Annotated in this window: 49 protein-coding genes and 1 pseudogene (1 of these 50 only partly in view); 32 read left to right on the top strand and 18 right to left on the bottom strand. The window is 43.0% G+C overall.

All coding sequences use genetic code 11. The annotated features are described in order from the left end of the window. On the bottom strand, positions 1–764 hold the beginning of the coding sequence (gene dinG, locus ACRN9H_RS10795; protein WP_432313653.1) for an ATP-dependent DNA helicase DinG. The gene continues 1,309 nt to the left of window position 1, outside the view; the window shows 764 of its 2,073 coding nt (coding positions 1–764); its start codon is at positions 762–764; its stop codon lies beyond the left edge, outside the window. Between the two features lie 120 nt (positions 765–884). Here dinG and ACRN9H_RS10800 point away from each other — a divergent pair, with 120 nt between their 5' ends. The 15 genes from ACRN9H_RS10800 (at position 885) to ACRN9H_RS10870 (ending at position 17,854) form a co-directional block, all read left to right on the top strand. Then, positions 885–3,314, top strand: coding sequence for a DNA polymerase II (locus ACRN9H_RS10800; protein WP_432313654.1), 2,430 nt, complete (start codon positions 885–887; stop codon positions 3,312–3,314). A gap of 221 nt (positions 3,315–3,535) precedes the next feature. Further along, a complete protein-coding gene (locus ACRN9H_RS10805; protein WP_432313655.1) occupies positions 3,536–4,747 on the top strand; it encodes a porin in 1,212 nt (403 codons plus the stop codon). A gap of 294 nt (positions 4,748–5,041) precedes the next feature. Next, positions 5,042–7,648, top strand: coding sequence for a TonB-dependent receptor (locus tag ACRN9H_RS10810; protein WP_432313656.1), 2,607 nt, complete (start codon positions 5,042–5,044; stop codon positions 7,646–7,648). 93 nt (positions 7,649–7,741) lie between these two features. Further along, positions 7,742–8,689, top strand: a complete 948-nt coding sequence (locus ACRN9H_RS10815) for a class I SAM-dependent methyltransferase (RefSeq protein WP_432313657.1) — start codon at positions 7,742–7,744, stop codon at positions 8,687–8,689. Positions 8,690–9,003: 314 nt separating this feature from the next. Next, positions 9,004–9,786, top strand: a complete 783-nt coding sequence (locus ACRN9H_RS10820; protein ID WP_432313658.1) for a DUF3450 domain-containing protein — start codon at positions 9,004–9,006, stop codon at positions 9,784–9,786. Continuing rightward, positions 9,786–11,138, top strand: coding sequence for a MotA/TolQ/ExbB proton channel family protein (locus ACRN9H_RS10825; RefSeq protein ID WP_432313659.1), 1,353 nt, complete (start codon positions 9,786–9,788; stop codon positions 11,136–11,138). The genes ACRN9H_RS10820 and ACRN9H_RS10825 overlap by 1 nt, the downstream gene beginning before the upstream one ends. Then, positions 11,138–11,665 (top strand): MotA/TolQ/ExbB proton channel family protein, encoded by a 528-nt coding sequence (locus ACRN9H_RS10830; RefSeq protein ID WP_432313660.1) that lies wholly within the window; start codon positions 11,138–11,140, stop codon positions 11,663–11,665. The genes ACRN9H_RS10825 and ACRN9H_RS10830 overlap by 1 nt, the downstream gene beginning before the upstream one ends. Before the next feature lie 13 nt (positions 11,666–11,678). Next, the gene (locus ACRN9H_RS10835) at positions 11,679–12,083 is read left to right on the top strand and encodes an ExbD/TolR family protein (protein ID WP_006081158.1); all 405 of its coding nucleotides are present in this window, start codon (positions 11,679–11,681) and stop codon (positions 12,081–12,083) included. A 1-nt stretch (position 12,084) separates the two neighbouring features. Next, positions 12,085–12,708 carry an energy transducer TonB gene (locus ACRN9H_RS10840; protein ID WP_220772760.1) on the top strand — a complete coding sequence of 208 codons (624 nt, stop codon included), beginning with the start codon at positions 12,085–12,087 and terminating at the stop codon, positions 12,706–12,708. Positions 12,709–12,710: 2 nt separating this feature from the next. Then, entirely contained in the window at positions 12,711–13,958 is a 1,248-nt protein-coding gene (locus ACRN9H_RS10845; RefSeq protein ID WP_432313661.1) for a tetratricopeptide repeat protein, read from the top strand. A 268-nt stretch (positions 13,959–14,226) separates the two neighbouring features. Beyond that, positions 14,227–16,059 (top strand): DUF885 domain-containing protein, encoded by a 1,833-nt coding sequence (locus tag ACRN9H_RS10850; RefSeq protein WP_432313662.1) that lies wholly within the window; start codon positions 14,227–14,229, stop codon positions 16,057–16,059. 167 nt (positions 16,060–16,226) lie between these two features. Next, the gene (locus tag ACRN9H_RS10855; RefSeq protein WP_432313663.1) at positions 16,227–16,505 is read left to right on the top strand and encodes a peptidylprolyl isomerase; all 279 of its coding nucleotides are present in this window, start codon (positions 16,227–16,229) and stop codon (positions 16,503–16,505) included. Between the two features lie 83 nt (positions 16,506–16,588). Continuing rightward, on the top strand, positions 16,589–17,125 hold the full coding sequence (locus ACRN9H_RS10860) for a GNAT family N-acetyltransferase (protein WP_432313664.1): 537 nt from the start codon (positions 16,589–16,591) through the stop codon (positions 17,123–17,125). A gap of 74 nt (positions 17,126–17,199) precedes the next feature. Then, positions 17,200–17,430: an RNA-binding S4 domain-containing protein gene (locus ACRN9H_RS10865; protein WP_076498245.1), complete on the top strand. Its 231-nt coding sequence runs from the start codon at positions 17,200–17,202 to the stop codon at positions 17,428–17,430. Positions 17,431–17,452: 22 nt separating this feature from the next. Beyond that, positions 17,453–17,854, top strand: a complete 402-nt coding sequence (locus tag ACRN9H_RS10870) for a ribonuclease E inhibitor RraB (protein ID WP_432313665.1) — start codon at positions 17,453–17,455, stop codon at positions 17,852–17,854. A 136-nt stretch (positions 17,855–17,990) separates the two neighbouring features. Here the strand turns inward: ACRN9H_RS10870 and ACRN9H_RS10875 are convergent, their stop codons facing one another. Then, on the bottom strand, positions 17,991–18,878 hold the full coding sequence (locus ACRN9H_RS10875) for a LysR family transcriptional regulator (RefSeq protein ID WP_432313666.1): 888 nt from the start codon (positions 18,876–18,878) through the stop codon (positions 17,991–17,993). Between the two features lie 154 nt (positions 18,879–19,032). Between ACRN9H_RS10875 and ACRN9H_RS10880 the strand changes: the two genes are divergently transcribed. From ACRN9H_RS10880 to ACRN9H_RS10895, 4 genes are all read left to right on the top strand, one after another. Continuing rightward, on the top strand, positions 19,033–19,803 hold the full coding sequence (locus ACRN9H_RS10880; protein WP_263190075.1) for a TSUP family transporter: 771 nt from the start codon (positions 19,033–19,035) through the stop codon (positions 19,801–19,803). A gap of 376 nt (positions 19,804–20,179) precedes the next feature. Beyond that, positions 20,180–21,325, top strand: a complete 1,146-nt coding sequence (locus ACRN9H_RS10885; RefSeq protein WP_432313667.1) for an exonuclease SbcCD subunit D — start codon at positions 20,180–20,182, stop codon at positions 21,323–21,325. After that, on the top strand, positions 21,322–24,378 hold the full coding sequence (locus ACRN9H_RS10890) for an SbcC/MukB-like Walker B domain-containing protein (RefSeq protein ID WP_432313668.1): 3,057 nt from the start codon (positions 21,322–21,324) through the stop codon (positions 24,376–24,378). The genes ACRN9H_RS10885 and ACRN9H_RS10890 overlap by 4 nt, the downstream gene beginning before the upstream one ends. A 265-nt stretch (positions 24,379–24,643) precedes the next feature. Next, a complete protein-coding gene (locus ACRN9H_RS10895; RefSeq protein WP_220772750.1) occupies positions 24,644–25,942 on the top strand; it encodes a peptidoglycan DD-metalloendopeptidase family protein in 1,299 nt (432 codons plus the stop codon). A 477-nt stretch (positions 25,943–26,419) separates the two neighbouring features. Here the strand turns inward: ACRN9H_RS10895 and ACRN9H_RS10900 are convergent, their stop codons facing one another. The 3 genes from ACRN9H_RS10900 to ACRN9H_RS10910 all read right to left on the bottom strand — a co-directional run bounded on the left by ACRN9H_RS10900 (position 26,420) and on the right by ACRN9H_RS10910 (position 28,988). Further along, positions 26,420–26,944, bottom strand: coding sequence for a M48 metallopeptidase family protein (locus tag ACRN9H_RS10900; protein ID WP_432313669.1), 525 nt, complete (start codon positions 26,942–26,944; stop codon positions 26,420–26,422). A gap of 47 nt (positions 26,945–26,991) precedes the next feature. Next, positions 26,992–27,429 (bottom strand): DUF3010 family protein, encoded by a 438-nt coding sequence (locus tag ACRN9H_RS10905; RefSeq protein ID WP_220772748.1) that lies wholly within the window; start codon positions 27,427–27,429, stop codon positions 26,992–26,994. 203 nt (positions 27,430–27,632) lie between these two features. After that, positions 27,633–28,988 (bottom strand): DEAD/DEAH box helicase, encoded by a 1,356-nt coding sequence (locus ACRN9H_RS10910; protein WP_432313670.1) that lies wholly within the window; start codon positions 28,986–28,988, stop codon positions 27,633–27,635. Between the two features lie 247 nt (positions 28,989–29,235). Between ACRN9H_RS10910 and rssA the strand changes: the two genes are divergently transcribed. Next, complete coding sequence (gene rssA, locus ACRN9H_RS10915; RefSeq protein WP_432313671.1) at positions 29,236–30,183, top strand: patatin-like phospholipase RssA; 948 nt, start codon at positions 29,236–29,238, stop codon at positions 30,181–30,183. A 148-nt stretch (positions 30,184–30,331) separates the two neighbouring features. Here rssA and ACRN9H_RS10920 read toward each other — a convergent pair whose 3' ends face one another. Then, on the bottom strand, positions 30,332–31,345 hold the full coding sequence (locus ACRN9H_RS10920) for an NADP-dependent oxidoreductase (RefSeq protein WP_432313672.1): 1,014 nt from the start codon (positions 31,343–31,345) through the stop codon (positions 30,332–30,334). A 151-nt stretch (positions 31,346–31,496) separates the two neighbouring features. Here ACRN9H_RS10920 and ACRN9H_RS10925 point away from each other — a divergent pair, with 151 nt between their 5' ends. The 7 genes from ACRN9H_RS10925 (at position 31,497) to ACRN9H_RS10955 (ending at position 38,210) form a co-directional block, all read left to right on the top strand. Beyond that, positions 31,497–31,976: a MarR family winged helix-turn-helix transcriptional regulator gene (locus ACRN9H_RS10925; protein ID WP_432313690.1), complete on the top strand. Its 480-nt coding sequence runs from the start codon at positions 31,497–31,499 to the stop codon at positions 31,974–31,976. Positions 31,977–32,112: 136 nt separating this feature from the next. Continuing rightward, positions 32,113–32,802 carry a hypothetical protein gene (locus ACRN9H_RS10930; protein WP_432313673.1) on the top strand — a complete coding sequence of 230 codons (690 nt, stop codon included), beginning with the start codon at positions 32,113–32,115 and terminating at the stop codon, positions 32,800–32,802. 349 nt (positions 32,803–33,151) lie between these two features. Continuing rightward, on the top strand, positions 33,152–35,269 hold the full coding sequence (gene nrdD / locus ACRN9H_RS10935; protein WP_432313674.1) for an anaerobic ribonucleoside-triphosphate reductase: 2,118 nt from the start codon (positions 33,152–33,154) through the stop codon (positions 35,267–35,269). Between the two features lie 142 nt (positions 35,270–35,411). Next, positions 35,412–35,873 carry an anaerobic ribonucleoside-triphosphate reductase-activating protein gene (nrdG, locus tag ACRN9H_RS10940; protein ID WP_432313675.1) on the top strand — a complete coding sequence of 154 codons (462 nt, stop codon included), beginning with the start codon at positions 35,412–35,414 and terminating at the stop codon, positions 35,871–35,873. A gap of 114 nt (positions 35,874–35,987) precedes the next feature. Next, complete coding sequence (locus ACRN9H_RS10945) at positions 35,988–36,344, top strand: YibL family ribosome-associated protein (RefSeq protein WP_220772741.1); 357 nt, start codon at positions 35,988–35,990, stop codon at positions 36,342–36,344. 273 nt (positions 36,345–36,617) lie between these two features. Continuing rightward, positions 36,618–37,232, top strand: a complete 615-nt coding sequence (ribA, locus tag ACRN9H_RS10950; protein WP_220772740.1) for a GTP cyclohydrolase II — start codon at positions 36,618–36,620, stop codon at positions 37,230–37,232. A gap of 57 nt (positions 37,233–37,289) precedes the next feature. Beyond that, entirely contained in the window at positions 37,290–38,210 is a 921-nt protein-coding gene (locus ACRN9H_RS10955) for a hypothetical protein (protein WP_432313676.1), read from the top strand. A 67-nt stretch (positions 38,211–38,277) separates the two neighbouring features. Here ACRN9H_RS10955 and ACRN9H_RS10960 read toward each other — a convergent pair whose 3' ends face one another. The 5 genes from ACRN9H_RS10960 to ACRN9H_RS10980 all read right to left on the bottom strand — a co-directional run bounded on the left by ACRN9H_RS10960 (position 38,278) and on the right by ACRN9H_RS10980 (position 43,561). Beyond that, on the bottom strand, positions 38,278–38,730 hold the full coding sequence (locus tag ACRN9H_RS10960) for a hypothetical protein (protein WP_432313677.1): 453 nt from the start codon (positions 38,728–38,730) through the stop codon (positions 38,278–38,280). Positions 38,731–38,910: 180 nt separating this feature from the next. Further along, on the bottom strand, positions 38,911–39,303 hold the full coding sequence (locus ACRN9H_RS10965) for a VF530 family DNA-binding protein (RefSeq protein WP_220772737.1): 393 nt from the start codon (positions 39,301–39,303) through the stop codon (positions 38,911–38,913). Positions 39,304–39,487: 184 nt separating this feature from the next. Continuing rightward, positions 39,488–40,948, bottom strand: a complete 1,461-nt coding sequence (locus tag ACRN9H_RS10970) for a carbon starvation CstA family protein (protein WP_432313678.1) — start codon at positions 40,946–40,948, stop codon at positions 39,488–39,490. A gap of 208 nt (positions 40,949–41,156) precedes the next feature. Beyond that, positions 41,157–41,867, bottom strand: a complete 711-nt coding sequence (gene btsR, locus ACRN9H_RS10975; RefSeq protein ID WP_432313679.1) for a two-component system response regulator BtsR — start codon at positions 41,865–41,867, stop codon at positions 41,157–41,159. Beyond that, on the bottom strand, positions 41,864–43,561 hold the full coding sequence (locus tag ACRN9H_RS10980) for a LytS/YhcK type 5TM receptor domain-containing protein (protein ID WP_432313680.1): 1,698 nt from the start codon (positions 43,559–43,561) through the stop codon (positions 41,864–41,866). The genes btsR and ACRN9H_RS10980 overlap by 4 nt, the downstream gene beginning before the upstream one ends. A 128-nt stretch (positions 43,562–43,689) precedes the next feature. Here ACRN9H_RS10980 and ACRN9H_RS10985 point away from each other — a divergent pair, with 128 nt between their 5' ends. After that, positions 43,690–43,932, top strand: coding sequence for a YecH family metal-binding protein (locus ACRN9H_RS10985; RefSeq protein ID WP_432313681.1), 243 nt, complete (start codon positions 43,690–43,692; stop codon positions 43,930–43,932). A gap of 55 nt (positions 43,933–43,987) precedes the next feature. On the opposite strand, the gene ACRN9H_RS10990 is transcribed toward ACRN9H_RS10985, so the two are convergent. The 6 genes from ACRN9H_RS10990 to ACRN9H_RS11015 all read right to left on the bottom strand — a co-directional run bounded on the left by ACRN9H_RS10990 (position 43,988) and on the right by ACRN9H_RS11015 (position 48,129). After that, complete coding sequence (locus tag ACRN9H_RS10990) at positions 43,988–44,332, bottom strand: ribbon-helix-helix domain-containing protein (protein WP_432313682.1); 345 nt, start codon at positions 44,330–44,332, stop codon at positions 43,988–43,990. Continuing rightward, positions 44,319–44,987 (bottom strand): AAA family ATPase, encoded by a 669-nt coding sequence (locus ACRN9H_RS10995; RefSeq protein WP_220772731.1) that lies wholly within the window; start codon positions 44,985–44,987, stop codon positions 44,319–44,321. Before ACRN9H_RS10995 ends, ACRN9H_RS10990 begins: the two co-directional genes overlap by 14 nt. 75 nt (positions 44,988–45,062) lie before the next feature. Then, positions 45,063–45,365 (bottom strand): PilZ domain-containing protein, encoded by a 303-nt coding sequence (locus tag ACRN9H_RS11000; RefSeq protein ID WP_220772765.1) that lies wholly within the window; start codon positions 45,363–45,365, stop codon positions 45,063–45,065. 156 nt (positions 45,366–45,521) lie between these two features. Further along, on the bottom strand, positions 45,522–45,926 hold the full coding sequence (locus ACRN9H_RS11005; protein ID WP_432313683.1) for a phosphate-starvation-inducible protein PsiE: 405 nt from the start codon (positions 45,924–45,926) through the stop codon (positions 45,522–45,524). Positions 45,927–46,065: 139 nt separating this feature from the next. After that, on the bottom strand, positions 46,066–47,238 hold the full coding sequence (locus ACRN9H_RS11010) for an NnrS family protein (RefSeq protein ID WP_432313684.1): 1,173 nt from the start codon (positions 47,236–47,238) through the stop codon (positions 46,066–46,068). 381 nt (positions 47,239–47,619) lie between these two features. Next, a complete protein-coding gene (locus ACRN9H_RS11015) occupies positions 47,620–48,129 on the bottom strand; it encodes a DUF2062 domain-containing protein (RefSeq protein ID WP_432313685.1) in 510 nt (169 codons plus the stop codon). 32 nt (positions 48,130–48,161) lie between these two features. Here ACRN9H_RS11015 and ACRN9H_RS11020 point away from each other — a divergent pair, with 32 nt between their 5' ends. From ACRN9H_RS11020 to ACRN9H_RS11035, 4 genes are read left to right on the top strand one after another with little or no spacing between them, the layout of a single operon-like run. Next, the gene (locus ACRN9H_RS11020) at positions 48,162–50,468 is read left to right on the top strand and encodes a DNA internalization-related competence protein ComEC/Rec2 (RefSeq protein ID WP_432313686.1); all 2,307 of its coding nucleotides are present in this window, start codon (positions 48,162–48,164) and stop codon (positions 50,466–50,468) included. A 32-nt stretch (positions 50,469–50,500) separates the two neighbouring features. Next, positions 50,501–52,309, top strand: coding sequence for a lipid A export permease/ATP-binding protein MsbA (gene msbA, locus ACRN9H_RS11025; protein WP_432313687.1), 1,809 nt, complete (start codon positions 50,501–50,503; stop codon positions 52,307–52,309). After that, on the top strand, positions 52,310–53,329 hold the full coding sequence (gene lpxK / locus ACRN9H_RS11030) for a tetraacyldisaccharide 4'-kinase (RefSeq protein ID WP_432313688.1): 1,020 nt from the start codon (positions 52,310–52,312) through the stop codon (positions 53,327–53,329). Further along, positions 53,316–53,495, top strand: coding sequence for a Trm112 family protein (locus tag ACRN9H_RS11035; protein WP_263190095.1), 180 nt, complete (start codon positions 53,316–53,318; stop codon positions 53,493–53,495). The genes lpxK and ACRN9H_RS11035 overlap by 14 nt, the downstream gene beginning before the upstream one ends. A gap of 163 nt (positions 53,496–53,658) precedes the next feature. Here ACRN9H_RS11035 and ACRN9H_RS11040 read toward each other — a convergent pair. After that, positions 53,659–53,750, bottom strand: a pseudogene (locus ACRN9H_RS11040) (IS5/IS1182 family transposase); the annotation flags it as partial.

Below are 53,750 nucleotides of genomic sequence, written 5' to 3' on the forward strand. Positions count from 1 at the left end.
ACAATCGGCAAATGATGTGCCTCATCGATGACGTAAAACACATCTTCGGGATCGGGTAAAATTACCCCACCCCCTAATTCTAAGTCGGCAAATAATAAGCTGTGGTTGGCAATGAGTACGTCCCATGTGTCGAGATCTTCCCGGGCCTTATGGAACGGACAATTTCTATGGCTGGCAACTTGGCGATGGCAACTGTGTTTGTCACAGGCGATTTGTTGCCATAAATGATCGGGTAGTGGCACATTTAAGGTATCGATTTCACCGTTCCAGCGACCTTCGTTATAGTCTTTTAGCAGGCCGTGCATCATCGCCACTTGGCTATTGTCTGGCTTAGTTTGCCACATCGCCATTTGTGTACTGTCATCGTCACCGATGAGCATCGCCAATTTTGATAAACACACATAACGTTGTCGACCTTTTACAAGGCCAAAACGGAAATTTAAACCAGATTGTTCAAGAAAGAAGGGTAAGTCTTTATGCAGTAGTTGCTCTTGTAATGCCACGGTAGCGGTGGCAATACAAACTTTTTTCTTACTCGATAATGCCAGTGGGATGGTACCGAGAATATAAGACAATGATTTACCGATACCCGTCCCCGCTTCGACCACAATAATGCGTCTATCTTTGTCATAGTCGCCGGCGAGGGTCTTAGAGATTTCCGCTACCATATAGTTTTGTTCGCGGCGCGGCCTAAAATTAGGCAAGGCGGTAGCAATATCTTTATAGATGGCGCGGATCTGGGTTTTTACATTGTCAGGTAACATGCGTCACTACTTTATCGAATTAATGCTGTACATAATAACAGTGATTGCATAGCCTAAGAAACTTTTCTGCCATTTGGTGGCATTTAAATTGAGTAGCTATACGATTTGGGAACCAATGCGATGAAGCCTGAGGCAACAGCGGCCGTTAGTGTACAAGGTCGAGTCTTAACACGCCATGCGATTCATCGTCATGGGAGTTTAGTGTTGCAGTATTATCTGGCGACCGCCCAAGGCCCTGTGCTGGTGGAAGTGCAAGGCACTGAACACATTTGTTTTTGTCATCAAACGGATGTGGCGGCTTTACAGTTACAAACGCCGGGTCAAGCATTACGGTTTGTGCCGTTAGCGCTCAAAAGCTTTAAAGGCGGCGCCGTCAGTGGAGTTTATGCTAAGTCCAGCAGTAGCTTACGTACTTTACAACGCATTGCTAAAGATGCTGATATTCCCCTATTTGAAGCGGATATTCGCCCAGAACAGCGTTACTTATTTGAGCGTTTTGTGGCGCTTGATGTGGCCTTTTTAGGGCATTATCTTGAGCCTAGTATTGATAGCGCTGAGGTTAACTCCTTGCCTGTGTTTATCGGCGAGCGGGCTAAGAGTATTGCCCCTTTAACGGCGGTGAATTTACGCTGTATCTCACTGGATTTTGAATGTAGCTTTGAGGGTTTACTCTATTCGGTCGCGCTATATGGTCAAGACAGTGGCCGAGAGGAGGGGCAAGGCAGCCTCAAGCAGACTTATGAAAAAGTGATTATGGTGGGCGACGCTGAATCAAACTCCCCCGAATATATTGAATGGGTGGCCGATGAATCCGCGCTAATTCATCGATTAATTGCTTGGTTCCATGAGTTTGATCCTGACTTTATTATCGGTTGGTCAGTGGTCAGTTTTGATCTTGCATTGCTATCACGTCGCGCGCTATTACACCGTATTCCGCTAACGATTGGCCGGGGTGGGGCCAAGCTTGATTGGAAGGTCGATAATAAATTTCGCCCCGAAACCTTGAGTTTACCGGGGCGCGTGGTACTCGATGGTATCGATTGGCTTAAAGCTGCTTTTTATCACTTTGAGCGTTTCTCGTTGGAATTTGTGTCGCGGCACCTATTAGGTGAAGGCAAGGCCATTCATAACGTGGATAACCGCGTTGAAGAAATTGACCTGCTGTTTAAGACCGATAAACAAGCCTTAGCACATTACAATCTCACCGATAGCCGCCTAGTGTGGGATATTTTCACTCACACTCAATTGTGGGATTTTGCCCTCGCGCGGGCCGAACTGACGGGTTTAGAACTGGGACGGGTAGGGGCTTCGGTGGCGGCGTTTAATCATTTGTATTTACCACATTTACATCGCGCGGGTTACGTTGCCCCCGATGCCCCTGCAAGTGATGGCATTGAAAGTCCCGGTGGCTATGTGATGGATTCGTTGCCAGGACTGTATAAAAATATCTTAGTATTTGATTTTAAAAGTTTATATCCCTCAATTATTCGTACTTTTTTGATCGATCCTAAAGGCTTGGTTGAAGGTTTACAGTTACCCGAGTCTGAATGTGTTGCAGGGTTTCTAGGTGGCCGATTTAGCCGGCAGCAGCCTATCTTGCCTAAGCTTATCCAAACATTATCCGAGCAGCGCGAAAAGGCTAAACGTGAATATAATGCGCCGTTATCCCAAGCGATAAAAATTATCATGAACTCCCTTTATGGGGTTTTAGGCTCCCAAGGCTGTGTTTTTCATGATGCTAAGTTGGCAAGTTCTATCACCATGCGTGGTCATCAAATAATGAAGCAAACCCGCACCTGGATAGAAGAAATGGGCTATCAAGTGATTTACGGCGATACGGATTCGACCTTTGTCTGGCTTGGCAGCGAGCCTGATCTCACCGATATAAGCGCTTTAGGTCAGACACTTGCCGACGATATCAACGCAAAATGGCACGCTAAGATTACTGAAGAACACCAAGTTGAGAGTTTTCTCGAGTTACAGTTTGAGCGTCATTACGAGCAGTTTTTTATGCCAACGCTAAGGGGGTCATTAGAAGGCAGTAAGAAGCGTTATGTGGGGGCTTGGCGTAATGCGAGTGATGAACTTGAGCTTATTTTTAAAGGCATGGAACAAGTGCGTAGTGATTGGAGCCCTTTAGCACGTAAAGTTCAAGCATCACTCTACGAGCGCATGTTTAACCAAAGGGATATCAGTGTTTATTTAGCTAGCGTGTTTGAACAACTGCTCGATGGCCAGTTAGACGATGACTTAGTATTTCGTAAGCGTATGCGGCGCAATATTGAAGACTATACAGCTAAGTCTTCTCCACATGTCAAAGTTGCCCAGCAATTATGTGACACAACAGGTAATGCTGCTTTTGGCAAGCGGGGAGCACAAATAGATTATCTAATCACTGTAAACGGTCCTGAGTCTGTTGAGTACAGAACCTCTAAAATCGACTATCAATACTACATCGACAAACAAATTGGTCCTATTGCCGAGCCAGTATTTTCAATAATGAAACTAAACTACATGAGCATTACATCAAAACAACTATTGTTAATATAATGTTTTAACTATTTCTGTCGTGTTTATTTTTGTAGTCGATGATTAGGCTTGTTAGGTTTAGTTGATGTTAATCACCTTGTTTTTGTGATGCGAGTCTGCATATTTTTTAGGTTTCGCTTTGAGGAGATATTGAAAGTTTGCTACCCTTTAAGCTGAAATTGTAAGGAAATATAACAACGGAATGACGTTGGTAGAACATAAACAAAAAGGTTAAGCCCCAAATGAACAAGACGTTAGTAGCCACTGCGCTGGCAGCAATATTTCTAGTACCCTCTGTCTCAGCTATCGAGATCTATAAAGATAATAAAAATGCCGTAGAAATCGGTGGTTTTATTGATGCTCGCGTGATCAACACTCAGGACGAAACAGAGGTTGTTAATGGTGCATCACGGATTAATTTCGGTTTTAACCGTGAATTGACCGACGGTTGGAATGCATTTGCAAAACTAGAATGGGGTGTAAACCCAGTGGGTAATAGCGATATTGTTTACAATAATCGCTTCGAATCGGTACAAGAAGAATTTTTTTATAATCGTTTAGGTTATGCCGGCTTATCTCACGATAAATACGGTACCTTAACTATCGGCAAGCAGTGGGGTGCTTGGTACGATGTCGTTTACAATACCAACTACGGCTTTGTATGGGACGGTAACACTGCCGGTGTTTACACGTTTAATAAAGATGATGGTGCGGTAAACGGTGTGGGTCGTGGTGATAAAACGGTTCAGTATCGTAATGCCTTTGGCGATGTTAGCTTCGCAGTTCAAGCACAGTTAAAAAACAGCAGTTTCTATACGTGTGATACGACCGCTGATATTTCTCAAAGTCAGTGCCAAACGAACTGGGAAGGTGGCGATAAAGCGGCGCAACAAGTCGAGTATAATTACACCTATGGTGGCGCGCTGACCTATAAAGCGACTGATATGCTGACATTAACAGCAGGTGTTAACCGTGGTGAGTTTGATGTCAGCTTTGGTAATGGTACGCAATCAACAGCAGTTGATCTTATCTATGGTGCTGGTGTCACTTGGGGTAATTTCGACAATGATGGTTTATACGCTGCAGCAAACATCAATAGACAAGAAAATCATGATACAGATAATATTGGCCGCTTAATTAAAGATGCCTATGGTGTTGAAACACTAGCGTCTTTTAAGTTTGATAACGGATTACGTCCATTTATATCGTACAACATATTAGATGCAGGTGATGACTACGTAATTCAGCCTAACTTTAATGCTGATCCAAAAGACGTGTTTAAACGTCAGTTTGTGGTGGTTGGTTTGCATTTTGTTTGGGATCCTAATACAGTGCTTTACATAGAAGCACGTAAAGATTACAGTGATTTTACTAGCGCCGATAAAGATCAGGAAGCCAAAATGGCGCTTTCTGAAGATGACGGTGTAGCAATTGGTATTCGTTACTCACTCTAAAAATCTTATTTCTCTAAGATATAAATCTGCTAATACTTAACTCTTTTTATACAGAAATGCCAGTCAGAAATGACTGGCATTTTTTTGGCTGTTTTAAAGTCACTCTCCCGATAAATATGTTCATATAATGCGCGTTTTGTCGCGCAATTGTATTGTTTGTATGTTTATTGTTGCTTAAAGGTTTTATATGTGATTTTATTGTTTCCAGCGAGGGGTCCAAGACACCTCAGTTTGAAACCGTTTATTAAATAAGCGGATTATAATAAAGACATAATATTTCCAGGGAGATTGACAATGCTAAAACATAATTTACTCGCTAATTCTGTACGCTTAGCTTTAATTAGCGGCGTAGCGGTTGCTGCATTTACGGCTCCAGTTGCTTTGGCGGCTGAAGATGGGGCGAAAGTTGAGCGTATTGAAGTTACAGGTTCACGAATTAAGCGTACTGACCTAGAAGGTGCATCACCAGTAACGACTATTACGACTGAAGATATGAAAGTCGAAGGTAACTTTACCGTTGCTGATGCTCTACGAAATAGTAACTTAAACTCATTTGGTTCATTCTCTGAACGTTCAGGTAGTTCTGCTCAATCACAAGCGACGATTGATTTACGTGGCGCAGGCTCAAGTCGCACACTTGTGTTAATCGATGGCAAGCGTTTCCCTGGTTCTCCAACATTAGGCGGTTCATCTGCAAACTTAAACGCTATTCCTATGGCGGCAGTAGAGCGAATTGAAATTCTAACTGACGGTGCTTCTTCTACTTATGGTTCAGACGCGATTGCTGGTGTTGTTAACATCATCATGAAGAAGAACTACCAAGGTCTTGAGTTTAACGTTGGCGCGGGTGCTCGCGACCAAGATGAAGGCATGACAAGTAAAGAGTTCTCTGTTGTTGCTGGTTATCAGATGGATAAAGGTAACCTGACCTTTGCATTTGATCATCAGGATCGTGAAGGTATTAGAGACGCGGATCGCTCTTACACCGCTCCTAGTCTGAATGATTTAAACGGTGACGGAGAAATCCAGTTCGAAGAGGCTATCGGTTGGAGCCAATACGGTGCAACGGTTCGTAGCCCTGATAAAACAATGAAGCAAGCTTCACCACTTTGTGATGATTTAGAAGCAAAGTATGGCTCTGATAAATTCCAAACGATTAAAGCTGACAACGTATCAGGCGCAGGTCACACATACTGTGCGTTTGCACCCGCTAACGTTTCGTATAATAAAGCCTCTGTAGATCGTAATACTGTCTATGTTGATTCTAACTATGAAGTTGCTGAAGATGTAGAATGGTTTGGCCGTATCATGTTTACTCAAAACAGCTCTTTCGGTCGCTATGCGCCACCAGCTGCAGCATGGAACAACATGACTGCTGATAACCCACATAACCCTTATGGTGAAGATGGTGCTACAGGATATTTCCGTTGGGTAGATATTGGCAATCGTGACGGTAACGTCAATGATTACAACCAAGATTATTTAACTGGTTTACGCGGTAGCATTAGTGCATGGAATGATGCAACTTGGGAAGTTTATTATCACCATAATATCGCTGATAACAAGTCTATCGGTGAGTATTACCTTAGCTATTCAGGTTTAGCATATAACGAAGCCAATGGTATTGATCTCGGCTCTGAAGCTGGCGTTAATAACATGAAGGCTACAACGTTAACGCAAGACCGTGCAACATTTAAACAATGGAACGCAGGTATCGGTTTTGATGCATTTGATTTACCAGCAGGTGCAATTGCGCATTATTTTGGTATGGAATACTTCGATCAAAACTTTACATCAGTCTATGACGCACAATCTGAAGCGGGTTTAGTCGGTGGTAGCGCGGGTAACTCTGCTGGCGGTGATCGTCAAGTTTGGGCCGCGTTTTATGAAGCAGCCTTACCTATTACAGAAACGATTGAGATAAACCTTGCCGCCCGTTATGACGATTATAGCGATTTTGGTGGTAACGTTGCGCCTAAAGCTTCTGTTCGTTGGCAAGCGCTAGATAACGTTGTTGTTCGTGCATCATACTCAGAAGCGTTCCGAGCTCCAGGCCTAGATCAATTAAATGCTGCTACCACGTTTAGTGCGGAATATGGTACTGACTATGCGTATTGCCGTTCTAATGGCATTAGTGATACTCAGTGTTTAGAAACACAGTACGATACATTTATCTCAGCAAACAGTGAATTAGGTCCTGAAACTTCTGAATATATTAACCTAGGTGTTGCTTGGGATATCGTTGATAACTTCGGCATTAAGGTTGACTATTTCGATTTAAATATTGATAACGTAATCAGTCAACGCAGTATTACTAACGTAATGGAAGGTATCGCCTCTGGCTCGCTAGTGCCTGATGAGACTTTCTATGTTCTACGCGCACCAGGTACTGGAGGCGGTTTAGGTCAAGCCTATGAAGTGGGTACTGGCTATGGCAACGGCGATAAGTTACAAATTGAAGGTATTGACGTTGCACTTAATGGCAACATCGACACTGAGTTTGGTGACTTTTCAGTAAACTGGACTAACAGTTTCATACTTAAATATGATGAAGAGGTTGAAGGTGGTGCAGGCTCCGTTGATACCGCCGGATGGAATGGACAACCAGACTATAGATCTGTATTCACAACAGTATATAAAATTGGTGACAACGCCTTCTCGTGGAACATGAACTACACCAGCTCAACCAATGAAGATAAAGAAGAAGGTAAGTTAGATTCTTGGTTAATCCACAATATCAGCTACAGCTATGATATCGGTAGCTATGGCAAAGTATTGTTGGGTGTTAATAACCTGACTGATGAAGATCCTGTATTAAGTTCTTCTGGTTCGTACGATAACCCAGAGTTGTATAACAACTACGGTCGTGAATATCGTGCAAGCTATACCCTAAAGTTCTAACAAATCGTTAAAATGTATACAAGGCCAGCAAATTGCTGGCCTTTTTGTTATATTTCTAGTAGTTAAAAACGTGAAAGTTTCTCAGGAGGTTATGTGAGTCAACACTGGAGTGAGTATTGGGAACAGGGCAATTTAACTTCGTTTGGAACTGATTTCAGTGGTAATTATGCAGGAATACTAAAAGATATTTGGCTTCCAATATTTAAAGAATTAAGGCCAAATTTTGAAGTGCTAGATATTGCAACGGGTAATGGCGCTTTACCCTTATTACTTAAAAGCTATTTAGATGAATCCAATGTAAACGGTCGTGTTCGTGGTATTGATATTGCAAAAATACAGCTTATAAAACCTGATAATGACAGTTTGATTAAAATAGATCTGATTGGCGAAATAAACTGTGAGTCCTTACCTTTTAGTGATCCCGTCGATTTAGTGACTTCTCAATTTGGTATTGAATATTCCAACTTATCTACCTCATTAGTTGCCGTCGCAAATATTTTGAATGTAGGTGGACGATTATGCCTTGTCTGCCATCATCACAACTCGATGATCATCCATAGAAACAAACAAATTTTATTGCTTATACAGAGTGTTACCACAAAAAAGCTAGTGGATAATTTGTATTCACTTACAGACTCAATGGGTCAAGTCACGACTAAAGTCGATATAAATAGAATAAAAAACGATCAAGCGTGTGAGGCGTTGCGTAACGATATTAATCAATCTATTGGTGAATTACATGCCTCTAATGAAACTGCACTAGTGGATTCAGAAATATTGAATTACGTGACGACTTTTTTCAAACAAGGGCTTTATTGGCCCGTAGACAAGAAAAAAGACTATCTAAAATTTGTTCAAAAACAACTCAGTGATTTAGCGCTTAGACTTGAAGAGTTAGTGCGCGCGGCGATTGATGAAAACAAGTTAACGTCAATGCGGAAAATCCTATTGAATGAGGGTGTTGAGTTAGTGTCTGCTACAACCTTAACGTCAACGGATGCACAATTACTGGCTTGGCATTTTATTTTTCAAAAAACATAAAGCATTCTTTACTTACATCGAATGTAAAGGGTTTCACGTTATAAATGTACACAAACTAGCCATTAGTAGGTTATCTGTTTAAAAGCACCATAATTAGCAACTTTTCAGCAATCTCAAATGTTGACACCGGTCAACATTTTATGGAATGATGCCAGCGGGTCTACGCTTTAATAGTGTAGGAAAGGGAAGAAAAAAATAAACAATCACAAGATAAAGAGAGACTTACATTAACTTGTCTTAATTTATTTGTTAAAAATAAACATTGTTAATCGTAAGTTAAACCTTTTTTATTCACTTCAAATTGGTTGGGAACTATGTCCAAGGTAAGCAATAGAACAAAAATCGCTACTGCACTTGTTGGCGTGCTGGCATTAGCGAGCAGTAACTTCGTGGTTGCAAATCCTCTTACCGACGTACAGAAAGCAGATGGTCAAATCCATGCTGATGCTGCTGCGTCGCAGAAGAACGTTGATAAGTATTTCGATCAAGCACAAGACATGCTCTTTGAGTATGGTTCTGTTGCTGATGAGCGCGAATCACTGAAGTCATATAACGATTATGTCGCAAGCTTAGTCGCTGACCAGCAAAAGACGATGGACTCAGTGCAAGTAGATATTAATGGTGTTGATAAACTTCGCCAAGGCGTGGTGCCATTAATGTTTAAAATGGTGGAATCATTAGAACAGTTTGTTCAATTAGATTTACCTTTTAACTCTGAAGTTCGTGCTAATCGTGTAAAAGAACTAAAGACATTACTTAATACTGCTGAAGTGACATTAGCAGAAAAATACCGCTTAATCCTTGATGCTTATAGCATTGAACGTGAATATGGCAGCGCAGTTGCAGTAAACCAAGGTAAGTTAAACCTAGATGGGAAAGAAGTGTTAGTCGACTTCTTCAACCTAGGTCGTGTGGCTCTTTATGCACAGAGTTTAGATCAAAAGACTGGCTGGATGTATAACTCCGAATCTAAAGGTTGGGATAAGTTGGATGACAGCTATTTGCGTGAACTGACTAAAGGTATCCGCATTGCCCGTAAACAAGGCGCTCTAGATCTATTCGCGTTACCACTTCCTGCTGCGGAGACTGCACAATAATGAAGAAGTTAATTACTACAGCGTTGGCTGCAAGTTTCTCTTTAACTGTTGGTATGGTAAGCGCTGCAGATGCGCCTAAATCCATTGACCAATTATTGCAACAAGTTAAAGTTGAACGCGCTGCAGAAGGTAAGGTCAACAGCAAACGCGAACAAGAATTTCAAGCTGAACGTGGCGATAAGGCTGCACTATTAAAGCGTGAAAAAGATGCTTTAGCGGCTGAGAAACAACGCGGTAAAGATTTAAACCAAGCGTTTTTAGATAACGAGCGTAAAATAGCTCAGTTAGAAGAAGATCTGAAAACTGCTCAAGGTGACTTGGGTGAGATGTTTGGTGTGGTTAAAGGTGAAGCTGGTGATTTTGCTGGTAAATTGGCAAGTTCAAATACCAGCGCACAATACCCAAATCGTGACAAGTTTATCGCTGATTTAGGTTCACGCAAACAACTACCAAAAATTGAAGAACTAGAACAATTCTGGCAAGAGCAGCTGTTTGAAATGGCACAATCTGGCAAAGTTGTTAAGTTCGAAGGCTCAGTTACTGGTATCGACGGTAGTGTTAACACAACCACTATCCACCGTATTGGTGCATACAACCTAACAGCTGATGGCAAATATGTTGTTTATAACCCTGAGTTAGGATTAATTCAGCAGTTATCTCAACAACCAGAAGGCTACCAAGTTCGCGCGGTTGCTAAATGGGAAGAAATCACTTCAGGTACTGCGCCTTTCTATGTTGACCCTGCACGTGGTGTACTGTTAAGTATCTTTACTAACAAAGCGAGTATGGAAGATCGTATCGAATCTGGCGGTGTCATCGGTTATATCATCATGATATTACTTGCGCTAGGTATGCTGATTTCTATCGAACGTTTAGTGACAATGTCGATTATCGGCGCACGTGTTAATAGCCAACGTAAAAATGTAGATAAGCCTGGTAATAATGCCTTGGGTCGTATCTTAAAAGTTTATCAAGAAAACAAAGATGTTGATGTTGAAACATTAGAGTTGAAACTTGACGAAGCTATTTTGAAAGAAACGCCAGCACTGGAAGCGCGTATTTCAATCATTAAAGTACTGGCTGCTATCGCACCTATGATGGGTCTGCTAGGTACAGTAACGGGTATGATTGCAACTTTCCAAAGTATTCAATTATTCGGTACTGGCGATCCAAAACTGATGGCTGGCGGTATTTCGATGGCGTTGGTAACAACGGTACAAGGCCTGGTTGCTGCTCTGCCATTAATGTTGATGCATGCAATTGTTGTTGCGCGTAGCAAATCAATTGTACAGATCCTTGAAGAGCAAAGCGCTGGCATCATCGCAGCACATGCTGAGAAGAGGGCTGACTAATGATGATATACCTGATGGATATTTGGGATTCCGTCAGGGGCTTCATGGCCTCCGGGGGCAACGTCCTCTGGCTTGTAGCGGCTGTACTGTTCTTAATGTGGGTATTGATGCTGGAGCGTTATTGGTATCTTAATTGGATATCACCAAAGCACCATAAAGCAATCACAACTGCATGGGACGCCAGAGAGGAAACAACCTCTTGGTATGCGCACCGTATCCGTGAAGCTTGGATGTCCCAAGCGAAACAAGATTTGAATGCACGTATGCTGATTATTAAAACCTTAGTGGCAATTTGTCCAATGATAGGTTTATTAGGTACCGTAACCGGTATGATTTCAGTGTTCGATGTGATGGCAGTTCAGGGGACGAGTAATGCTCGTTTGATGGCGGCTGGTATTTCAATGGCAACCATGCCGACGATGGCTGGTATGGTTGCAGCATTATCAGGAGTATTTTTTAGTACTCGTCTCGATGCCAAAATGAAAATCAGTTTAGAAAAGCTAAAAGACAGCATGCCGCACCACTAGAGAGAGATTGAACATGGCACGTAAAAAGCATTCCAGTATAGATGAGGAAGCGCAAATTGATATGACACCGATGCTCGACATCGTGTTCATTATGCTAATTTTCTTCATTGTAACAACGTCATTCGTGAAACCATCGGGTTTGGATTATAACAAACCAAAAGCTTCACAAGCGACTTCAAAGCCTTCGGCTAACATCTTTATCGGCGTCAGTAAAACCGGCGTGATTATGATGGAAAACCGTCAGGTTGATATCGAACGTGTAACAGCAAACGTTGAACGTATGCTGGCTGAAGCTCCTGAAGCCGCTGTATTAATTCAGGCAGATAAAGATGCAATGCACGGCTTAGTTGTTAAAGTTCTAGACCAAGTGAAAGCTGCTGGTATAGATAAAATTTCGGTATCTGCGGGGAACGATTAATATGCTAAGAGCACTAGTATCGATCATTATTGGTGCTGCTGTGACTTTTGGTCTGTTCGCTTTTATGGCGTTCTTGGTCGGTGGCGGCGCACAGCGCGGTGATACATCGGCCGAGACCCCTGTAATTGAAATCACTATGGATAGACAGGATTCAAAAGCACAGAATAAGCCAAGGGTAGTGCCTAAGCCACCACCACCACCAGAGCAACCACAAAAGCCTGATGTCACACCTCCAGACTCATCGAGCAATATTGATACGTCAATGTCGTTCAATATGGGTGGTGTTGAAACTGGCGGTCACTCAGCAGGTGGTTTTAAATTAGGTAATATGATGACTCGTGACGGCGATGCTACGCCTATCGTTCGTATCGAACCTCAGTATCCAATTGCTGCGGCTCGTGATGGTAAAGAAGGTTGGGTACAACTTCGCTTTACGATCAACGAACTCGGTGGTATCGATGACGTTGAAGTTATTCAAGCAGAGCCAAAGCGTCTATTTGATAAAGAAGCCATCAGGGCCTTGAAAAAGTGGAAATACAAGCCAAAGATAGTAGATGGCAAGCCACTGAAACAACCTGGTATGACAGTGCAATTAGACTTCACCTTAGATAAAGGAGGCAACTAATTATGCGTAATGTTAATAAAATCGCAGTACTATTATTGCTTTCTATTTGTGGTGGCACGTTAACAGTGTCTTCAGCAATGGCTGAAGAAAAGTGTCCCATCGATAAACGTCAATCTAAAGCGGTAGGCGAAGGCGCTGCTAAGAAAGTTCAAAAATCATTTGAAGCCTATACCAATGGTCAGATAGACCAAGCTATTGCGATTTTGCTTGAAGCGAATGCGAAGAACGATTTCGATAAAGCTTATGTTGCGCGTATGCTTGGTAACTTTTATGCCGAAAAAGGCAAAATGGATACCGCGATCAAGTACCTAAAACAAGCTGTAGAGGCTGATATTTTAGGTGGAACAGATCATGCTGCGACAATGCGTCTCTATGCTGATTTGCTGTTACAAGAGAAGAAGTTTAAGGAAGCGATTCCTTATTATTACAAGTGGATGGATTTTACTTGTAAAGCTGATTCTCAAATGTATCGCCGCATTGGTATTGCACATTCAGAGCTTAAACAGTGGGATAAAGTGATTGAAGTGGCCGATAAAGGTCTTTCATTAGCTGAAGCTCCTGACAAAGGTCTGTATCAAATGAAGCTGACAGCTTACTTCAATCAAAAGAAGTATAAGAATGCCGTTGGTGTGTTAGAAGTCATGGTGCCTTTATTTCCATCGGATGGCAGACTATGGGTTCAATTAGCACAGTTTTATTTGATGATTGAGGACTACGACAAATCTTTGGCAACTTATGATTTAGCCTATAGAAATGGTTTCTTAGATAGTGCGGGTAATATTACGCGTTTAGCACAATTGATGGCACAAAAAGGTGCACCATATCAAGCGGCTAAAATCTACCAGAAGCATATGAAGTCAGGCATGATCGCTGAAGATGCTAAGTCATTCGATATTTTGGCGGGATTTTTCCAAAATGCGAAGGAGTTTAAACAAGCCGCTGAGTATTATGGTAAAGCTGCTGCAATTAACAATGATGGCAAGACTTATCTAAAACAAGGTCGTTTGTTGAGCTTAGATGAACAATACTCTGCAGCTATTCCTGTGCTTGAAAAAGCCATTGCTGTGGGCATTGATAATCCTGGAGAAGCAAACTTTGAATTAGCTTTGGCTCATTTAAGTTTGAAACAGTACAAGTCTGCTTATAACCGTGCAGTATTAGCTGCTAATGATAAGAAGACAGAGAAGAGTGCAAAAAGCTATATCTCTTATATTAAAGAGAAAGCACGTATGCACGACATCGCGCTGTAATCACTTAGCAGTTTGTTAATGTTTTAGTTTGAAAGCCCCGTAAGGGGCTTTTTCTTTGGACTAGGATGGCGCTAAGCTACTGTTATTGTTTTTTTGGGGCAAACAAATATCAATAGTCAGTTGCTTCTTGATTGCCAGTGGGTGTGTTCTATCTTATTCTTTATTAAAATCAGGCTTTTGTCGCCACAAAAAATAACGCAATAGTGGGTTTTGAGCTAAGTATTAAACACGATTCTGTAATAACGGACTAAATAGGAAAAATATTAAAATGAAATTGGGTTTATTGGCCGGTTCAATAGCATTAATCTTAACTCTTCAAGGTTGTTCTAAGCCTGAAGTTACCCTAGCTCAAGAAAATAGCCCCGCTAATGCCGCGGCCGCAGAGCAGGACGAAACGCAAACGGCAGAACAACGCTATTTAGCGCTTGTGGATGCTTACTTTAAAGATTATCTAAAACTTGAGCCTATTTACGCCACTTTTGTTGGCGTTAATGATTACAATGCTGATTTTGGTGGTGATTTAACCGAAGCTTACCTTAAAGCTCGTCATGAGCTAAACACTCGTTATTTAGCTCAGGTGCGAGCGATTGACCCTAAGCAGTTGCCAGCAGATCTGCAGTTAAGCTATGACTTGTTTATTTATGACCGTGATATGGCCTTAGTCGATGAAACGTTCCCATCACGCTTTATGCCGATAAGCCAGTTCTACAGTACAGTGATTACTATGGTGCAGTTAGGCAGTGGTGAAAGTGCACAGCCTTTTAATAGCGTGCAAGACTATCGTAATTGGGAGCGCAGAGTTGATGGTTTTATCAAGTGGATATCACTTGCTGAAAATCGCATGAATGAAGGTATTGAAAGCAAAGTCGTGCTACCAAGAGTATTGGTGGAGCGCATTATTCCTCAGTTAGACGCTATGTTAACCACGGATGCTACCCAGAGTATTTTTTACTCACCTATCCAGCATTTTCCAGAGAGTTTTTCTGAGCAGGATAAAGCGGAGTTAACTACGCGTTATCAAGCCATGATTACTGAGCGCATTTTACCCGCTTTAACGAATTTGCGAGATTACTTTAAGCAGACTTATTTACCCCAGTCGCGTGCAACTGATGGCTGGTCAGGCTTGCCTAATGGTAAAGCTTGGTATCAGCATTTAGCTAACTCTCACACTACAACCACTATGTCAGTCGATGAGATCCACCAAATAGGGCTCACAGAAGTCGCAAGGATTTTATCTGAGATGGATAAAGTGCGCGCGCAAGTTGGTTTTAAAGGGGATTTAAAGGCGTTTTTTGCGGCGTTATCTTCTGAAACCCAGTATTTTTATGATGATCGCCAAGGCTTAATTGATGGCTATATGGTACTAAAAGATAACATCAATAAAGTTTTACCTAATTACTTTAATGTGATGCCAAAAGCTGATTATGTCGTGAAACCAGTTGAAAGCTTCAGAGAGCAATCGGCTGCAGGAGCTTCTTATGAATCGCCAGCCGTTGATGGTAGCCGCCCAGGCGTATTCTATATCAATACTTATAACCTAAAAGCGCAGCCAAAGTGGGGTATGACGACGCTGTCTTTACATGAAGCAGCACCTGGACACCATTTCCAAATAGCGATTAAACAAGAATTGACCGGCGTGCCTGAGTTCCAACGCTTTAGTGGTTATACCGCTTTTGAAGAAGGTTGGGCACTTTATGCTGAATATTTGGGTGTTGAGATGGGTTTATTTACCGATCCCTATCAATATTTTGGCAAGCTTTCGGATGAAATGTTACGCGCAATGCGCTTAGTCGTTGATACCGGCCTTCACACTAAAGGTTGGAGCCGTGAGCAAGCAATTCAGTATATGAAAGATAACTCGCCTATGGCTGAAAGCGATATCGTCGCAGAAGTTGAGCGTTATATGGCGATCCCAGGCCAAGCGTTATCCTACAAAGTGGGTCAGCTAAAAATTCTCGCCTTACGCGCTCGCGCTGAAAAAGCCTTAGGTGATAAGTTTGATTTGAAAGCATTCCATGATCAAATACTTACCTCAGGTTCACTACCTATGGCGGTCATGGAGCAAAAAGTCGATCGTTGGATAGCGGTTAAACAAGTTTAGTACTCAATATGCCGTTACTAGATGTTGATAGGAGTAACGGTATTTTAAAACTTTTTTATTCAACAGAAAGTTTTTATACTGTTTAACCCAACCCATTAGATCGAATGATAATGGGAAGTTGATGATATTTTAGGCAAATGTCTCATGATCTAAATAGGAGTTTTACTATGGTCCAAGCAACAGCAAGACATTTGTTAGTGAGCAGTGAAGAGCAATGCCAAACGCTCAAGCAACAAATAGTAGACGGTGCAGATTTCGCCGAAATTGCTCGTGCGCACTCATCTTGTCCATCAGGTGCACAAGGTGGTGAATTGGGTTCATTCGGCCCAGGTATGATGGTTAAAGAGTTTGATGAAGTGGTATTCAGCGCACCATTAAATGAAGTACAAGGCCCTGTTAAAACTCAATTTGGCTTTCATTTACTTGAAGTGACCAGCCGCGCATAAGTTTTACGGTTTGTTTGATACAAGGTGTTTGAAACGGCAGCTTTTGCTGCCGTTTTGTTTTATATAATCATCGCGGGGTCACTATGTTGGAACTCTATACTGATAGATTGAAACTCAGGAGCCTACACGCGAGCGACTGGGAACATTTTTATGCGTTAAATAGTGATCCTAAGATTAATCGTTTTGTGCGGGTTCCAGAATCACAAGACGCTCTGCGTTGTAAGTTTGAGCAACGTGCGAATACATGGTCTTATGATTCGGGTGATTGGCTGACCTTAGTGATTGAAACCGTAGATACAGGGCAATTTGTTGGTTTAACGGGCCTCTATTGTCAACATCTTGAAGAACAACGAGCAGAAGTTGGTTATTTGTTAGCGGCTGACTGCCATGGCAAAGGTTATGCCACCGAAGGTTTAACAGCCGTTATTGACTGGGCTTGTTTAAGTTTTAATGTACATAAGTTTGTTGGTCATTGCGCTAAAGATAATCATGCATCCGCACGAGTCCTTGAAAAGTGTGGTTTTCGGCTTGAAGGTTTGCTCAGACAACAACTCAAGATAGGTGAAAACTGGCTTGATGAATGTGCCTATGGTTTACTCGCCGATGAAAGGCGTCTCTAGCCTAATTATCTTCAGCGTATTTGGCGCGGTGCTGGTATAATACCGCAGGTTTATTTTTATAAGGCGTGTATCAAGTGACGCAAATTAATCAATTAGCTTTGCATTCTGGCGAAGATTTCATTGAATTGTACAAGGTATTAAAAGTCCAAGGCATGAGCAGTGCTGGCGGTGAAGCCAAGCATTTTATTGACGAAGGTCAAGTCACTGTTAACGGTGAAGTTGAAACTCGTAAACGTAAAAAGATCGTGGCGGGCGATATTGTCAGCTTTAACGGTGAATCAGTTCAAATCATTGCGGCAGAATAAGCCTGCAACAGTGGAGCAATATATGCAATTTCCAGATGATGACAATGGTAAAATGCTGGCTGCAATGGCTGAATCGGGGATCGATTTAACTAAAGCACTAGATGTTGATTTCTTTTTAGTATTTGATGATCAACGCGATGCTGAGACAGCGTTAGAAGAATTAACTAATTCTGACTTGCAAGGCGAGATTGAGCTTAATCTGAATGATGAGCTCGGCAAGTGGGAAATAATTGTTTGCCTAAATATGGTACCTGAGTACGATACTTTGGTTGAGCAAGAAGTCATGCTACATGATTTTGCTGCCGAGTTTGGTGGCATGAGCGATGGTTGGGGCGTGATGCAACATCAAGATGGTGATGATGAATTTACGGACGAGGACGATGATGACCACGGGCATGTTCACGGTCCAAACTGTAATCATTAATCTTGTTTAGTTAGTGCGGTAATTCAAATTAAAACCACCTAAGGGTGGTTTTTTATTACTCATTCTCTGCTATTTGATGCGTTAGTTCTAACGTTCTATCTGAGTTCTGCCTAAGTGGAATCCCTTGCCAAAATGCTTAATGCCGATAGGGGGCAAAAATTTCGAGTAACCAATCGATAAAAGCTTGGGCTTTTAACGGTAGGCTAGGAGATTTTGGCGTGAGTAAATAATAACTATAGGGACTGGTAAAAGGGGCGTTGAAGGGGATAACTAGGCTACCATGCGCTAGTTGTTCTTCGATAAAAAAGCGGGGTATTAGCGCAGCACCCATGCCACTTACGGCCGCTTGACTCAACATGTAAAAATGTTCCACACCAAAGGTTTGTTCTTGAGTGAGTTCTAGGCCTACTTTTTCAGCCCAATATCCCCAGAGTTCTGGCCTTGTTGTGTGTTTTAGCAAAGTGACGCGATTAATATCTTCAATGCTCTGCAGTTTAGATGCTAACGAAGGCGCACAAACCAGACATAAATCCTCATCCATCAATTTAATATAATTCGCTCCCTTTGGGGCCACAGTACTGCTGCGAATAGCGATATCATAACGACCTTGGCTAAAATCGACGGCAAAATCGCCAATAGAGAGATCCACATAAAGATGCGGGTGACGGGATTTAAATTGCTCCATTCGTGGAATAAGCCAATTGATCGTCAAACTTGGAAGTACATTAATGGCTAAGCTTTGTGGCTGCGTAGGTTGACGACGTATGTCGCTGGTCGCACTCGAAAGTGTCTGTAGTGCGGCTTGCACATGGGGTAAATAACGTTTGGCTTCATCGGTTAAAAGCACTTTTTTGTGTAAGCGTACAAACAATGCAAAAGCTAAATAATCCTCCAACACCCTAATTTGTTTACTAATTGCACCATGGGTAACATGCAGCTCTTTACTGGCGAGCGTCATGCTTTGTAAGCGCGCCGCAGCTTCAAAGGCGCGTAGGGCATTAAGTGGTGGCAAATCGGTGAACATATTGTTTCCTGTGGCAGGTATTGGAACCGGAATATCTCATTCTTGCGTGAAAATATCTCACGCAGTGGCGACAATAACTCCTTTGCGTTTATTTGGCAAACGCAGTCTAATGCTCGGTAATGACTCCCTTTTTATCCAAAGAATAATAAAAATTATGGAATTTGAATTAACTCTACAAATTGCAGCGGTACTTTTTGCCGTGGCACTGGTGGCAGGTTTTATTGACTCAATTGCCGGTGGCGGTGGTTTATTAACGATTCCGGCACTCATGTGGGCTGGATTACCACCTACGGTTGCCTTGGGGACTAATAAGTTACAGGCCTGTGGTGGTAGTTTTTTTGCAAGCTTGTACTTTGTGCGTAAGGGTCTGGTTGACCTTAAGTCCGTTAAATTAGCTTTAATTTGTGCGTTTATTGGCGCGGCATTAGGGACTGTTTTAGTTCAATTAGTCGATACTAAAGTGCTCGAATTAATGTTGCCATTTTTGATTTTGGCTATTGGTTGTTACTTTTTATTCTCGAAAAAGATATCTGAAGATGATAGACATCAAGTGCTCACACCGACCGCGTTTGCATTCACCGCCGCGTTAGGTGTGGGCTTGTACGATGGCTTTTTTGGTCCAGGTACAGGCAGTTTTTTTGCGTTAGCGTTTGTATCGTTAGCTGGTTTTGGTTTAGCTAAGGCTACGGCTCACGCAAAGCTGCTTAATTTTTCGACTAATATCGCATCGTTAATCTTTTTTGCCTTAGGCGGGAAAGTGATTTGGTTATTAGGATTAGTCATGCTAGCAGGGCAAGCCATTGGTGCGACTTTAGGTTCTCGTTTAGTGGTGACTAAAGGCACTAAGATCATTAAGCCACTCGTTGTGACTATGTCCCTTGCCATGAGCTTTAAACTGCTGGCAACGCAATACCAACTATTCTAATAGACGGTTTTGTATCGATAAGCGCAGGTTTAAACTGTATGTTAGCTTATCTTAGCGCGTTATTTTATCTGAGTTACGCCCACCTTGGCGCAAAAGTTAAGTTAAGGTGGATATCACAGTAGTGAACCTCCAAAGATTGCCGAAAATACCTCATCTTACTTTGCAATAGGTGTACTCTTTCAAGGTTTTTTAATAGTATAACCTGTCATTTTTGATGCACTTTTTGGCTTCTCATTTTTCTATGTGCATTTTAACGCTACGTCTTATGTAATAAGATTTAATCCGATTTGAATACGCACCTTGTCTTCCTTATTTTGCGTAAACGAGCGACATGTTCGCTTGGATTTAGCGCCACCACTTTGTTAAAAGAGCGATTATGAAATTTATCCATACCTCAGACTGGCATATTGGTCGCCAGTTACACAATCAGTCATTACTGGATGATCAAGCCTTTGTACTCGAACAAATTATTGCTTTGGCGAGTGAGCATAAGGTTGATGCCGTGATTGTGGCTGGGGATATTTATGACCGCTCGATTCCGCCAGCCAATGCGGTTGCCTTGTTAGATGATGTGCTGAACCGTTTGGTACATGGTTTAGGCTTGCAAGTGATTATGATTGCTGGAAACCATGACGGCCACGAGCGTTTGGGTTTTGCAGCAAAACAAATGGCGGCAAGTGGGTTACATATCATTGGGCCTTTAAGTGCTGAAGTTCATCCTATTAGGTTGTCGAGTTTAAGCGGTGATTTGGTTTTTTATCCCCTGCCTTACGCTGATCCTGCCACCGTGCGTCACGTATTTGAATGCGAGGCCTCGAGCCACGAAATGGCTATGGATATTTTGCTTGAGCAAGTGCGTAAGCACGATAGCCAAGGCTTACCCAAAGTGGTGATCAGCCACTGCTTTTTGGATGGTGGCAGTGAGTCTGAATCTGAGCGGCCATTAAGTATTGGCGGCGCAGACAAAATATCGCCAACGTTATTTACTGAATTTGATTATGTTGCATTAGGCCATTTGCACGGGCCGCAATACAAAGGCGCCGAACATGTGCGCTATTCAGGTTCGATTTTGAAATATTCCTTTAGCGAACAGCATCAACACAAGTCGGTGACGTTAGTTGAACTTAGCGCGCAAACGCCGCTAAATATCTGTTTATTGCCATTAACGTCGATGCGTGATGTGCGCATCTTAGAGGGAGAATTAGAAATATTACTCGCCCAAGGTAAAATGGATATAAAACGTGAAGATTACCTGATGGTGAGACTACTGGATAAACATGCCATTTTAGATGCTATGGGCAAACTCAGAGCCGTTTACCCCAATGTACTGCATTTAGAGCGCACAGGCTTGATGGCGGGGCAGCAGCAAGTCGCTTTAAGCCGCGATCATATCAAAAAAGGCGAAATGGATATGTTCTGCGACTTTTTCTCGCAGGTCTCTGGCGAATCATTAACGCAGGCACAGCAAACCGTGATGGACGATCTCTTGACTAAGTTACACCATGAGGAGCGTCAAGCATGAGACCCCTTAGCCTTTCAATGTCGGCCTTTGGCCCCTTTGCATCGACTCAATCACTTGATTTTACTGCTCTTGGCACTAATCCGTTATTTTTAATTAATGGGCCAACGGGCGCGGGTAAGACGACCTTGCTTGACGGTATTTGTTTTGCCCTCTACGGCAAAACCACGGGCAATGAGCGTGAAGGTAGCCAGATGCGCTGCGATATGGCAGACGACAATCTGCTCACAGAGGTCACGTTTAGCTTTCAGCTTGGTAGTAATAGCTATCGTATTCGACGCGTGCCAGAGCAAGACAGAGTTAAAAAAAGTGGCGATGGCTCAACGGTGCAAAAGCCCGAAGCCCAGCTCTATAAAATTGACGCCGATGGCAATGAAAGCTTGCTTGTGGCCAGTAAAGTCTCTGAGGCGACTGCTGAGATTGAAGCCTTAACAGGGCTTGATGTGGAGCAATTTCGTCAAGTGATGGTATTGCCGCAGGGCAAGTTCCGCGAATTATTAATGGCGGATTCTAAGGCGCGTGAACAGATATTTAGTCAATTATTTCAAACTCATATTTATCGGCGGATTGAAGATTCCTTAAAAAGTAAGGCGGCAGATATTCGCGCCTTAGTGAAAGACCAGCGTAGTCGTCGCGATGGCATCTTACAAAGTGCCGATATTTCATCCGATGATGAGCTGACGAATGAATTAGCGAAGCTCACGCCAGAACTTGAAGTGGCCCAAAGCGCGAAAGAGCAGGCATTACAACAACAGCAACTTATCATCAAGCAGGGCGACGCCGCGCAGCATTTACAGGCCGATTTTACTCAGCTTGATGTGTTAACTCGAACTGCCGCAGAGCTTAGTGCGCAGCAAGACAGTATTAAGGCTAAAAGTCACGCAATGGATCTTGCTAAGCAAGCGCAGCGCTTAGAACCCATAGTAGAAGTGTTTTTGGCTCGTGAGCAGGAATCTAAATCAGCAAACCTTAACCTTAATCACACAAAAACAGTCTTGTTAAATGCTAAGCAAGCTTTTGAAAAATCTGAACTAGAAGCAACAGATTTACCTGTTTTGGAAGCGCAGTTACTCGAGAAAGAACAAGCTAAACAGCAACTGAATACATTAGGGCCGCAGCTTAGGGAGCTCGATAGACTCACTAAGACAGTCGAGCAAGAGCAACTGCTGTTAACTAAGGCTAAGGCGAAGTTTCTGGCGAGCAAAAATGAATTAACCGCCGTTAGCCAAAAACGCTATGAGCTGGAATCAACTCTGCCACAATTACAAGCTAGCAGTGAAACCCGTCTCTCATTACAGCAATCGCACCTGCAGCAACAGCAGTTATTATCTGCTTATCAGCAATGGCAAAACGTTACGGCAAGGGTCGCTTTAACACAGGAAAAACTTGCCAAGGCTAAGGCGCAAGGCCAACAGCTTAATACACAACATCAGCAAGCACAGATTGCGTATAAGAGCTTACTATTGACTTGGCATCAAGGGCAGGCGGCTATTTTAGCTCAGCAATTACAATCAGATGAGCCTTGCCCTGTGTGTGGTAGTAAAATCCACCCTCAGCCAGCGCAGAGCCAACAGGCGCTCCCCAGTGATGAAGCGCTGCAATTAGCCCAAGAGGCTGAAACTCATGCCCAAGACGTGCTGAGCAAAGCAAGAGCTGAATATCGGGGCTTCCAAACGCAGTTAGAAACCTTGCAACAACAAGCACAGGATCTCGCTACCCAATTAGGTGCTGCTGTTGATATTTCTTTAGATGAACATACGCATACTTTGTCGCAATTGGCTTTCTCGCTGACAACAGCCGAACAAGCCCACTTAAATTTGCAGCAGCTGCAGCAAGATATCGTGCTGTTACAGATGCAAGAAACTCAATTACAGCAAGAGCTGGAGCAAGGACAAGCGCAAGAAAGTGCCTCGCAATCAAAGGTTGATGTATTGCAAGGGCAGTTAGCGCAAATGCAGCAAAATGTACCGAAGAAGCTGGCTACGCTCGAGGCATTAAACGCTGCAACAGCGCAAAATCAACAAGATATTAGTCAAATTAAACAACAGATTGCCAGCATTCGCGAGCTTCAACTACAAACTGGGCAGGCTTTTGTTGCCGCTAAAGCTGCGTTAAATGGAGCAGAAAATACCGCCGAGGCCGCATTAGCGCAGTTAACTCGAGCACAACAGCAACTTGACAAACAGTTAATTGCCGCGGGCTTCACCGATCAGCACGCTTTGCTTGAGGCCATGTTAGATGAACACCAACTACATCTATTGGTAAGTGAGATTGAAGCATATCAACAGCAATGTGCGTTAATCCAAGCCCAATGTGAGCTGCTGACACTTAAGCTTAAGGATAAAGTGCCGCCCGATAGCACTAAGCTTGCGGCCGAGCTTGAGATAGCGCAGCAAGCATTACACACAGCTGAACAGACATGGCAACGGCTCCACACTCGAGCAGCGCTTCTGCTTCAAACACAAACTCAGCTGAATATCGCCGATACGAAAGCTAAGAGCTTAGAAGACGAGTATGCAGTTATTGGCACGCTCGCCGACGTCGCTAATGGTAATACGGGCAATAAAATTAGCCTGCAGCGTTTCGTATTAAGTGTGTTGCTCGATGATGTGTTACTCGAGGCAAGTCATCGATTGCATCTGATGAGCAAAGGGCGTTATCGCTTATTGCGTAAGGAGGATAGAGCAAAAGGTAACAAGGCTTCAGGCCTTGAGTTAGAGGTTGAAGATGCCTACACCTCAAAGGTCCGTCCGGTGGCGACCTTAAGTGGCGGCGAAAGTTTTATGGCGGCATTATCAATGGCGTTAGGATTATCCGATGTGGTGCAAGCCTATGCGGGTGGCATTAAACTCGACACCTTATTTATTGATGAAGGCTTTGGTAGTTTAGACCAAGACTCATTGGAGTTGGCTATTCGAACCTTGATGGACCTGCAATCCTCGGGTCGCATGATAGGGGTGATATCGCACGTCTCGGAGATGAAAGAGCAGATCAATACCCGTATAGATATCAATAAAACCTCACATGGGAGTGAAATGACAGTCGTTTTACCTTAGTCGCTTATTCTCTAGATAAGTCGCATTTAAATAATTGTTTTTTATATGTTATTTATTTTGCTCTTTGTATGTTTAACGTTGGGTAATATATGGAAAGTTAATTTAAAATGCCAACTGGCGCATGTTTCTTGTTAATAGTGAGCTAAAAGTGCGAAATAGCGATTGTCATAATCGGCTTTTTGGGATAAGTTGGAAAAAAATTAGGGCTTCCCTCAAAGGGACTGGTTCAAAAATAGAACGCAAAGTTAACGAAAGGTGAAAAGCGTTGCAGACAGGTAAACCCAACTTTATCAACTTATCGCAATCCCGTTTGCAGAACTTATCATCAATACAGAAGAACATTCTATTAATGGGTGGTCTGTTGATTGGCGCTGCAATGCTAATGCCAAATAGTGGACATATAGTGCCGACTGCACAACGGATCCCTGTTACTCTCGATATTGAAAATATTTTACCTCAAGTTTCAGAGCCTGAAATTGAGAATACCGCATTTATTAATAGTATCCCTCATTTCGAACGTACGATTGCTTCAGGTGACACTTTAAGTGGGTTATTTTCAAAAGCAGGTGTCGATCAGCAGACTATGTATAAAGTGTTAGAAGCTGATTTAAATATCCTCGCGCTTGATACTTTATTACCCGGAAACAGAATTCAATTTTGGTTAGATAACGAAGGCCAACTACAAAAATTAGAGCTTTATTTTAACACCGCTCGACAAGTCGTTTTTACTCGCTATGAAGATGGTAGCTTTAATGTTGAAGAAGTGAACGTAGAGGGTGTTTGGCAAAATCGCATTATCAGTGGTGATATTAAAGGTTCTTTTTATGTCTCGGCACAAAAAATGGGCTTAGCGGCTGCCGATATTCAGCGCATTGAAGATTTACTCAAAGAAAAGTTAAATTTCGCCCGTGATTTACATGCTGGTGATCAATTTTCTGTTTTGGTAAATGATCAATATGTTGAAGGTGAAGCCACAGGAAGTAGCCAAATTTTAGGTGTAGCGATTAAAACCGGTCGGTCTGAGATTAGTGCATTTCAATATTCCGATGGTAGTTATTATGATGCAAAAGGACACAGCTTAGTTCGCGCATTCCAGCGTTATCCGTTAGCCAAGCAACCGCGAATGAGTTCTCGTTTCAACGCGTATCGCAAACACCCGATTACTGGGCGTGTTTCACCGCATAACGGTACTGATTTTTCAGTCCCGATCGGCACTAAAGTTATTGCACCTGGGGATGGTATTGTAAGTTTAGTGACTGACCACCAGTTCGCCGGTAAATATATCGTGGTTGAGCATGGTGGTAAGTACCGTACTCGTTATTTGCATTTATCTAAAGCACTTGTGCGTAAAGGCCAGCGCGTTACTCGCGGACAAGTTATCGCTTTATCGGGTAATACTGGTCGTTCAACCGGTCCACATTTACATTATGAATTCCATATTAACGGTAAACCCGTTGATCCGTTAAAAGCGGATATCCCGATGTCAAGTAAGTTAGCTAATCAGGACTTACGAGCTTTCACCAATTTAGTTAATAGTCGCCAAGCGATGATGAACTTGGGTTAGTTTATATCGAAATAACCCTTCCTAGCCGTCTTGCTAAAGATATAAAAATACCGATAACACTTAATGTCATCGGTATTTTTATATCTGTTATGTCACTTATCTCAAGACTATGTCATTTACACCATAATAGCCTCTACATTCTATAAGCATTTTTCTTATCATAAAATTAGCTTAAATTTTATTCAAATTGATCGGTAATCAATGTATCAGAATAAGATAAGAGCTTAGTAAAGGCTTAGTGATTGTCGTGAGTATATGAGGCGTTGAGAGAGTTCAATGGCAGAACTTAGCGATCGAGTGTCCCATTGAATAATTGGGGTACAGTGATTGATAGCAACTATTTAAATCATCGTCTATTAACTTGCTTGATGTCTTTGAATTATTTTTTAGCGCACACTAACATTATCTGCCTTTGAATACTGGACCACTTACTTTAGCAACCAGTATCGCTTCATTTTAAATGAGGAATATTGTTATTTAGGCGTCGACAGTATTGGCCGAATAAGGGGATATATTGGCATCAATGCAGGTTAATAATAGGCGTAAATCAAACTCAAATTGATGATAATCTGGCTCCATATGACTACACAAATTATAGAAAGCCTTGTTATGATCTTTTTCTTTTAAATGGGCAAGTTCGTGTACAACAACCATACGTAATAAAGGTTCTGGTACGCGCTTTAAACGCGAAGATATACGAATTTCGTTCTTTGCTTTGATTTTATTACCTTGAACACGTGCTACATAAGAATGTAACCCAAGTGCATGATGACTCATGCTAATTTTGTCATCAAAGATCACTTTAGAGAGTGGGGATGACTGGCGTAAAAATTGATTTTTAATCGTTTGTGTGTAGTCGTACAGTGCTTTATCGCTGCGGATATTGTGTATGACCGGATGACGTTTCAATAGTAGCTTTGGTAAAGTACCCGCATCAAGATGTTGCTGCACTTGCTGCTGGATCTCAGGGCTATAGCCGCTTAAGTATTTTAATGAGTTCATAAGAGATTTTGCTCCGAATGACTTCGGAGCCTGAGGCATCACATGACTTATATCTTGCCGAAAATATGGCGATTTTGCTGGGCGTAAGCGGCTTCAAACGCAAGCTGTTGGACTTTTTTAAGATCTAAGCTATCAAAATCCACTTGTGGTGGGTTACGTTTATTTTGCTCTTTTATGGTGACCGGGGACAGTAAATTTACTGGTAATTCACCTAATTGAATAGCGGCTTCCAGTTTAAAACTTGTCGCAGAGCCTGCTAGTTTGCCTTTTTGCTCACGCTCAATGATAACAACTTCATCAACATGATAATCCTGCATAAGCTTGTGGAAAGCGAAATGGAATTCACGAATAGCTTCTGTGGTAGCAGATTGGGAAACGGTGAAAGATACCTTGCGGCATTCTGGCACATTGAAGGTTTCACCTTCATAGCTTAATAAACTGATAATGGCTTCGCCACCTTTTAATTCAACACCACAAACTCTCATGTTACACCTTCAAAATATCGATAATAGCGCTATTGTAGCTGGAAATGACTTTAGGATCAGCGTTTACCGTGCGCTTTTGGTTCGCTTGGCGACAGACTGATGCACATAATGCGTCAATTTTCAGTATTAGATCATGCCAATGTGTTATGTGTCAGAGATAGCATCTGACGTTAAATCCATAGGCATTTATTCTGTAATTCGTTTTAAACTTCTTCTGTATCATTGTCTTGCAGTAATTTTGCCGCAGCAGGCTTTTTACGCATAGGGGCATCACCGATATCTACGCCTGTGATAAAACGCTTATCTCGTGATGGTGCCGGTGTGGCAGCTTTTGCTCTTTTACTCTTACCTTTAACCACATCCGCTTTGGCCACGCGTTTGACGGGGATCTGTTTCGCCTTACTTTGCAGTCCACTGAATTTAGCTTCTAGACCTGGAATGGTGCTGATTTCAAAAGTCTTTCTGAGGAAAACTTGCACTTTTTTGAAGTTATCCCAATCCTTTGGCCCGACGAGTGACACCGCATCACCTTTCGCGCCAGCACGACCAGTACGGCCGATACGATGCACGTATTCCTCGGCAAACTTAGGCATGTCGAAGTTAATCACTAAAGACACATTCAGTAAGTCCAAGCCGCGAGAGGCGACATCAGTCGTCACTAACACTTGCTGCTGACCACGGCCAAACTGGTCCATGATTTGGTTTCGTGCAGATTGCTTTAAATCGCCACTCAGGGCTGAGGTTGCAAAACCTTGGGCGGTTAATTTAGCCGCTAAGCGCTCAGTATCAGGGCGAGTGGCGGTAAAGATGATCACTTGTTTATGGGTTTCATCTTTGAGCAAACGAGCTAACAACGCTTCTTTATGGTCTAAGTGGTCACATAAAAAGATACGCTGATGGATATCGTTATGTTCCGAGTGGGCTGCACCAATCGCGACATGCGCAGGATTTTTTAACAAGGTTGCTGCGATATCATTAATTTCGTCATGATCTAAGGTTGCCGAAAACATCAAGGTTTGACGACGTTTATGATCTGCAGCTTCGCTTATCGCTTTCAGTTGTGGAGCAAAGCCTAAATCTAGCATGCGATCGGCTTCATCGAGCACTAATAGCTCTAAACCATTTAGGAATAGATGTTTTTGCTCTAAATGGTCAACGATACGGCCAGGGGTCGCGACAATAAAATGTGGTTCTTTTGCGAGTGCTTTGGCTTGGTCGTTAAAATTCTCACCGCCCAATACGCTGATGGCTTTGTATTGAGTGTTAGCGACAAGCAGACGAAGCTGGCTATAAACTTGATGTGCTAGTTCGCGGGTCGGTAATAAAATCAAGACTCTAGGATCGCGCTTTGACAGTGAGCGGGTCGAAATAACTCTTTGCAATGCGGGTAACAAAAACGCTAAGGTTTTACCTGAGCCTGTTTTTGATGACGCCATTAAATCTTTACCTGCCAATGCGATAGGCAGTGCTTGTTCCTGGATGGCGGTGGGCTCTGTGATACCCATATGTTTTATGCTTTGTAGCAGACGCTGGTCCAGAGAAAAATCAGTAAATTGCAAAGGTATATCCCCTAAATCTTAGTAAGGGCAGATTATAGCCCTAATCACCCTTACTCAGCCATCCACATCGATGATTATCTGTGTTCTATCGCTTGAATGATATCGCGATGGCACTGTTAAAGTTTATTTTACCGTCTTTATTTACATTTAGGTGATAACATTAATTATGCAAATTTTATTGATAAGCCGTGGATATAGTTGTGTTTTACGCTATCGTGTTATGCAGTAAGTAATAGGAGAATAATTTATGGCTAATGGAAAAAATCCCATCGTGGGTATTGCGCTCGGCAGTGGTGCAGCAAAAGGTTGGGCGCACATTGGCGTATTAAATGGGTTAGCCGCAATGGGAATTAAGCCTGATAAAGTAGCTGGATGCTCAATTGGGGCATTAGTGGGCGCCGCTTATGCCCATGAACATTTACCTGAGTTAGAGCAATGGGTGCGTGGTTTCTCTAGTTGGGATGTGCTGGGCTTGATGGATATTCGATGGCGCAAGGGGGGGCTTATCGGTGGTGATAAAGTATTTGATGTACTGCATGCCAGAATAGGGGATGTGAATATTGAGAAACTCCATCGTCCCTTTGCCGCAGTTGCAACCGATTTATACTCGGGTCAAGAGATTTGGTTTACCGAAGGGGATTTACGTCAAGCGGTACGAGCTTCTTGTTCTATGCCAGGGATTTTAGCCCCCGTACGTCAAGGGGAACGTTGGCTTGTTGATGGCGCTGTGGTTAATCCAGTTCCTGTTTCAATGAGCCGTGCCATGGGGGTGGATGTGGTGATTGCGGTGGATTTATATGGCTATCATTCTGGACGTATTCAAGCGTTACCCGTCAATGTCACCAGTCAAAAAATGTCTGCAGCAAGCGTAGAGATGCCCGCGCGCCAAGAAACGGGTTTTATGGATTTATTTGCCCGCGGCCGAGATTATGTGAGTAATTTGACTGATAAGTTTTCACTGGGTACTAAATCGAATCCGGGGATGATAGCGGTAATGTCGCAGTCGATGGGGATTTTAGAGCAAAGACATAAAAGAGCACGGTTAATGGGCGATCCACCTGATATTTGTATTGTGCCTGCAGTGGGTAATATTGGGACTATGGAGTTTCACCGTGCCGATGAAGCTATTGCTGCGGGCGAAGCCGCCGTGGAAAAAGTGGCCCATTTAATTGAAGCTGCGCTCTGGAAAGGTTAATAACAGTCGCCCCAGAATAAAGAGGGCTGCTAAGCAAGGTAGACGATTGATACTAAAAAATAAAAAGTCGGTATTAGGTTAGTTATACCGACTTAATCTCTTCTTAACGCACTATTTACGCTAAGCGTTTAGCTTAAAATAGTGGGCTTTAAGCCAGTTTCACCAACATTTTACCGCGATTCTTGCCTTCAAATAGACCAATAAAAGCATCGGGTGCTTGTTCTATTCCCTGGTAAATAGTTTGTTCAGCTTTCACTTTTCCTTCAGCTAACCATTGCGCCATTTTTGCGGCAAATTCAGGATAGTGGTCCCAATGTTCAAATACGATAAAACCTTCGAGTTTTAATTTGCGCATCACAATCAGGGATAAATTATCTGGACCAGCGGTAGGAGTGGATTCGTTATAGAGTGAAATCATACCGCAGACGGCAATTCGTCCGTGATCTTTCATATTACTCAGTGCTGCGGCTAGATGTTCACCCCCAACGTTTTCAAAATATACGTCCACACCTTCTGGTGCAGCTTTGGCTAAGGCTTGAGTCAGATCACCACAGGTTTTATAGTTGATAATGCTATCGACACCATAACTTTGTAGTAATTGAGCTTTTTCATCTGAGCCTACCGAGGCAACCACTCGAGCGCCCATTAACTTACCAATCTGGCAAGCGACACTGCCTACAGCGCCAGAAGCGGCTGAGACAAATAGCGTTTCACCCACTTTTAAGTTAGCAATACGTGTCAGGCCCGTCCATGCGGTCATGCCGGGCATACCCAGTACGCCTAAAAAATGTGAGCTATTTAATTCGGTTTGTGGCAAGGCGGTTAGTCCATCGGTGTCAGTCACCGCATGTTCGCGCCAACCCAACATGCTGCTGACTTTCGTTCCTACGGGAAACTCATTGTTTTTAGACGCGATAACTTCACCAATTGCGCCACCTTCTAGCACTTGATTTAACGCGAAGGGCGCAATATAGCTCTTGCGATCAACCATGCGACCACGCATGTAAGGATCAACAGACATCCACAGATTTTTAATCAGCACTTGGCCGTCTGTGAGTGGTGCTAACGATTTATTCACTAAAGTGAAATTATCAACAGATGGCATACCCACAGGGCGATTGGCTAAATGGATTTCACGGGTTTGTGTAATAGTGTTATTCATAGGTGACCTTTTGTTTGTGCGCAAACTAACTGTGACGACTCTACGTGGGTTAAGGAATGAATGCAAATAGTTTGCGCGCAAACTAGATGCGTCAAAGTGGATAGAGTAAGATGCAGTATGTTTGAATGATAAATGCCTAAACGTGACACATATTCCAGCCAACCCGAAAATAGATGCAATCATTTCGACTCATACTGAAGAGGCGATAGATAAACAGTGTTTATCTGATAATGTCTGCTTTGCACTTTATTCTGCGAGTAATGCGTTGGTGCGCGCTTATCGGCCGTTGCTCGAATCATACGGGTTAACCTTCCCACAATATTTAGTGATGCAAACCCTGTGGCGTCAAAACGGTTGTAGTCAAACGCAGTTATCCGCAGCAACTAAGCTTGATATGGGCACTTTAACGCCTATCGTTAAGCGACTTGAGGTTAAAGGGCTGATCACGCGTTTAGTTTGTGTGGATGATGAACGGAAAAAACGGGTGACGCTGACTAGTCAGGGAGAAGATATTAAGCATGAAGCGTTAGCCTTAAAGCAAACGCTGCTCGATAAAGTGCAGCTGGATGCTGATGCACTCGATTTATTGCGTCGCCAATGTCTTGCTCTGATTGAGGACTTACAGTCCTAGGCATAAGTCTACCTAATATTCTGTGTTGGGATAGTTATGTGCTGGCCTGAATTAGAGCTAAGCATAGATTTATACTTGATTGGCTTAATTTTTGCTTTAAAACTACCAATTAGTCTTAGACGCCGAATTATTGACAATGAATTCTATTGCAAATAGCTTCAATCTTACTCGTAGTAGTACCAGTGTTGCCGATGCTTATGGTGCCAATAGCCAAAAAACGAATACGGCTAAAACAGATAGCACCATTGCGTCAACCAAACCTCAGCCAGATACTGCTAAAACGGACGCGACAAAAGCGGATGAAATAGCACTGTCACCTAGGGCGCAGCGAGCACAGAAAATTCAGTCAATGGCGAAGGATTTTTTTGCCGATGGTCAATTTGGAGTCGCGAAGATCCCTGCGTTAGTGTCACGTTTACAAACCGACGGGATTTTATCGGATGTACAACTCGAGCGTTTATCTAAAAGCGGTATTACGGTTCCCAGCACAACCACGCCCAGTAAGCAGTCACTGCAAGATTTTGTCGATGATGAACTTAAATCATTGACTAAGAACTCGCCGAATAATCCGCTGATTAATACCTTGATAGATGCTAAAAGTGTTTTAACTAATATGGATGATGCCCATTCGCCAGTATTGGCGCAAAAAGCCACTAAGGCACTCGGACAATTAACTGATTATTTGAATTCAGAACCAGCGTTAACCAATACACAAAAACAGCAATGGCAGGGGCTCAAATCAATGATGCAATTGGCTTCCTCTATGGGGTCGCATCAGTCTGCATCGGGTCAGTTAAGCAGTTATCTGGCACTTGCTAAACGTTAATATACCGACGTATATTTTGTTAATATCAAAGCCATTTTTTATTTATTGAAAATGGCTTTGTGCTAATTGTCATAAAATCACACCTATTTTATCTCCCATCTATTTATTTTCTACCTACCTATTTTATCCTCCATCTATCTTGCTTTATGACGAAGGTCAAGGCTCTAAGTGTGGATCATCGGCTATTACAACACTTCTGCTTTGTTCTTTTCTCCTATCTTGAAAACCATGATCTGGATCATAGAAACTTTAATGTCGATGCCGCCTAATACGCTACATATTGTGTTTGCTGAATCATTGGTTACTACATGTGGTGTTTGATTCGGTCTAAATGGAGAAGGACTCACTAATGCCAGTCGTGATTAAGCGGGATGGTTGCCGCACACTTTTTGATGAAACAAGAATAAGAGATGCGGTTATCGCCGCTGCAAACTCGGCAGGTATTGAAGATACTGATTATGCTGCAACAGTTGCTGCCAGTGTGAGGCTGCAAGTGGCGACATTAACCGAAGTGGATATCCATTATCTACAAGATGTCGTTGAAAACTTACTGATGGAAGGCCCGTACAAGTCATTGGCACGGGTATATATTGAATACCGTCATGACAGAGATATATGCCGTGATGCGACCAGTAAACTCAACCTCGAGATCCGTGGTTTAGTTGAGCAAAGTAATGCGGCATTGCTTAATGAAAATGCCAATAAAGATTCCAAAGTGATCCCGACTCAGCGGGATTTACTCGCGGGCATCGTCGCAAAACATTATGCTAAAAGTCATATTTTGCCAAAGGATGTCGTTGCGGCACACGAGGCGGGTGAGATCCATTACCACGACTTAGATTATTCGCCATTTTTTCCTATGTTTAACTGCATGTTAATTGATTTAGCTGACATGTTGACCCACGGCTTTAAAATGGGCAATGCCGAGATTGAAACGCCAAAATCGATTTCTACAGCAACGGCGGTCACCGCACAAATCATTGCCCAAGTGGCGAGCCATATTTATGGCGGCACGACCATTAACCGTATCGACGAAGTGTTAGCGCCCTTTGTTGCCAAGAGCTATGATAAGCACTATCAAACCGCATTAAATTGGAAAATCACCGACGCTAAAGCCTTTGCCACTGCGCAAACTGAAAAAGAGTGTCACGATGCGTTTCAATCTTTGGAGTATGAGGTCAATACCTTGCATACTGCCAATGGACAAACGCCATTTGTAACCTTTGGTTTTGGTTTAGGTACTTCGTGGGAATCACGCTTAATTCAGCAATCTATGCTCAAAGTACGCATGGCAGGTTTAGGCAAAAACCGTAAAACAGCAGTATTCCCTAAGCTCGTGTTTGCTATTCGTGATGGTATCAACCATAAGGCTGGCGATTGTAATTATGATGTAAAACAAATGGCGCTCAAATGCGCGACCATGCGTATGTATCCCGATATTCTTAATTATGAACAAGTTGAAAAAATCACCGGTTCATTTAAAACCCCAATGGGTTGTCGTAGCTTTTTAGGCACCTATGAAGAAAATGGCGAACTCGTGCATGAAGGGCGTAATAATCTTGGGGTGGTCAGTTTAAATCTGCCGCGGATAGCCTTAGAAGCACAGGGCAACGAAGCCGAGTTTTACCGTATTTTGGATGATCGATTAGTTTTAGCCCGTAAAGCACTGGATACTCGCATTGAGCGACTTAACGGCGTAAAAGCCCGTGTTGCACCTATTTTGTATATGGAAGGTGCCTGTGGCGTACGTTTACGAGCGGATGATGATGTGTCGCAAATTTTTAAAAATGGCCGTGCATCGATTTCATTAGGTTACATTGGCTTACATGAAACCATTAATGCACTTTATGGCACCCAAACCCATGTATTTGATAATGCACTTTTAAGGGAAAAGGCCGTTGCCATTGTTGCTTATCTAAAAGCCGCTACTGATGCTTGGAGAGTTGAGACGGGTTATGGTTTTAGTTTATATAGCACGCCAAGCGAGAATCTTTGTAGCCGCTTTTGTAAGCTGGATGCTAAACAATTTGGTGTTGTCACTGGGGTTACGGATAAAGGCTATTACACCAATAGTTTCCATCTTGATGTTGAAAAACACGTCAACCCATACGATAAAATTGATTTTGAACAGCCATACCCAGCGATAACCAGTGGTGGGTTTATATGCTATGGCGAGTATCCCAACATGCAGCATAACCTCGAAGCGTTAGAAAACGTCTGGGATTATAGTTACAGCCGTGTGCCTTATTACGGCACCAACACCCCAATTGATGAGTGCTATGACTGCGGTTTTACCGGTGAATTTAGCTGCACCAGTAAAGGCTTTACCTGTCCTAAATGCGGTAATCACGAACCTAGCCGTGTGTCGGTAACGCGCCGGGTTTGCGGTTACTTGGGCAGCCCTGATGCTCGGCCATTTAATCATGGTAAACAAGAGGAAGTTAAGCGCAGGATCAAACACTTGTAATACTTATACCTAAACAACCTGAAGATACTGACACTCGTATTCTCAGGTCGTTTTGGGATATACCTTATTCTGCCTGTTAGATTCATTCCATGGTATTAGTGATGCTATGGAGTGAGTCTTCATCTTAAGAAGGCATTGAACCATGAACTACCATCAATATTTTCCTATCGATGTGCTAAACGGCCCTGGTACGCGCGCGACTTTGTTTGTCTCTGGTTGTGAGCACCAATGCCGTGGTTGTTATAATCAAAGTACTTGGGATGTACGCTCAGGCCATTTATTTGATAGCGTGATGGTCGATAGGATTATTGCTGATCTCAGTGATAAACGAATTGTGCGCCGTGGTCTCTCTCTTTCGGGAGGCGATCCTTTGTTGCCCGCTAATCTTGATAACATTTTAGCGCTGGTCAAGCGCGTTAAAAGTGAGTGTCCCAGTAAAGATATATGGTTATGGACAGGCTATGTGCTTGACGAGTTAAGTGATAAACAACGCGCGGTATTAACCTATATTGATGCGCTGGTGGATGGAAAATTTGAGCAAAATCTTGCCGATCCGAGTTTAATGTTTCGCGGCAGCAGCAATCAGATCATTCGTTTGTTATAAAAGCGGTAACGAGGATCTGCAACTTACTGCTATAATCTGAGGCCTTGACACAGATGCTAGCATAATCAGGCTAAGATTTTACTGTGGCTAACTTAGGTAATTTAAGGTAACAGAATGAATTTAAAGCAAGAACTGCAGCAACTTAACGATAAAGTCGATAAATTTCGTCGTAAACTTGCTGCGGCTGAACAAAGAGGCGATGACGTGGTTATTGCCCAGTTCAAACGCGAAATCGCTGCCGTCACTAAACAAATTGGCAGCGTGAAAGGACAACAAACTCGCTTATTGAATAAGCAAGGTTCAGATATCAAAGATTTACCTTTCCACCGCGCTTTGACAAAAGCAGAGCAAGCGGACATGGGTAAACTGAAAAAGTCTGTAAAAGGGCTGGTAGTAATCCATCCTATGACGGCTATCGGCCGTGAGATGAGACTGACAGAAGTCACTGGATACGCACCCGAAAAATTTTAATGTGGGATCGGATGTCACCAGCACGAGATCGAGTGTCGGTCTCGTGCTGGTGATCTTTGTACTTTATGCACTGCTTCGTTTTAATCCATTCCTTCGTGCTGACCATCTAAAGTGACACTCATGTTTGGTTTAGTTGATTAAAACACTAAAGTATTTCTGATTGTTCAAAAACACTTTAGAATACTGCGCTTAGTTGGCTAAGTGCCTAATCCTCATTTGTTTCTAGGGATTTTATTCGTCTCATGGAATGAGAGTTGTCGTTAAAGGTTAAGTATGTCGATCAAATTTGTCGCAACGTCAAAGTTACCCACTCCTTGGGGCGTATTTGCCATGCATGGTTTTGAAGATACAGAATCAGGTAAAGAGCATGTTGCGCTTACATTCGGCACGTTCAGTGCGGATGAGCCTGTGTTGGGTCGTATTCATTCTGAGTGTCTAACGGGCGATGCGTTATTTAGCTTGCGTTGTGACTGTGGTTTTCAGTTACAAGCGGCGATGCAAAATATTGCGGAAACGGGCAGTGGCTTTATCCTCTATTTACGTCAAGAAGGCCGTGGCATTGGTTTATTAAATAAAATCCGCGCTTACGAGTTGCAAGACAAAGGTGCCAACACAGTAGAAGCCAACGAACAACTGGGTTTTGAAGCCGATATGCGTAAATACGATATGATTAAACCTATGCTAGAACAGATAGGCGTTGAGCATGTACGTTTGATGACTAACAACCCGCGTAAAGTAAAAGCGATGCAGGAATTTGGCATCGAAGTAGTTGAGCGCGTGCCACTGCAAGTAGGTAAAAATCGTTACAACGAAGCTTACTTAAAAACTAAATCCACAGAGCTTGGACATTTGATGTCTGAATATCATTTTATGGATGAAAATAAGTAGTTTTGTATTTATGATGGTTCGACTGATTGAGTCAGTTACGGGGAAGGTTTAAGCTAATTGAGCCATTTTTTCAGTCGATTGTTAATATTGTTTGTAATGGGCTGGGCGATACAGAGTGTTGTACCTATCGCCTACGCTAATTCATTTTCTGCTGTAAAAGTTATTCTATCTTTGCCCCAAGCCAATGAGCCCACCGTTGATGCTAATGGCAGTAATCCAATAGAGGAAGGAGATAATCCTAATTCTGTTTATGCATTTGGTAGCTATTTAGGCACAGGTGTTTATCGCGCCGCAAACCAAAATGCGACTGTCGTAAGTATTCCGCTAAGTTTCGATTTAAAAAAGGACAGTGGTAGCCAGACTTGGTTGCGCTTACCTATCTCCTTTGGCTTTTTCGATTATTTAGCCCAAGATATTACCGAAGGTGAGTTACCTTCATCAATCGGCACTATGACAGTGACCCCAGGTGTTGAGCACCATTGGCAGGCAAGCGAAAATACTCGAATGGAAGCGTATCTGGATATCGGTTTTGGTACTAATTTTGATAAAGGCGATAACGTTGCTATTATCGCCTCTGGGATCAGTAGCTTGTATGACTTTAGCCTCGCGGGACAAGATGCTGTATGGGTGTCCAGATTACACTTTGCTGGTTACAGTGAGCACTATGGCAAGTTTGCCGACCAATTTGCAGTATTACAAACAGGTGTTGATTTGGGATTAGCACCGCGCTGGCAGTGGTGGAGTTTTCAGGTTCAACCCAGAATATTTGCAGTGGGTTATTGGTATTTTAATGAGCTAAGGTTTATCAGTCAAACCGAGCAAGATACTACCGTTTCAGGCAGTTATGAGGCAGGTTTTTCTCTCGCATTTTCTAAGCCACTTGGGGGCGAGTTACTCAGCGTTGATCGTATTGGATTAAGCTATCGCCGTGGTGATGGTTTGAATATTTGGCGCGTGATGTTCAGCTTTCCTATCTAGGTTGATTGAACTGATTTAGTTGAATGTGCAAAGTCGTATGAAAACATCCGCTACAAGGCCGCTTAGGTTAAGCGTTTTCCTTTGCATCGCGTATCTTTTTATCCAGTAAAGTCGCTATTTGACCACTTAATTGCATTATTTGTTCTTGGATTTGTTTACGTTGCAGATCTGCAGCGTCTGAGTTATCTCCCTTTAGTTTAGCCAGCATTTCCTGTAGAGCTTTGATCTGCTCTTTTATTTTTTGAATCTGCGCATCTATTATCGATTTGGGTTCTTCAGCGGTGATGTTATCTAGTTGCTCTTTTTGGGCTGACGCTTTATCCCTTAAGGTCGAGCCGACATCTATGGATAATGCCGCGCGGCCAGCATTAGAAATGGAGACGGTATCTTGAGCATCCTGAGAGTCTGTTGTTAGCGCAGCATTTGCTGCTGTTTTGGTTGGGGTGGTAGCAATATATGCGTTTGATACTGGCGTAAAAGCTGAACCTGTTGCGGTGCTATTTATCCCATTGATATTCATGCAATGCTCCATTAGAGGCAAACTAGGTTAATACTTAAGTTGTTCCTGCCGATTAATTCAATATCGGCCATTTATTTTAAAACTAAAGCTAAAGCGCCTTGTTTTACCAGAAATAGCATTGGGACATAGTGATAATACAGCCCATCTCAGGGCTGTTTAAGCGTTATCAAGCCTAGAATATTAACTACCCCAAATATGCTTATTTACTTTGCCATCTGGGCTCGGCTTATCGCTTTTAACTGGCTGTTTGGCCGCCGTTTGAGTGACTTTATTGTTGGCTACTTTTGGCTTAGGTTTAGCCGTAGGCTTTTTAGCCGCTTGCTTAGTTTCTGCTTGTGTCGGTGGCAAGGGTAACTTATTGGCTCTCAAATAGAGGTATTCGACCTTATCACGCGCCCAGTCGTTTTTGCGCAAAAACTGTAAGCTGGACTTAATGCTGGGATCGTGAGTAAAGCAGCGGATATTAATTCTTTCGCCTAAGTTTTCCCAGCCGTATCGCTCGACTAAGTAAGTGATAATAGTTTCTAGTTTGATGCCATGCAGCGGGTCATTCGATTGATTCATATTATGCATTATGGTGCAGTGTGCTATGGCGGGAGTATAGCATTTTTGTATTGTTGATACAGTGCGTGGTCTTATCGAATAAATGGAGAATCAGTGTCGAACAAAATGAGCGTTTGCGGGTGTTAATGAGAAGAATGATAAAAACAGGCGCGATTAAGCGCCTGTTTTATAGCATACCAATTTAACGATAAGATTAGTCGTTAGCTGTCTCTTTCAGCTCGGTTTCAATGGGCGAGTCAATTTCACCTTTACCTTTCGTTTTTACAATCAATAACGCAGTAATCACTAAGGTTATAATGACACCCGCTATGGTTGATACCGTCATCGGCAGACCCGCGCCTAAGGTCGATGAGTTCAGTAGGAATGAAATCACCACAGTGGTCATAAACATTGCAGGGATCGTCGCAATCCAATGCAGCTTGTTATGTCGTAGTAGATAAGCTGAAGCGGTCCACAGCATCAATACCGCAGTGGTTTGGTTCGCCACACCGAAGTAGCGCCAAATAATACCGAAGTCTACCTGAGTTAACATACCGCCGATAACAAACAGTGGGAGAGCTAGCACTAAGCGCTTTGGCAGTGAGATTTGTGGCATGTTGAAAAACTCAGCCAAAATCAAACGTGCAGAACGAAAAGCGGTATCACCTGAGGTAATCGGCAGGATAATCACGCCTAAGATAGCCATAAAGCCACCGACAGCGCCTAATAGACCAGTAGACGCTTCATACACTACGTTTGCTGGGTTACCAGACATACCCGCGCTTAATCCTTCAATTCCGCCAAAATAAGACAGTGCTATGGCGCACCAGAGTAGGGCGATAATGCCTTCGCCAATCATGGCGCCAAAGAAGACGAAACGGCCGTTGGTTTCATTTTCTACGCAGCGTGCCATTAAAGGTGATTGTGTGGCATGGAAACCCGACACCGCGCCACAGGCGATAGTGATAAATAGGGCTGGCCAGAGTGGCATGTCATTTGGATTTAAGTTTTGGAAAAAATCGCCAGCTTGCACATTAGGCAGTAAGGTGTGCTCGCTTGATAGCATAATAGCGACCGCTAAACCAAACGACATGAAGAATAATAAAGCGCCAAAGAAGGGGTATAGACGACCAATAATTTTATCCACGGGCACTACAGTGGCAATAAGGTAGTAGATAAAAATAATACCCACAAAGATACTGACGTCCCAGCCGGTTAGTTTGCCAAGTAAACCCGCAGGTGCAGAGATAAACACCACACCGACCAGCAGTAACAGTACAATGGCAAACACGTTCATGAAGTGTTTGGCGCTCTTGCCTAAATACTTACCCGCAAGGTTTGGCACCGACTGGCCACCGTTACGCACAGATAACATGCCAGAGAAGTAGTCATGTACAGCACCTGCAAAAATACAGCCGATTACAATCCACAACATGGCCGCAGGGCCATAGAGTGCACCTAGTATAGGGCCAAAGATTGGGCCTACGCCTGCGATGTTTAACAATTGAATCAAATAAACTTTGCCTTTAGACATAGGCACAAAGTCGACACCATCAGTCTGAGTGAAAGCGGGTGTTTGACGGTTAGCGTTAATGCCAAAAACTTTCTCGACAAAGGCGCCATAGATAAAGTAGCCGCCGATCAGCAGACCGACACAGAGTAGGAACCACATCATTTTTGTTATCTCCCCATTTTAGTTCTGGCGAGTGTAAACAAGTTGTTTATATAAAACTGAGCAATATCAGTCAGTGGTCGAAAATGTAGGCTGAGCGGTAATAGGTGAGCTTGAGCGGTTGCTCCTTTATGTTAACAGCAGGTGTTGCTCGACATTTATAGCGAACAATATGATCCATAATATGCCATTATTAGGGCTTGAACTGAGCCTATTGAAAGCCGAAAAGCTGTTTAAGACTCTTAAGATAGCGGCGTGATACGGGCACTTTATCGCCCATATGTGTGGTGACTTCTGCGCCTGTATCTAACAGTTCAATTTCGGCAATGGCTTTGGGTGAGATTAAATACTGTCGATGGCAGCGCACTAGTGGGGTTTTTTCTTCAAACACTTTTAAGGTTAATTGGGTATGCACTTTACCTTTAGTGCTGGCCACATGGATGCCGCTTAAATCGCTAAACACATATTCCACGTCTTGGATGGCAAGCACTTTGAGCTTAGTACCGCTATAACACGGAATATGTTCAATATTTTTAGGGGTAATGGCTTCCATTAACTGAGGCGCTAGGTTTTTACGCACACGAGTGAGTGTTTTACTGAGTCTTTGTGCATCTATCGGTTTGAGCAAATAATCAAAGGCATGATTGTCGAAGGCTTTGACGGCAAACTCGTCGTAGGCGGTAACAAACACGATTTTGGGCATAGTGTCAGGATCGAGCATAGCGATAAGTTCCATCCCTGAAATCCGCGGCATTTGGATATCGAGGAAAACCAGTTGAGGTTTTTCCTTTGAGATAATATGCAATGCTTCAATGGCGTTGGCGCATTGACCTATGATATGCATATCGGGCTCTTGCCCTAAAAGGTCGGCTAATTCTTCGCGAGCAAACAGTTCATCGTCGACAATTAAACAAGTAATCACGTGTCGGTTCCCATAGTTGATGTTTCAGGGGATTCTATTGGTAATCGAATGGTGACACGGGTTAACTCATCGGGCTCGCACTCCACTGTGACACCATATTGTTCGCCAAAAAGATTTTGAATGCGCTTATGTACTAAGTTCATCCCAAGCCCCTCTGAGCCTTCAATGGGGTGATATAAGCCAGCGTTGTCTGTGACTTCTAATTCCAGCACATTATTTTCGAGTTTCCCTGTTACTTTAATTTGTCCTTGTTCAATCATGTGTGAAGTGCCGTGTTTCACCGCATTTTCGATAATAGGCTGCAGGGTAAAAGCCGGTACTTTACAGTGATAAAGTGATTCAGGTATCGCAATGCTGACTTGTAATTTATCAATAAAACGTGCTTTTTCAATGGTGAGATAAGCAGCTATGTGATCCAGCTCATCACCCAGCGTCACTAAACCTGTGGTTCGCTTTAGATTGATGCGCAAGAATTGAGATAACTGCTGCAGTAACTGTTTCGACATATCCGGATCGCGCTTGATAATCGCGCTAATGGTATTGAGGGCATTGAATAAAAAATGTGGATTAACCTGTGCCTGCAGTAATTTAAGTTCGGCTTGAGTGAGTAAATTTTGTTGTTGTTCAAAACGGCCATAAAGGATTTGGTTGGACAATAGACGGGCAATACCTTCACCTAAGGTGCGGTTAATATTTAAAAAGAGTTTATTTTTAGGCTCGTAAAGTTTAATCGTGCCAATCACTTCTGTGTCACTGCGCAGCGGGATAACGAGGCTAGAACCAAGACGACAGTGAGTTGAAATAGAGCAGGCATAGGGCATTTCAACGCCATCGGCGAACATGACCTTATTTTGATTGATGGCTTCTAAGGTGATTTTGGACGAAATGGGGGTGCCTGGAAGATGGTGATCGGCGCCGATACCAATAAAAGCTAATAGTTTTTCTCTATCTGTAATCGCGACCGCGCCAACGTTGGTTTCTTCAATAACAATCTGGGCGACGAGGCTACTGCTCTGCTCGTTAAACCCTTTCGACAATAGCCCAACACTGCGTTCGGCTATTTTTAATGCCTTAGTCGAAAAACTAGAGGACAGTTTGTCAAACATCGCCTTTTGGTCACGTATCATGCTCATAAATAGTGCGGCACCGATGGAATTGACCAATAACATGGGCGGTGCAATTTGACGGACCAATGCCCATGCATCATCAAAAGGATGGGCGACCAGAAGGATAATGCTCATTTGCATCATCTCGGCATAAAGAGTCACAAGGCAAACGAGCAATGGATTATAGATAAGCTCACTTTTACCTGCGCGCCTTAAGTAAAAGCTTATCATCCCCGCCGTCAGTCCTTCTAACGTGGTTGAAATCGCGCAGGCTAAGTCAGTAAAACCACCCATGCTATAGCGGTGGAGCCCACCTGTGAGTCCGACCAGCAAACCAGTCACTGGCCCGCCCAATAATCCCCCTAAAACTGCGCCCATAGCACGAGTGTTGGCAATCGCACCAGAGGTTTGTTCGCCAAAATAGGTTGCCATAATGCAGAAACTTGAAAAAATCAGATACATAAAGATTTTATGTGGCAGACGGGGAGATGTTTCGGCAAACAGTTTAAACAGCGGCGTTTTACTGACCAAGTAAACAATCACTAAGTACAGCGACATCTGTTGGGTTAACAATAGAATTAAGGACATAATGGCTCACATTATCGTCGCAGATGTCGGCGCAGTGGTGTCAAATTGAAATTGTATGCGCGAGATCAGGGTTCGAATTTAACCGTTAGGATATAAAGAACAATAATATTGCATCTTTAGGAGGACATATGTCCAATTCTGTTCACGGTCATGATGTTATGGCGCTGATGGTAGCTCAAGGGGCCGCTATTATAAAGCCTGAATTAATTTCTTTAATGGGGCAAAAGTTTGGCTTATCGGCGCGATATCATACGTGTAGTGCCGTTGACCTTAGCGCCGAAGCACTGCTGCAGTTATTGATGCACAAAGGCAAATTACTCGATACGCCACAAGGCATTGAACTCGCTGCGGGTAAACGATGTGAGCATTAATAAAGAGTCGTGCAACTAGAACTGCTTAGTTTTAATCAGTGGATCTGGTAAAAGGTTAAGTTTCACTATGGCGTTTATTAGCAATGACATCCTGTTGTATGGGGGTCAGTTGGCTAAATTCATGGATTAAAATACGCAGTAACCGAGATTTTGCAATACCGGTTGATTTCGAAAGGGTATTCAGTTGAGCAATACTGTTTTCTGTGAGGGTAAAGGTTGCATGGCGATAAATTTTTGTCGACTTTTTATCTAATCCCTTAATAAAGGCAGACGTTGTCGGTGCGGTTAATAAACTTGTTTTCCCTAATGCATAGTTATTAGCATCTTCAATAAAATCCTCGACAGAGACTGACTTAATAGGCCGCTTAGGTTGCTTACGTTTAAGATCAGTTAAGCTCATAGCTATTTTCTGGTGGCATTGCGAATAATTCATCCGCTATAGCGCGGATTTCATCGGCAGCCTTACCATCGGGTTCGACTTCGACCACTGAGGAGCCTTTTTCTTCACTGTCATCATAAATGTTTCGACAAAACGTGACCGAATTTAACACTCTCAATCCAAAGGATTTCACCACATCTTTGGCTTCTAAAATACGTTTAAATTGCGTGGGCAGAGCAGGGCATTGGGTCAGTACTATGGTCGATATCATTTTTGGATTGACCATCTTACAGGTGCTTAACATGTCTTCCATGTGAGGTAAGGTTTTCAGATCGCGTCTCTTTGGCCTTAAGGGGATCACAACATAGGTCGCAACTGACATTGCGGCGCGCATGGCTAAGTTATCCTGACCACCGCAGTCTACAATCACGTAATCGAACCGTTCATTGAGGCTCAATAAGTCGTTACGGATTTTGCCATAAAGTTGAATGCAATTAATGCTGGGAAGGCTGGGATCATTGTTTCTTGCTTGGATCCAATCTGATGTGGTGCGCTGAGGATCGCAATCGACCATAAGGACATTGGCTTGAAATTTTTGCTGAATATACACCGCAAGGTTTTGTGCGAGGCAACTTTTGCCGCTCCCCCCCTTTTCACCACCTACCAGCAAGATCATGTGACGCCCCTTAATGAACCTTTCAATGATTTGAGTGTAGAACAGACACACTAAACCTGCGAAATTTAAGTTAAATTAAAGTAGTTGTATGGCGATGTGGTAGCTTTGTTCGTGGCATTTAGCGCAACGGCATACTTGGCCTTTTATGGTATTTTGTTGTCTTGTATTGGCATTAAAGGTCACTTCAACGAGCTCCCCTAAAGCAAAAGATTTTTTATAATCGAATAAAAGCCCACGTCTTGCTAAGTCGATACATACCCCTTCATCGGTTTGTGGTTCACCTTGTGCGTCGACCCAATTTAACACTATCCGTTCTGCTTCCATGTCTACACGTAATGACGTACGTTTTTCCTCAAAACCGATAGTCTGGGTTTCCATCATTCAATTACTCCGTTAATAGTTTGTTTTAGTAAAACTAGCATAATGGCTTTTTTGCACAATACCAATATAGAAGCGAGGTTTTAAGCGCGGTCTTAACATCAAGACAATGGGTGCCATTTATTTAGGTTGTAATCGCACCCATTTAGTCGCTGATTAATTATCGTACTCTTGATTTTTCGGGTAAGGCATTTTTAACTGTCCCCAACGAATGACAATGACGGTCGCCGCTAAAATAAGCGTTGATAGTGATATCGCTGCGATACGCCAGTCGTCCATACTTTTCATATCCAATATTAAGTAACGGGCTAGGGCTACAATCGCGATATAAAGCGGCATACGTACGGGTAACTTACCAGATTCGAAATAACTTGCCACCATGGCTAAAACTTCTAAGTAAATGAAGAGTAAGAGTAAGTCTGCCAGCATTACCATGCGTACAGAAATAATATGTACAATTTCTTGGCCGATGGCGACGATAGTGGCAATGGCGATAATAAATAAGACTAAGTGTTCTATGGCTTTGAGGCTTTTAGAACCATATTGGCGATAAAATGGCATAGAAATTCCCTGCTAAATGTTTTTATAAATACTAACAGTAAAAAATGATTAGTAGGGAAAACCCAGTCAGATATCCGTGACTTAATTCACAGATATGTATGATCGTAATCTTTGCTGCCAAGCGTACCCAAAGTGATGTTTAACCGGGGCGGCCATCAATTCTGGCTTGACAGAGCATAGGACCATAATAAAGACAGAAACAACCGAAGGCGACTAGCCAACAGATAATCGTGCTGAGCAATAGTAGTGACGACCAAAGGGGGAGGATCCCCGCCAGTACTCGGAGTAAAACGGCCAGCAGCATTAATGCAAAGCAGTATGGCATTAAGCTTGGTGGTTGCAGTGTTCTACCCGTATGACCTAAAGATACTCTTGCCATCATGGCTAAGACCATCCCCCCTAAACCACCAACGGTAATCGAGTGCATGCCGACTGACAGTGGGAATCCAAAGGAAATAAGTGCGAGACCAAGTGGGATACAAACGTAACTGAGGTGCAGAGACCACAATAGAGGAACACGCCAGCTCGCATGCCACCCCCAACGATGCCAGCGTAACAGCAAAACTAAGCTCGAAATACCCGCGGTGATGCGAATCAACAGATCGTTTTGTAGGACGATACTCACTACAAGTGCTGCAAGACTGATAAAGCTTAACCATTCAAGTGCTGGAATTGAACTTTGGCGTTGCCATTGTGTGGCTTTTTCTGTGAAGAAGGGAATAACTCGACCACCTAAAAGTGCCACTATGGTGCTCATTAGGATAACAGCACCGTATAAACCGATGTTTACCCAGTCAAATTGGTTTGTCAGTACGCCGTAATAACTCAATGCATTCATTAAGGTAAGTAAAGTAAAGATAGGAATGAATACAAAGTTACGCCATTGACGAACGCGGATCACCGAGCGAGCGATTAGCACGGCGGTGAGGGGTAAAAACAATAAGTCGATGAACATAATCAGTTTAAATGGAACTGCTACTGGCACTAGGAATAACAGCCGAGGTAACAGCCATACGCCAAATAAGCCTATTAGCATTGGCCCTTTTATCCCTGGCTGGCCTGTCCAATTTTGTACCGCCGTTAATAAAAAACCTGCTACGACAGCACAAACAAAACCAAAGATCATTTCGTGACCATGCCACCAAAGAGGGTTGAGTGAGACCGGTAATAGGCTCATGCCAGAAAGAAATCCTCCCCATATGCCTAAAGCGAGTACGCTGAATAAACTCGCAAACAGGAAAAATGGTCTAAAACCTAATCTGAATAAAGCTATTTGGGGCTGTAAGTGCGTTGGTTCATCAATGTTCAACATAAGTCACTCTTAAGTATCTGACTAAATTTGTCAGGTATTATAAGGTGCTAATAAAATGAATGTATATATATCAATGTGAGTATTCATTCGTTAAGTCGATTAGGACCTAATGCATTGTTAACTGGGGCTAGGTTTGTTTCTACTGATGCGTACGGCGGTTAGGCGTATTTTAGGTAACAATTTGTTTTGACGTATAAAAATAAATTCACATCAAAAACATGATTTGGGCAATGAATGAGAGAGCTGTTCATAACAATTAATAGAGGGGGAGTTATTGATGCCATCATGAGTTGAGAAATGGACTAGCGTTGATAAGTTATCGCTTATGTTGCGCATTGCGGAGATTGTATGCATCAACATAAGCGATGAAAACGACAAAGATTATTTACTTTTACGTTTTTGCCATTTAAACATAATCGAATACTTCCACAGATTATTAATCAGTAAATAACCCACAGCAGAAAAAATGATCCCCAGTACTAGGCAGCCGAGTAAGAATGGCGGACCGATAGTCGCAAGCGATGCTTCAATCCATTGCCAACTCGCTTCGAAGGCAAAATCCTGCGGAGCATGGCCGAGTATTTTAGCACCCAGTAAATAGGCTCCATAGAACATCACCGGCATAGTTAGGGGATTCGTTACCCACACTAATGCGACAGAAACTGGAATATTAACGTTAAATAGAATAGCAAAAGCAGCAGCAGCAACCATCTGAAATGGCATTGGGATCCAAGCGACAAATAATCCTACCGCGAATGCGCCAGGAGCCGATTTTCGATTAAGCGCCCACAGATTGGGATTATGTAACAAGCGTCCGAACATGCGTAAGTGTTTATGCTCACGCAGGGTTTCAGGCTTAGGCATAAATCTTTTGATAAATTTTTTTGGCATAGGCTGAAATTACTGTCTTAACTTAATTCACTATGAATCGATTCATGTTTGGCTTTAGTGCCATGTTGTTATCAGCGATGTTGTGGCCTTCGCTGCCGCCAGTCAATTATTTACCCTACCTTGTTGCTGGGGCGTTAATCTTACATCGAAAAATCCCTATTTGCGCAGGTGGACTCTTTGCAATTGCATGGCTAACTATTTTTTGCTTAGGCTTATCTAGGCAGGATCTTCCAGTGTTACAACAACCTATACAGGTAAGAGGTGAAATCATATCACTAGTTAGTCGAAACAGCGACTGGCTAAGTTTGGATATATCCCTCATTAAACCAAATTTAATCTTCGGGCCAAACGCAAAATTGCGACTCTCATGGAAAAATCCGCCAGAAGTCACAGTGGGTCAGGTGTGGCTATTTACCTTAACGCCAAAGAGTATAGTAAGTGTGTTAAACCAAGGTGGGTATAACGAGCAAAAACAGTTTGTTAGTCAACATCTTGTTGGTCGCGGGCGAGTTGTTGATGGACAGTTAATTGAGGTTTCACCTTCACTGCGCAATGACCTCATCAGTTCGTTAACGCCTGAATTAACCTTATTACCCCAAGGCGATATTCTGCTGGCGTTACTTTTAGGTGATAAGCAATTGATCTCAAAAGAACGTTGGCAAGCTTTAAGGCAAACTGGGACGGGCCATTTAGTGGCAATCTCCGGTTTACATCTCTCAGTGGTAGCAGCATGGATATACACTTGCCTTTTATTTGGTTTAAGTCGTTTTGTGCCGCATCAGAGTCGGCGCAATATTACTTTAGCCTTAGTCGCAGCGGGAATCGGTGCCGCTTTTTATGCTTATTTAGCTGGTTTTGGGGTTTCGACTCAGCGCGCTTTAGTGATGATTTTACTATTAATGCTGTTAAGTTTACTGAAGCGATTTTCTACAGCGTGGGAGCGCTTGTTGTTTGCTCTGTTTGTGGTATTACTGCTTGATCCGCTGGCTTGTTTAAGCGCTGGATTTTGGCTGTCGTTTTGTGCGTTAGGCATAATTTTATACACCTTAGAGATTCAACCTAGAGAATTCAGCTCAATCTCGACTCGAAGGATGCGTATAAGCACTGGCTTGATGCAGTTTTGGGCTATCCAATGGCGACTGAGCCTCGGGCTTGGATTACTGCAAGCAGCACTGTTTGGTGGTGTGAGTTTACATAGCCTGTGGATGAATATCTTGGCGGTACCTTGGTTTAGCTTTGTGGTGATACCGTTAGCCATGGCGGGATTTATGTGCTGGTGGCTTGGGACTGCGTTTGGATTTTCTTGGTTGGGTCTACTGCGCCTAAGTGATTGGAGTTTATCGCCCTACGCATGGTTGTTAGATATAAGGCCGCAATTACCAGCCCATTGGTTAACGCTTTCAGACTCTACATTAGCCTTAATATTATCGGCTTTTATTGGTGGAGTATTGTGGCGTTATGTACCTAAAAATAAGCACTATCTCCCATGGTTAAGTATGCTCAGCTTATTGTTTATCCCCATTCTACTTTTTTGTATGACGCTGTACTCGCCCCTTCATACCAATCGATGGGCTATGCATCTACTTGATGTAGGCCAAGGTTTAGCCGTGGTAATTGAAAAAAATGGTAGAGGGTTTGTCTACGACACTGGCGCTGCTTTTGGTGATGACTTTAGTTATGCAGAGCGGGTGATATTGCCATTTTTAAAAGCGAAGGGCATTCAAATCGTTGACTATATAGTGATTAGTCATAGCGATAATGATCATGCAGGTGGCGCTACAATCTTAATAGATGCTTATCCTGCAGCGCTGTTGATTACAGATATTGCTGGGTTTAACGGACAAAACTGTCGGCCAAGACATATTCAGTGGCAAGGATTAAGCGTGAGTTTACTGTCACCGCCCCAAGCGCAAGCGGGTAATAACGGTTCTTGTGTGGTGCGTATCAATGATGATTGGCAAAGCCTTCTACTTACGGGGGATATTGAAAAGCAAACTGAAGTAGCGTTATTAAAGAGTGAATACACATTACAAAGTGAAGTTCTCGTAGCGCCGCACCATGGCAGTAAAACTTCATCAACAGAGGCCTTTATCGATGCCGTTGCGCCTAAGTTAGTGCTTTTCCCCGCGGGTTTTGCTAATCGTTATAGCTTTCCTAAACCTATCGTGGTTGAGCGTTATCAACGGCGAGATATTATGAACTTGATGACAGGAACAGAAGGGCAGATTAGTGTGATTTTTCAGCAGTCTGAGCGTGAGATAAAGACCTATCGTGGTGATTTAGCCCCATTTTGGTACAACGCTTTGTTTAGATTTGGCGACTTTATTAATCCAGAGTAGAATGCCTACTTTGCCATAATTTAGTGTTATCAATGACAACATCTCCTAAAAACGAAATGTGGGCAGTTTTCAAACGATTACTGGGCTATATCAAACAGATGAAAGGCATGCTGATACTTTCAGTTGCAGGCTTAATTACTTATGGTCTCGTCGATGCCGCTTTTATTGCTTTTATCGGCCCCTTTATTGATAAGGGTTTTTCTAGCGGTGCACCCGCGGTTGTCACCAGTGGCATTGCTTTACCAACCAGTGAAGGTTTCCACGCAAACAACGACGTGCTGATGATGGCACCGCTCGTGGTTATCCTAATGTTTTCTCTGCGTGGATTTGCTAACTTTGTCTCGACATATGGCATTTCATACATGAGCGCTAAATTAATCATGGATATGCGCCAGCAAGTATTTGAGCACTATTTGCGCTTGCCTGTAAGTTATATGGATAAGGAAAATACCGGTAACTTGATTTCAAAAGTTACCTTCGACACAGAGCAAATTGCTAGGGCATCGGGTAGCGCCTTGATTTCTATCGTCCGTGACAGTGTAACAGTGCTCGGCATGTTGGCGCTGATGTTCTACAACTCGTGGAAATTATCGCTGTGTATCTTAGTTATAGGCCCTGTCATGGGGATCGTTATCACGATTGTTAGTCGTCGTTTCCGTAAGGTCTCTAAGCAGATTCAAACGGCTATGGGCAGTGTGAGTGCCACTACAGAACAAATGATTAAGGGCCATAAAAACGTTTTAGCCTTTGGTGGACAAGAAACGGAAGCTACGCGTTTTGCTAGAATTAACGACCAAAACCGCCATCAAAATATGAAATTAGCTGTGGCGCAGGCGATTAGCCAACCATTAATCATGATTATCGGCTCATTTGGTTTGGCCTTCGTACTGTATGCCGCCAGTTTAGACAGCATGAAAGCCGACCTCACAGCGGGTACTTTCGCGACGATTCTAGCTGCCATGATGGCGATGTTACAGCCCATTAAAAGCTTGACGCGAGTCAATGCCGAATTCCAACGGGGTATTGCGGCGTGTACTACAGTGTTTGAGCTACTCGATACGCAGCCTGAATCCGATACCGGAACCTACAGTGTCGAGCGTGCTAAGGGTCATCTACGCTTTGATAACGTATGTTTTAGTTATGACAGCCAAGACCGTCGTGCACTGGAACATGTCGATTTTGAAGTTAAAGCTGGACAAACATTAGCATTAGTGGGCCGTTCTGGTTCAGGTAAATCAACGATTGCAAGTCTCGTTACCCGTTTTTATACCGGTCTTGAATCAGGTGATATTCTGCTCGATGACGTTAGCATTTACGATTACTCGCTCAAATCGCTTCGTAACCAAGTGGCATTAGTCTCTCAGCAAGTGACGTTATTTAACGACACTATTGCTAACAATATCGCCTACGCTTATCCCGGTGAAGCGACGCGTGAGCAAATTGTTGAAGCGGCCACCTTGGCCTATGCGATGGAGTTTATTGATCAGTTACCCCAAGGCCTTGATACCCAAGTAGGTGAAAATGGCGTGTTATTGTCTGGCGGCCAAAGACAACGTATTGCCATTGCGCGCGCAATGTTGCGAGATGCTCCGGTGTTGATCCTCGATGAAGCGACCTCTGCACTGGATACTGAGTCAGAAAAAGCGATACAAAAAGGCTTAGATAATCTCAGACAAAATCGCACTTCAGTGGTGATCGCCCATAGGCTATCGACCATCGAGAGTGCCGATCAAATTTTAGTGGTTGATCAGGGGCGTATCGTTGAGCGAGGTACGCACCAGTCATTACTGGAATTGAATGGCATGTACGCCAAATTGTATCAAATGCAATTCGGTAGTTAGATGCAGGCCTTAGTGAATAAAATTTGGTATCAGGGTCATCCATTGCGATGGCTTTTACTGCCTTTATCGTGGATATTTGCGGGTATTACGTGTGTACGCCGTACATTATTTCGTCTTGGGATAAAGTCACAAACTGTAATGCCCATCCCAGTGATCATCGTCGGTAATATTACCGTAGGCGGCAGTGGTAAGACGCCCACAGTGATTTATTTGATTGAGTTATTACGTCAGCACGGTTTTAAACCTGGTGTAATTAGCCGTGGTTACGGCGTTGATATTCAAGGCGTTAAAACGGTTAACTTAGATGCAAGTGCAGCGGAGGTAGGTGACGAGCCTGCCATGATAGTCGCGCGCACTCAAGTGCCTATGGTCGTTGGCGCAAAACGAGTCGATGCGGCCACTGCGCTCATTGCCGAGTTTGGTGTCGATGTCATTATTTGTGACGATGGTTTGCAGCATTATGCGCTGGGGCGCGATATTGAATTGGTGGTGATTGATGGTCAGCGTGGTTTAGGTAATGGACTACTGTTACCCGCAGGCCCATTACGTGAAGGGGCGTGGCGGCTTGAATCAGTGGATTTTGTGCTGAGTAATGGTGGGCCTGTTGCGAAAGGACAGTTCGAAATGCAACTGGCTCCTACGGCAGTAAAACCGGTCAAATACGATTCTACGGCCAGTAAATACACCTTTGATAAATCGCAGCCGCTGGTCGCGATGGCGGGTATAGGTAATCCTGCGCGTTTTTTTGAATCATTGCGCGATCAAGGCTATCAACTGGCGTTATGCCATGGGTTTGATGATCATCAGGCCTATGATAAAACCCAGCTGCGCGACTTAGCTAAAGACTTACCGTTGTTGATGACAGAAAAAGATGCGGTTAAATGTCGCGATTTTGCACAAGAAAACTGGTGGTATTTGGCAGTCGATGCCAAGCTACCATCACAATTTGATCAGCAGTTGCTCGCACGTATTCGCGAGGTGGCTGCCACTAAACAAGGAAACTTCCATGGCATTCGATAAAAAATTGTTAGATATAGTAGCTTGCCCTGTGTGTAAGGGAAAACTTGAGTACGATAAAACGGCGCAGCAGCTGATTTGTAAAGCGGATAAGCTGGCTTATCCAATCACTGAAGGCATTCCTGTGTTACTGGAAAATCGTGCCGTGCCACTGACAGAAACCGTCTAGTGTGATGTGAATGCGCGTATTGCCTACTTAATACGCGCATGCTTATATTTTGAATTTTCTGTTCACTATCGTTTTAGCTATCGTTAGTTGATTTAAGGTTTTTACACAACGGCAAAATTTATTGTTGCCTAGGGTCTGTTGATCTTTGCTGTACAAATGTTGCTCAGCAATACATCGGCAGCCACATTAACATAAACGCCAGTGACACCATACTGGCGTAATTTCTTGCTAGCTTGTCATATCTTGTTGATATTG

The organism is Shewanella sp. MF08487 (assembly GCF_050848685.1).
In the GTDB taxonomy this organism is placed as follows: Bacteria; Pseudomonadota; Gammaproteobacteria; order Enterobacterales; family Shewanellaceae; genus Shewanella; species Shewanella glacialipiscicola.

Bases quoted from the DNA above. Each gene is read 5' to 3' on its own strand.
- ACRN9H_RS10930 (WP_432313673.1), top strand. From the start codon at position 32,113: ATGAATTCTATTGCAAATAGCTTCAATCTTACTCGTAGTAGTACCAGT.
- ACRN9H_RS10920 (WP_432313672.1), bottom strand. From the start codon at position 31,345: ATGAATAACACTATTACACAAACCCGTGAAATCCATTTAGCCAATCGC.
- rssA (WP_432313671.1), top strand. From the start codon at position 29,236: ATGGCTAATGGAAAAAATCCCATCGTGGGTATTGCGCTCGGCAGTGGT.
- ACRN9H_RS10960 (WP_432313677.1), bottom strand. From the start codon at position 38,730: ATGAATATCAATGGGATAAATAGCACCGCAACAGGTTCAGCTTTTACG.
- ACRN9H_RS11010 (WP_432313684.1), bottom strand. From the start codon at position 47,238: ATGTTGAACATTGATGAACCAACGCACTTACAGCCCCAAATAGCTTTA.
- ribA (WP_220772740.1), top strand. From the start codon at position 36,618: ATGTCGATCAAATTTGTCGCAACGTCAAAGTTACCCACTCCTTGGGGC.
- ACRN9H_RS10850 (WP_432313662.1), top strand. From the start codon at position 14,227: ATGAAATTGGGTTTATTGGCCGGTTCAATAGCATTAATCTTAACTCTT.
- msbA (WP_432313687.1), top strand. From the start codon at position 50,501: ATGACAACATCTCCTAAAAACGAAATGTGGGCAGTTTTCAAACGATTA.
- ACRN9H_RS11035 (WP_263190095.1), top strand. From the start codon at position 53,316: ATGGCATTCGATAAAAAATTGTTAGATATAGTAGCTTGCCCTGTGTGT.
- ACRN9H_RS11000 (WP_220772765.1), bottom strand. From the start codon at position 45,365: ATGGAAACCCAGACTATCGGTTTTGAGGAAAAACGTACGTCATTACGT.
- nrdG (WP_432313675.1), top strand. From the start codon at position 35,412: ATGAACTACCATCAATATTTTCCTATCGATGTGCTAAACGGCCCTGGT.
- ACRN9H_RS10890 (WP_432313668.1), top strand. From the start codon at position 21,322: ATGAGACCCCTTAGCCTTTCAATGTCGGCCTTTGGCCCCTTTGCATCG.
- ACRN9H_RS10990 (WP_432313682.1), bottom strand. From the start codon at position 44,332: ATGAGCTTAACTGATCTTAAACGTAAGCAACCTAAGCGGCCTATTAAG.
- ACRN9H_RS10885 (WP_432313667.1), top strand. From the start codon at position 20,180: ATGAAATTTATCCATACCTCAGACTGGCATATTGGTCGCCAGTTACAC.
- ACRN9H_RS10810 (WP_432313656.1), top strand. From the start codon at position 5,042: ATGCTAAAACATAATTTACTCGCTAATTCTGTACGCTTAGCTTTAATT.
- ACRN9H_RS10825 (WP_432313659.1), top strand. From the start codon at position 9,786: ATGAAGAAGTTAATTACTACAGCGTTGGCTGCAAGTTTCTCTTTAACT.
- ACRN9H_RS10820 (WP_432313658.1), top strand. From the start codon at position 9,004: ATGTCCAAGGTAAGCAATAGAACAAAAATCGCTACTGCACTTGTTGGC.
- ACRN9H_RS10805 (WP_432313655.1), top strand. From the start codon at position 3,536: ATGAACAAGACGTTAGTAGCCACTGCGCTGGCAGCAATATTTCTAGTA.
- ACRN9H_RS10970 (WP_432313678.1), bottom strand. From the start codon at position 40,948: ATGATGTGGTTCCTACTCTGTGTCGGTCTGCTGATCGGCGGCTACTTT.
- ACRN9H_RS10840 (WP_220772760.1), top strand. From the start codon at position 12,085: ATGCTAAGAGCACTAGTATCGATCATTATTGGTGCTGCTGTGACTTTT.
- nrdD (WP_432313674.1), top strand. From the start codon at position 33,152: ATGCCAGTCGTGATTAAGCGGGATGGTTGCCGCACACTTTTTGATGAA.
- ACRN9H_RS11015 (WP_432313685.1), bottom strand. From the start codon at position 48,129: ATGCCAAAAAAATTTATCAAAAGATTTATGCCTAAGCCTGAAACCCTG.
- ACRN9H_RS10830 (WP_432313660.1), top strand. From the start codon at position 11,138: ATGATGATATACCTGATGGATATTTGGGATTCCGTCAGGGGCTTCATG.
- ACRN9H_RS10985 (WP_432313681.1), top strand. From the start codon at position 43,690: ATGTCCAATTCTGTTCACGGTCATGATGTTATGGCGCTGATGGTAGCT.
- ACRN9H_RS10980 (WP_432313680.1), bottom strand. From the start codon at position 43,561: ATGTCCTTAATTCTATTGTTAACCCAACAGATGTCGCTGTACTTAGTG.
- ACRN9H_RS10860 (WP_432313664.1), top strand. From the start codon at position 16,589: ATGTTGGAACTCTATACTGATAGATTGAAACTCAGGAGCCTACACGCG.
- ACRN9H_RS10900 (WP_432313669.1), bottom strand. From the start codon at position 26,944: ATGAACTCATTAAAATACTTAAGCGGCTATAGCCCTGAGATCCAGCAG.
- lpxK (WP_432313688.1), top strand. From the start codon at position 52,310: ATGCAGGCCTTAGTGAATAAAATTTGGTATCAGGGTCATCCATTGCGA.
- ACRN9H_RS10855 (WP_432313663.1), top strand. From the start codon at position 16,227: ATGGTCCAAGCAACAGCAAGACATTTGTTAGTGAGCAGTGAAGAGCAA.
- ACRN9H_RS10845 (WP_432313661.1), top strand. From the start codon at position 12,711: ATGCGTAATGTTAATAAAATCGCAGTACTATTATTGCTTTCTATTTGT.
- ACRN9H_RS10870 (WP_432313665.1), top strand. From the start codon at position 17,453: ATGCAATTTCCAGATGATGACAATGGTAAAATGCTGGCTGCAATGGCT.
- ACRN9H_RS10965 (WP_220772737.1), bottom strand. From the start codon at position 39,303: ATGCATAATATGAATCAATCGAATGACCCGCTGCATGGCATCAAACTA.
- ACRN9H_RS11005 (WP_432313683.1), bottom strand. From the start codon at position 45,926: ATGCCATTTTATCGCCAATATGGTTCTAAAAGCCTCAAAGCCATAGAA.
- ACRN9H_RS10875 (WP_432313666.1), bottom strand. From the start codon at position 18,878: ATGTTCACCGATTTGCCACCACTTAATGCCCTACGCGCCTTTGAAGCT.
- ACRN9H_RS10880 (WP_263190075.1), top strand. From the start codon at position 19,033: ATGGAATTTGAATTAACTCTACAAATTGCAGCGGTACTTTTTGCCGTG.
- ACRN9H_RS11020 (WP_432313686.1), top strand. From the start codon at position 48,162: ATGAATCGATTCATGTTTGGCTTTAGTGCCATGTTGTTATCAGCGATG.
- ACRN9H_RS10905 (WP_220772748.1), bottom strand. From the start codon at position 27,429: ATGAGAGTTTGTGGTGTTGAATTAAAAGGTGGCGAAGCCATTATCAGT.
- ACRN9H_RS10800 (WP_432313654.1), top strand. From the start codon at position 885: ATGAAGCCTGAGGCAACAGCGGCCGTTAGTGTACAAGGTCGAGTCTTA.
- ACRN9H_RS10945 (WP_220772741.1), top strand. From the start codon at position 35,988: ATGAATTTAAAGCAAGAACTGCAGCAACTTAACGATAAAGTCGATAAA.
- ACRN9H_RS10995 (WP_220772731.1), bottom strand. From the start codon at position 44,987: ATGATCTTGCTGGTAGGTGGTGAAAAGGGGGGGAGCGGCAAAAGTTGC.
- ACRN9H_RS10835 (WP_006081158.1), top strand. From the start codon at position 11,679: ATGGCACGTAAAAAGCATTCCAGTATAGATGAGGAAGCGCAAATTGAT.